This is a genomic window from Leptodesmis sp. (assembly GCF_052746595.1).
Genome location: NZ_JBRAGO010000001.1, coordinates 1 through 57,188 on the forward strand (window position 1 = coordinate 1; position 57,188 = coordinate 57,188).

The 57,188-nt window shown below is 50.6% G+C and carries 57 protein-coding genes, 1 tRNA gene and 1 other annotated feature (1 of these 59 running past the window's edge); of the genes, 26 read left to right on the top strand and 32 right to left on the bottom strand.

Translation table 11 applies throughout. The annotated features are described in order from the left end of the window. The 6 genes from rplJ to dnaK all read right to left on the bottom strand — a co-directional run. The coding region (rplJ, locus tag ACUVQO_RS00005) for a 50S ribosomal protein L10 (RefSeq protein ID WP_445923949.1) at window positions 1-121 on the bottom strand (121 nt) is incomplete at its 3' end. Window positions 122-184: 63 nt separating this feature from the next. Further along, window positions 185-343 (bottom strand) — a sequence feature (ribosomal protein L10 leader region). 120 nt (window positions 344-463) lie between these two features. Continuing rightward, window positions 464-1,177 (bottom strand): 50S ribosomal protein L1, encoded by a 714-nt coding sequence (rplA, locus tag ACUVQO_RS00010; RefSeq protein ID WP_445923839.1) that lies wholly within the window; start codon window positions 1,175-1,177, stop codon window positions 464-466. 52 nt (window positions 1,178-1,229) lie between these two features. Beyond that, on the bottom strand, window positions 1,230-1,655 hold the full coding sequence (gene rplK / locus ACUVQO_RS00015; RefSeq protein WP_445923840.1) for a 50S ribosomal protein L11: 426 nt from the start codon (window positions 1,653-1,655) through the stop codon (window positions 1,230-1,232). Between the two features lie 3 nt (window positions 1,656-1,658). Next, entirely contained in the window at window positions 1,659-2,327 is a 669-nt protein-coding gene (gene nusG / locus ACUVQO_RS00020; RefSeq protein ID WP_445923841.1) for a transcription termination/antitermination protein NusG, read from the bottom strand. Next, window positions 2,324-2,548 carry a preprotein translocase subunit SecE gene (secE, locus tag ACUVQO_RS00025; RefSeq protein WP_445923842.1) on the bottom strand — a complete coding sequence of 75 codons (225 nt, stop codon included), beginning with the start codon at window positions 2,546-2,548 and terminating at the stop codon, window positions 2,324-2,326. Before secE ends, nusG begins: the two co-directional genes overlap by 4 nt. Before the next feature lie 419 nt (window positions 2,549-2,967). Further along, complete coding sequence (dnaK, locus tag ACUVQO_RS00030) at window positions 2,968-4,881, bottom strand: molecular chaperone DnaK (RefSeq protein WP_445923843.1); 1,914 nt, start codon at window positions 4,879-4,881, stop codon at window positions 2,968-2,970. Window positions 4,882-5,131: 250 nt separating this feature from the next. Here dnaK and ACUVQO_RS00035 point away from each other — a divergent pair, with 250 nt between their 5' ends. Further along, window positions 5,132-6,037: a S1 RNA-binding domain-containing protein gene (locus ACUVQO_RS00035; protein WP_445923844.1), complete on the top strand. Its 906-nt coding sequence runs from the start codon at window positions 5,132-5,134 to the stop codon at window positions 6,035-6,037. A gap of 156 nt (window positions 6,038-6,193) precedes the next feature. On the opposite strand, the gene ACUVQO_RS00040 is transcribed toward ACUVQO_RS00035, so the two are convergent. Then, complete coding sequence (locus ACUVQO_RS00040) at window positions 6,194-7,771, bottom strand: B12-binding domain-containing radical SAM protein (RefSeq protein WP_445923845.1); 1,578 nt, start codon at window positions 7,769-7,771, stop codon at window positions 6,194-6,196. Between the two features lie 250 nt (window positions 7,772-8,021). Between ACUVQO_RS00040 and ACUVQO_RS00045 the strand changes: the two genes are divergently transcribed. Both ACUVQO_RS00045 and ACUVQO_RS00050 read left to right on the top strand, forming a co-directional pair. After that, window positions 8,022-8,882 (top strand): Tab2/Atab2 family RNA-binding protein, encoded by an 861-nt coding sequence (locus tag ACUVQO_RS00045; protein ID WP_445923846.1) that lies wholly within the window; start codon window positions 8,022-8,024, stop codon window positions 8,880-8,882. A 56-nt stretch (window positions 8,883-8,938) separates the two neighbouring features. Further along, window positions 8,939-10,267, top strand: coding sequence for a TldD/PmbA family protein (locus ACUVQO_RS00050; protein ID WP_445923847.1), 1,329 nt, complete (start codon window positions 8,939-8,941; stop codon window positions 10,265-10,267). Here ACUVQO_RS00050 and ribBA read toward each other — a convergent pair. Beyond that, the gene (gene ribBA, locus ACUVQO_RS00055; RefSeq protein WP_445923848.1) at window positions 10,264-11,943 is read right to left on the bottom strand and encodes a bifunctional 3,4-dihydroxy-2-butanone-4-phosphate synthase/GTP cyclohydrolase II; all 1,680 of its coding nucleotides are present in this window, start codon (window positions 11,941-11,943) and stop codon (window positions 10,264-10,266) included. The two genes, ACUVQO_RS00050 and ribBA, sit on opposite strands and share 4 nt — an antisense overlap. A 156-nt stretch (window positions 11,944-12,099) precedes the next feature. Here ribBA and argC point away from each other — a divergent pair, with 156 nt between their 5' ends. Further along, window positions 12,100-13,158 (top strand): N-acetyl-gamma-glutamyl-phosphate reductase, encoded by a 1,059-nt coding sequence (gene argC / locus ACUVQO_RS00060; protein WP_445923849.1) that lies wholly within the window; start codon window positions 12,100-12,102, stop codon window positions 13,156-13,158. 107 nt (window positions 13,159-13,265) lie between these two features. Here the strand turns inward: argC and ACUVQO_RS00065 are convergent, their stop codons facing one another. Beyond that, window positions 13,266-13,676, bottom strand: a complete 411-nt coding sequence (locus tag ACUVQO_RS00065) for a hypothetical protein (protein WP_445923850.1) — start codon at window positions 13,674-13,676, stop codon at window positions 13,266-13,268. Between the two features lie 243 nt (window positions 13,677-13,919). On the opposite strand from ACUVQO_RS00065, the gene ACUVQO_RS00070 reads away from it, so the two are divergent. Continuing rightward, on the top strand, window positions 13,920-14,450 hold the full coding sequence (locus ACUVQO_RS00070) for a DUF4330 domain-containing protein (protein WP_445923851.1): 531 nt from the start codon (window positions 13,920-13,922) through the stop codon (window positions 14,448-14,450). A 36-nt stretch (window positions 14,451-14,486) separates the two neighbouring features. Here ACUVQO_RS00070 and ACUVQO_RS00075 read toward each other — a convergent pair whose 3' ends face one another. Continuing rightward, entirely contained in the window at window positions 14,487-15,410 is a 924-nt protein-coding gene (locus ACUVQO_RS00075) for an alpha/beta fold hydrolase (RefSeq protein ID WP_445923852.1), read from the bottom strand. 14 nt (window positions 15,411-15,424) lie between these two features. Continuing rightward, on the bottom strand, window positions 15,425-15,748 hold the full coding sequence (locus tag ACUVQO_RS00080; protein ID WP_445923853.1) for a phasin family protein: 324 nt from the start codon (window positions 15,746-15,748) through the stop codon (window positions 15,425-15,427). 227 nt (window positions 15,749-15,975) lie between these two features. Between ACUVQO_RS00080 and ACUVQO_RS00085 the strand changes: the two genes are divergently transcribed. The 5 genes from ACUVQO_RS00085 (at window position 15,976) to ACUVQO_RS00105 (ending at window position 21,201) form a co-directional block, all read left to right on the top strand. Continuing rightward, window positions 15,976-16,287: a TIGR03792 family protein gene (locus tag ACUVQO_RS00085; protein WP_445923854.1), complete on the top strand. Its 312-nt coding sequence runs from the start codon at window positions 15,976-15,978 to the stop codon at window positions 16,285-16,287. A 130-nt stretch (window positions 16,288-16,417) separates the two neighbouring features. Beyond that, the gene (locus tag ACUVQO_RS00090) at window positions 16,418-16,759 is read left to right on the top strand and encodes an NAD(P)H-quinone oxidoreductase subunit M (RefSeq protein WP_445923855.1); all 342 of its coding nucleotides are present in this window, start codon (window positions 16,418-16,420) and stop codon (window positions 16,757-16,759) included. Between the two features lie 257 nt (window positions 16,760-17,016). Further along, entirely contained in the window at window positions 17,017-17,736 is a 720-nt protein-coding gene (locus tag ACUVQO_RS00095) for a biliverdin-producing heme oxygenase (RefSeq protein WP_445923856.1), read from the top strand. 165 nt (window positions 17,737-17,901) lie between these two features. After that, window positions 17,902-19,308, top strand: coding sequence for an amidohydrolase family protein (locus ACUVQO_RS00100; RefSeq protein ID WP_445923857.1), 1,407 nt, complete (start codon window positions 17,902-17,904; stop codon window positions 19,306-19,308). Between the two features lie 174 nt (window positions 19,309-19,482). Beyond that, a complete protein-coding gene (locus tag ACUVQO_RS00105; RefSeq protein ID WP_445923858.1) occupies window positions 19,483-21,201 on the top strand; it encodes a YcjF family protein in 1,719 nt (572 codons plus the stop codon). Between the two features lie 28 nt (window positions 21,202-21,229). Here the strand turns inward: ACUVQO_RS00105 and ACUVQO_RS00110 are convergent, their stop codons facing one another. The 4 genes from ACUVQO_RS00110 to ACUVQO_RS00125 all read right to left on the bottom strand — a co-directional run bounded on the left by ACUVQO_RS00110 (window position 21,230) and on the right by ACUVQO_RS00125 (window position 25,230). Continuing rightward, on the bottom strand, window positions 21,230-21,550 hold the full coding sequence (locus ACUVQO_RS00110) for an Mpo1-like protein (protein WP_445923859.1): 321 nt from the start codon (window positions 21,548-21,550) through the stop codon (window positions 21,230-21,232). 174 nt (window positions 21,551-21,724) lie between these two features. Then, the gene (locus tag ACUVQO_RS00115) at window positions 21,725-22,228 is read right to left on the bottom strand and encodes a sterol desaturase family protein (RefSeq protein ID WP_445923860.1); all 504 of its coding nucleotides are present in this window, start codon (window positions 22,226-22,228) and stop codon (window positions 21,725-21,727) included. Between the two features lie 272 nt (window positions 22,229-22,500). Then, window positions 22,501-23,745, bottom strand: coding sequence for an RNA polymerase sigma factor SigC (gene sigC / locus ACUVQO_RS00120; protein ID WP_445923861.1), 1,245 nt, complete (start codon window positions 23,743-23,745; stop codon window positions 22,501-22,503). A gap of 531 nt (window positions 23,746-24,276) precedes the next feature. Next, window positions 24,277-25,230, bottom strand: coding sequence for an NAD(P)H-dependent glycerol-3-phosphate dehydrogenase (locus ACUVQO_RS00125; RefSeq protein ID WP_445923862.1), 954 nt, complete (start codon window positions 25,228-25,230; stop codon window positions 24,277-24,279). Between the two features lie 398 nt (window positions 25,231-25,628). Between ACUVQO_RS00125 and ACUVQO_RS00130 the strand changes: the two genes are divergently transcribed. Then, the gene (locus ACUVQO_RS00130) at window positions 25,629-25,988 is read left to right on the top strand and encodes a hypothetical protein (RefSeq protein ID WP_445923863.1); all 360 of its coding nucleotides are present in this window, start codon (window positions 25,629-25,631) and stop codon (window positions 25,986-25,988) included. 365 nt (window positions 25,989-26,353) lie between these two features. Here the strand turns inward: ACUVQO_RS00130 and lipA are convergent, their stop codons facing one another. Continuing rightward, window positions 26,354-27,277: a lipoyl synthase gene (lipA, locus tag ACUVQO_RS00135; protein WP_445923864.1), complete on the bottom strand. Its 924-nt coding sequence runs from the start codon at window positions 27,275-27,277 to the stop codon at window positions 26,354-26,356. Between the two features lie 173 nt (window positions 27,278-27,450). Here lipA and ACUVQO_RS00140 point away from each other — a divergent pair, with 173 nt between their 5' ends. The 10 genes from ACUVQO_RS00140 to ACUVQO_RS00185 all read left to right on the top strand — a co-directional run bounded on the left by ACUVQO_RS00140 (window position 27,451) and on the right by ACUVQO_RS00185 (window position 34,432). Further along, a complete protein-coding gene (locus tag ACUVQO_RS00140; protein ID WP_445923865.1) occupies window positions 27,451-27,876 on the top strand; it encodes a neutral zinc metallopeptidase in 426 nt (141 codons plus the stop codon). 41 nt (window positions 27,877-27,917) lie between these two features. Continuing rightward, entirely contained in the window at window positions 27,918-27,998 is an 81-nt protein-coding gene (locus ACUVQO_RS00145; protein ID WP_445923950.1) for a hypothetical protein, read from the top strand. A 29-nt stretch (window positions 27,999-28,027) separates the two neighbouring features. Continuing rightward, on the top strand, window positions 28,028-28,297 hold the full coding sequence (locus ACUVQO_RS00150; RefSeq protein ID WP_445923866.1) for a neutral zinc metallopeptidase: 270 nt from the start codon (window positions 28,028-28,030) through the stop codon (window positions 28,295-28,297). A gap of 64 nt (window positions 28,298-28,361) precedes the next feature. Further along, window positions 28,362-28,435 (top strand) — tRNA-Pro (locus ACUVQO_RS00155). Window positions 28,436-28,803: 368 nt separating this feature from the next. After that, window positions 28,804-30,390, top strand: coding sequence for a pyruvate kinase (locus tag ACUVQO_RS00160; RefSeq protein WP_445923867.1), 1,587 nt, complete (start codon window positions 28,804-28,806; stop codon window positions 30,388-30,390). Window positions 30,391-30,407: 17 nt separating this feature from the next. Beyond that, window positions 30,408-31,658 carry an acetate kinase gene (locus tag ACUVQO_RS00165; RefSeq protein WP_445923868.1) on the top strand — a complete coding sequence of 417 codons (1,251 nt, stop codon included), beginning with the start codon at window positions 30,408-30,410 and terminating at the stop codon, window positions 31,656-31,658. Between the two features lie 57 nt (window positions 31,659-31,715). Continuing rightward, the gene (locus tag ACUVQO_RS00170) at window positions 31,716-32,636 is read left to right on the top strand and encodes a hypothetical protein (protein ID WP_445923869.1); all 921 of its coding nucleotides are present in this window, start codon (window positions 31,716-31,718) and stop codon (window positions 32,634-32,636) included. Between the two features lie 597 nt (window positions 32,637-33,233). Beyond that, a complete protein-coding gene (locus ACUVQO_RS00175; RefSeq protein ID WP_445923870.1) occupies window positions 33,234-33,395 on the top strand; it encodes a hypothetical protein in 162 nt (53 codons plus the stop codon). A gap of 231 nt (window positions 33,396-33,626) precedes the next feature. Continuing rightward, complete coding sequence (locus ACUVQO_RS00180; RefSeq protein WP_445923871.1) at window positions 33,627-33,890, top strand: hypothetical protein; 264 nt, start codon at window positions 33,627-33,629, stop codon at window positions 33,888-33,890. A 155-nt stretch (window positions 33,891-34,045) separates the two neighbouring features. After that, complete coding sequence (locus ACUVQO_RS00185; RefSeq protein ID WP_445923872.1) at window positions 34,046-34,432, top strand: alr0857 family protein; 387 nt, start codon at window positions 34,046-34,048, stop codon at window positions 34,430-34,432. Between the two features lie 48 nt (window positions 34,433-34,480). Here the strand turns inward: ACUVQO_RS00185 and ACUVQO_RS00190 are convergent, their stop codons facing one another. Beyond that, a complete protein-coding gene (locus ACUVQO_RS00190; RefSeq protein ID WP_445923873.1) occupies window positions 34,481-34,978 on the bottom strand; it encodes a cupin domain-containing protein in 498 nt (165 codons plus the stop codon). Window positions 34,979-35,208: 230 nt separating this feature from the next. Further along, on the bottom strand, window positions 35,209-36,078 hold the full coding sequence (locus tag ACUVQO_RS00195; protein ID WP_445923874.1) for a TIGR00297 family protein: 870 nt from the start codon (window positions 36,076-36,078) through the stop codon (window positions 35,209-35,211). A 90-nt stretch (window positions 36,079-36,168) separates the two neighbouring features. Between ACUVQO_RS00195 and ACUVQO_RS00200 the strand changes: the two genes are divergently transcribed. Next, window positions 36,169-36,597 carry a VOC family protein gene (locus ACUVQO_RS00200; protein WP_445923875.1) on the top strand — a complete coding sequence of 143 codons (429 nt, stop codon included), beginning with the start codon at window positions 36,169-36,171 and terminating at the stop codon, window positions 36,595-36,597. A 456-nt stretch (window positions 36,598-37,053) separates the two neighbouring features. Continuing rightward, window positions 37,054-37,566: a hypothetical protein gene (locus tag ACUVQO_RS00205; RefSeq protein ID WP_445923876.1), complete on the top strand. Its 513-nt coding sequence runs from the start codon at window positions 37,054-37,056 to the stop codon at window positions 37,564-37,566. A gap of 132 nt (window positions 37,567-37,698) precedes the next feature. On the opposite strand, the gene ACUVQO_RS00210 is transcribed toward ACUVQO_RS00205, so the two are convergent. The 10 genes from ACUVQO_RS00210 to ACUVQO_RS00255 form a co-directional block, all read right to left on the bottom strand. Next, window positions 37,699-38,781, bottom strand: coding sequence for a tetratricopeptide repeat protein (locus tag ACUVQO_RS00210; protein ID WP_445923877.1), 1,083 nt, complete (start codon window positions 38,779-38,781; stop codon window positions 37,699-37,701). A 105-nt stretch (window positions 38,782-38,886) separates the two neighbouring features. Further along, window positions 38,887-39,009: a hypothetical protein gene (locus ACUVQO_RS00215; RefSeq protein WP_445923878.1), complete on the bottom strand. Its 123-nt coding sequence runs from the start codon at window positions 39,007-39,009 to the stop codon at window positions 38,887-38,889. Between the two features lie 25 nt (window positions 39,010-39,034). Continuing rightward, on the bottom strand, window positions 39,035-39,226 hold the full coding sequence (locus ACUVQO_RS00220; RefSeq protein WP_445923879.1) for a pentapeptide repeat-containing protein: 192 nt from the start codon (window positions 39,224-39,226) through the stop codon (window positions 39,035-39,037). Window positions 39,227-39,531: 305 nt separating this feature from the next. Further along, window positions 39,532-40,800, bottom strand: a complete 1,269-nt coding sequence (locus ACUVQO_RS00225) for a hypothetical protein (protein WP_445923880.1) — start codon at window positions 40,798-40,800, stop codon at window positions 39,532-39,534. Between the two features lie 247 nt (window positions 40,801-41,047). After that, the gene (locus ACUVQO_RS00230) at window positions 41,048-41,500 is read right to left on the bottom strand and encodes a hypothetical protein (RefSeq protein WP_445923881.1); all 453 of its coding nucleotides are present in this window, start codon (window positions 41,498-41,500) and stop codon (window positions 41,048-41,050) included. Between the two features lie 4 nt (window positions 41,501-41,504). Then, window positions 41,505-41,945 (bottom strand): DUF2358 domain-containing protein, encoded by a 441-nt coding sequence (locus ACUVQO_RS00235; RefSeq protein WP_445923882.1) that lies wholly within the window; start codon window positions 41,943-41,945, stop codon window positions 41,505-41,507. Then, complete coding sequence (locus ACUVQO_RS00240) at window positions 41,946-42,194, bottom strand: hypothetical protein (RefSeq protein WP_445923883.1); 249 nt, start codon at window positions 42,192-42,194, stop codon at window positions 41,946-41,948. It abuts the gene before it with no gap. A gap of 37 nt (window positions 42,195-42,231) precedes the next feature. After that, complete coding sequence (locus ACUVQO_RS00245) at window positions 42,232-42,429, bottom strand: hypothetical protein (RefSeq protein ID WP_445923884.1); 198 nt, start codon at window positions 42,427-42,429, stop codon at window positions 42,232-42,234. A gap of 91 nt (window positions 42,430-42,520) precedes the next feature. After that, the gene (ppc, locus tag ACUVQO_RS00250) at window positions 42,521-45,622 is read right to left on the bottom strand and encodes a phosphoenolpyruvate carboxylase (RefSeq protein ID WP_445923885.1); all 3,102 of its coding nucleotides are present in this window, start codon (window positions 45,620-45,622) and stop codon (window positions 42,521-42,523) included. A 107-nt stretch (window positions 45,623-45,729) separates the two neighbouring features. Then, a complete protein-coding gene (locus ACUVQO_RS00255) occupies window positions 45,730-45,966 on the bottom strand; it encodes a hypothetical protein (protein ID WP_445923886.1) in 237 nt (78 codons plus the stop codon). 304 nt (window positions 45,967-46,270) lie between these two features. Between ACUVQO_RS00255 and ACUVQO_RS00260 the strand changes: the two genes are divergently transcribed. Both ACUVQO_RS00260 and crtD read left to right on the top strand, forming a co-directional pair. Further along, window positions 46,271-49,513, top strand: coding sequence for a hypothetical protein (locus ACUVQO_RS00260; RefSeq protein WP_445923887.1), 3,243 nt, complete (start codon window positions 46,271-46,273; stop codon window positions 49,511-49,513). Between the two features lie 72 nt (window positions 49,514-49,585). Then, window positions 49,586-51,175: a C-3',4' desaturase CrtD gene (gene crtD / locus ACUVQO_RS00265; protein ID WP_445923888.1), complete on the top strand. Its 1,590-nt coding sequence runs from the start codon at window positions 49,586-49,588 to the stop codon at window positions 51,173-51,175. Between the two features lie 149 nt (window positions 51,176-51,324). On the opposite strand, the gene ACUVQO_RS00270 is transcribed toward crtD, so the two are convergent. The 3 genes from ACUVQO_RS00270 to infC all read right to left on the bottom strand — a co-directional run bounded on the left by ACUVQO_RS00270 (window position 51,325) and on the right by infC (window position 55,520). Beyond that, complete coding sequence (locus ACUVQO_RS00270; RefSeq protein ID WP_445923889.1) at window positions 51,325-51,675, bottom strand: histidine triad nucleotide-binding protein; 351 nt, start codon at window positions 51,673-51,675, stop codon at window positions 51,325-51,327. Between the two features lie 83 nt (window positions 51,676-51,758). Further along, window positions 51,759-54,731 (bottom strand): MFS transporter, encoded by a 2,973-nt coding sequence (locus ACUVQO_RS00275; RefSeq protein WP_445923890.1) that lies wholly within the window; start codon window positions 54,729-54,731, stop codon window positions 51,759-51,761. A 261-nt stretch (window positions 54,732-54,992) separates the two neighbouring features. Further along, window positions 54,993-55,520: a translation initiation factor IF-3 gene (gene infC / locus ACUVQO_RS00280; RefSeq protein WP_233746124.1), complete on the bottom strand. Its 528-nt coding sequence runs from the start codon at window positions 55,518-55,520 to the stop codon at window positions 54,993-54,995. 350 nt (window positions 55,521-55,870) lie between these two features. Here infC and ACUVQO_RS00285 point away from each other — a divergent pair, with 350 nt between their 5' ends. Beyond that, on the top strand, window positions 55,871-56,845 hold the full coding sequence (locus ACUVQO_RS00285) for an alpha/beta fold hydrolase (RefSeq protein WP_445923891.1): 975 nt from the start codon (window positions 55,871-55,873) through the stop codon (window positions 56,843-56,845). Between the two features lie 39 nt (window positions 56,846-56,884). Here ACUVQO_RS00285 and ACUVQO_RS00290 read toward each other — a convergent pair whose 3' ends face one another. Then, window positions 56,885-57,188 carry the final stretch of a DNA double-strand break repair nuclease NurA gene (locus tag ACUVQO_RS00290; RefSeq protein WP_445923892.1) on the bottom strand. It continues 989 nt past the right edge of the window, so the window shows 304 of its 1,293 coding nt (coding positions 990-1,293); its start codon lies beyond the right edge, outside the window; it ends in the stop codon at window positions 56,885-56,887.

Consider the following 57,188-nt stretch of genomic DNA (forward strand, 5'->3'; position numbering starts at 1 on the left):
GATCAGTAATTTCCGCTACAGACAACCCTTTGTAGTCAATCACAACTGCAAGTTGTGACTGGCTCAGAGTTTCCTTTAACTCGGCAACCATCTCTTTTTTCTCTTCCAGGGTTCTCCCCATTCGTGTTTCACCTCCTTCTAGTACGTTGCACAACAAACCTGTTTGCTCTTCCCTGCCACTCTTTTCTCCAATGAAAAAACCCCGGTCATGACAGGCCGAGGTTCACGCTTTCATTCTTTTCCTTACGTTAAACCCGTAAGGTTCAGAACTGAATTAGCTACTTCCTCGGCAGGCGATTAAGCAACACGCCCCTGCTGTCTACGGCTTCGCGATTCGATTGTGGGAAAGTGTTTAAGGGTTCAATTCTCCTTATAGAAATACCAGGGAAGAGAGGGTACTAGGTATTAGGTACTAGGAATTAGGGATTGGAGCTGTTGACTTCTGATCCCTAACGCCTAATTCCTAAGCGGCTTCTCCCAGCTTCAAATCCCGCAATCCGGGAATGTCTACCTGAATGGCAGGTCCCATTGTGGAGCAGACATACATACTGCGCCAGTAGCGGCCCTTGGCACCAGAGGGACGGTTACGATCGATCGTCTCTTGCAGTGCTTTCAGGTTCACCAGCAAATCCTGGGTGGGAAAAGCGGCTTTGCCAAACAAAACGTGCACAATCCCGGTGCGATCTGCACGGAATTCCAGTTTACCAGCTTTGAACTCTGCGATCGCTTGTGCCAGATCAAATGTCACCGTACCGCCCTTGGGAGAGGGCATCAATCCCCGTGGCCCCAACAACTTACCCAGCTTGGCCACCTGGGGCATCATATCTGGAGTCGCGATCAGCAGATCGAAATTCATCATGCCCTTTTGAATATCGTCAATGAGTTCTTCGGAACCAGCAATATCCGCACCCGAATTAGAAGCTTCTGTAACTTTTTCGCCTCGCGCAATCACAGCAACTCGTACTGTTTGCCCGGTGCCTTTTGGAAGGACTACCGTCGTCCGCAACTGCTGATCCGTGTACTTGGGATCAATTCCCAACCGGATGTGGGCTTCTGCAGACTCAGGAAACTTAGCGGTAGCCGTCTCCTTCAGCAGTTCCAGTGCTTCTAAAGGCTGGTAGGGGCGATCCTGCACCTTGGCCTGCAGTTCTCGCAATCGTCTTGAAATCTTTGGCATCTCTCTCTCCTGGGGTCTTAGCGAGTTCTCACTCTCCCCCGCTAGGGTTAACTTAGTCCTTGACGGTGACACCCATATTACGGGCTGTCCCTTCCACAATCCGCATTGCCGCTTGAATGTCATTGGCATTCAAGTCAGGCATTTTGGTCTTAGCGATTTCTTCCAACTGGGCACGGGTAATCGAACCAACCTTTTTCCGGTTAGGTTCTCCTGAACCCTTATCCACTCCGGCTGCCTTTTGAATCAAGACAGAGGCGGGAGGGGTCTTCAACACAAAGGTAAAACTCCGGTCTTCATACACCGAAATTTCCACCGGAATGATCATGCCTGCCTGATCTGCCGTTCTGGCATTGTATTCCTTGCAGAACATCATAATGTTGACCCCATGCTGACCCAACGCAGGGCCAACAGGAGGAGCCGGGTTGGCTTTCCCCGCTGGGAGGGCCAACTTAATAATTGCAGCTACTTTTTTTGCCATTGCTTAACTCTGCTTCTGAACCTGATTAAACTCCAACTCCACGGGAGTATCGCGCCCAAAGATGGAAAGCAGAGCCTTCAGCTTGCTTCTTTCTGGGCTGACTTCAATCACCTCTCCCTCAAAGTCCTTGAACGGCCCCGACAGCACCAGAATCTTGTCACCAGAGGCCATATCGATTTTGACCACAGGTTCTTGTTCCTGAGCCTGCTTGAAGATCCGTTCCACTTCCGAGGGACTCAGTGGCATTGGCTTCACGTGCCCCCGTCCCCGACCAGGACGACGCTGTTCGGCACCCACAAAGTTAATCACATTGGGGGTGTTTTTGACCACCAGCCATGCCTCGTCATCCATTTCCCACTGCTGCCGTTCCTGGTTCCAGGTTCGCTTTACTCGCAGTAGCACATACCCAGGGAAGACCTTCTCCTCAGTATTTTGCCGACTACCATCCTTGCGAATTTTCACGGCAGGCGTTTGGGGAATTTCGACCTGCAAAATCTTGTCTGCCACATCCAGAGTTTGGATGCGCTGTTCAAGATTCGCTTTTACCCGCTTTTCACAGCCTGAGGCAACCTGAACGGCATACCAGCGAGAGGTATCAGCAGAGCCACCTTCAGCAGATTCCTCTGCGCCCGTGGGAACGGTTCCCTGAAATTCGTCTGATGTATATGTCATCCGAACACCTGCCTGGATGCCCATCCAAAGAAGTTATCCACCAGGTAGATCAGCGTTGTAGACAGGACGACCATGAGGACGACCGCCACAGACTCACTAATCAATTGTTGTCGGGTAGGCCAAACTACCTTATCAAGCTCTTCCTTCGTTTCCTTCAGAAAGCCTTGAACATCAAATTTGGATGATATGCTTTGCGATTCTGCTTCTTCCTTCTTGGCCACGGGTTGCCGATCTCCTGCTGCTGCGAACGAGTGAGTTCCCAGTTCTGAGACAGTTCTGGGGAAATTGTTCTTCTGACTTAAACCCTGCCTCAAAAAATGTCAGTAGTTCTCGTCCAGAATTCGTGCTTTCCTAGCATAACATTTACAAAAGCGGATCAACGGGCTAACGATCGCACTTTCTGGAAAATTCTGCTGCACTATACCCGCCATAAGTCGCAGCTAAGGTAGCATCCACGATCCCCTCAGGAAGAGGATAGGCGATCGCGGAGTGAGCGTTAGGTTTAACGGCTGTCAGCGAAAATTTGAGTAAGGGTGAGGTGCAGGTTGGGAAAAACGGGAGAGGTGATCACAATCAGAAAGGCTGATAGAAGCCCCTACCAGCCTTGATTTAGTTTATGGAGCACTCTACAGCGAGCCGCTTACTTGGACTCGGTGAAGTCTGCGTCGATGACATCTTCATCGGAACCGCCTGTAGATCCAGCACCCGAGCCGCCGTCACCTGTGGGGCCACCAGTTCCGGGTGCGCCTGCCCCAGCCTGTTGATAGATGTTGCTACCAATGGTGTACAGGGTTTGTTGCAGTTCAGTAGTGAGGGACTTGATGCGATCGAAGTTTTCCTGATTGATTGCCTCGCGCAGATCCTTAATCATGCCTTCGACTTTGGACTTGTCATCGGCAGAGACTTTGTCGCCCAATTCGGTCATTTGCTTTTCGGCCTGGTAAGCCAAAGAATCAGCCTGGTTTTTGAGATCGATCTTTTCCCGCCGTTCCCTGTCAGCCGCAGCATTCTGTTCGGCTTCGCGCACCATCCGTTCCACATCTTCCTTGGGCAGGGTAGAAGCTCCGGTAATGCTAATCGATTGTTCTTTACCTGTGCCCTTATCCTTGGCGGTCACCTGCAGGATGCCGTTGGCATCAATGTCAAAAGTGACTTCGATTTGGGGAACACCACGAGGCGCGGGAGGAATGCCATCTAGACGGAAGGTTCCCAGGCTCTTGTTGTCGCTGGACATTTCCCGTTCTCCTTGCAGGACGTGGATTTCCACATTGGTTTGACCGTCCACGGCTGTGGAAAACACTTCCGACTTCTTGGTGGGAATGGTAGTGTTGCGAGGAATGATCTTGGTCATCACGCCACCGAGAGTTTCTACTCCCAGGGAGAGGGGAGTGACATCCAGCAGCAGAATGTCTTTCACTTCTCCAGCCAGTACGCCCGCTTGAATGGCCGCACCGACAGCGACTACTTCATCTGGATTGACGGTCTGGTTGGGGTCTTTGCCCAGCAGGCGCTTCACCAGCTCCAGTACAGCAGGAATCCGGGTGGAACCACCAACCATCACTACCTCATCGATCGCACTCTTATCAATCTTGGCATCGCGCAAAGCATTTTCGACGGGAGTCTGACAGCGCTTGATCAGATCGGCACACAGTTCCTCAAACTTCCCGCGGGTCAGGGTCATATCCAGGTGCTTTGGCCCATCCTGAGTTGCCGTAATAAAGGGCAGGTTAATTTCGGCCTGAGTGACGCTGGAAAGTTCAATCTTGGCCTTTTCTGCCGCTTCCGTCAACCGTTGCAGGGCTTGCTTATCCTTCCGCAGGTCAATTCCTTCTGACTTTTTGAACTCCTCGGCCAGATAGTCCACAATCTTCTTGTCAAAGTCGTCGCCGCCCAGGTGGGTGTCCCCGGAAGTAGCCATCACTTCAAATACGCCATCGCCTACTTCCAGGATAGATACGTCAAACGTACCGCCCCCTAAGTCGAAGACCAGAATCGTTTCATTACTCTTCTTATCTAACCCGTAAGCCAGGGATGCTGCCGTAGGTTCGTTGATAATCCGCAGCACTTCAATCCCAGCAATCTTTCCGGCATCCTTGGTGGCTTGCCGCTGGGAGTCGTTGAAGTAAGCGGGCACAGTAATTACGGCTTGAGTCACCTGCTCACCCAGATACTTACTGGCATCATCGACCAGTTTCCGCAACACCTGCGCCGAGATTTCTTCGGGAGCGAATAGCTTGTCAGCAATGGGGCAAATCAGCTTCACGTTGCCGTTGACATTCACAACTTTGTAAGACACTTCGGTGGTTTCGTGGGTCACTTCATCAAAGCGACGACCAATAAACCGCTTCACCGAGTAGAACGTATTTTCAGGGTTCATCACCGCCTGACGCTTGGCAATCTGGCCCACCAGGCGATCGCCATTTTTGGCAAATGCAACGACTGAGGGAGTAGTCCGAAATCCCTCCGCATTGGCAATTACGGTGGGTTTGCCACCTTCCATCACCGCTACACAAGAGTTCGTTGTACCCAAGTCAATTCCAACAACTTTTGCCATTGCTGCTTCGGCTCCATCAACTAAAAAACATTAAGAAATTTTAGTGGCTTTCATCTGCCACGCTGAGCAACCGTGAAGCGGTCAGGTCAACTCTGGAAGCTAAACCCATTCCACCTGTAAGCACAGCACGCCTGTTTCTATACTGATCTCGATTGGAGCTTTTGATGAAGGGGTATTTACCGTACTTGGGAGGTGGGGTGTGGGGTAGAAGGGGATATAGTAAGAAGGCTTAATTAGTCTGTCAGTTTCTATGGACTCGAAATCTGCTCGCTCCCGATCTGCCGACACATCTTTTTCAATGGATGACTTTGCCAAAGCGCTGGCAAGTTACGACTATACTTTTGAGAAGGGGCAGGTGGTCACGGGGAAAGCTGTTAGCTATGACACCGATGGAATTTTCGTGGATATTGGAGCTAAATCGTTGGCTTTTCTGCCACTGTGGGAGGCTAGCTTACGAATGGTGAAGGATCCCTCTGCCATCATGCCCTTGGAGGAAGAACGGGAGTTTTTGATCATCCGGGAACAGGATGCGGATGGGCAAATCACCCTCTCTCTGAAACAGTTGGAGATGAAGAAAGCCTGGGATCGGATGGCAGAAGCGCAGGATAGTAACGAAAGTCTGCAGGTGCGGGTCACAGGCACAAACAAAGGTGGGGTGACGGTGGATGTGCAGGGACTGCGGGGATTTATTCCCCGATCGCACCTCAACGAAAAAGACGACCTGGAGTCCCTCAAAGGCACGACGCTAACCGCCAGTATTCTAGATTTGGATCCGGAGCGGAATAGGTTGGTGCTGTCAAATCGGTTGGCCTCGCGATCGGCGGCCTTTAGCCAACTGGAAATCGGTCAACTGGTGGAAGGTAAGATCAGTAGTATCAAACCGTTTGGTGCATTTGTCGATTTGAACGGCACCAGTGGTTTGTTGCACATTAACCAGATCAGCAATCGCTACGTGGAATCGTTGCCCAATCTCTTCCAAATTGGCCAACCGATCAAAGCCATGATTGTCAATCTGGAAGAAGGTCGGGGCCGCATCTCCCTGTCTACCAAGGTATTGGAAAATTATCCCGGTGAAATGCTGGAAAAAATGGACGATGTGATGGCGGAAGCGAACGATCGAGAGGAGCGGGCTAGAAAGGCGGTTTTGGGAGTTTAAGAGGGCGGTTGAAAAGTATCTAGCGGTTAAAATGCAACTACACTAACCGACTAAACTAACAAAGGCTGCCGATGCAGACTCAACACAATCAAGGTTTTCAGTAACCTGCGTCGGTAGGTTTTCTCGGTATAGCCACGACTTCAGTCGCCAGGGTGACTAAGCTTGCACCGCTTCTCGCTGCCGATCGCCCTCCTGGCGCAAAAACTCTTCCACCTGAGCTTCAATTTCACGGCGAACGATTTCGCGGTATTCGACAAAATGCTCAATTTGGGCGCAGACAGATAAATAGCTGCTGAGGCCACCGGGATTGAGGCGGGCCATGTTATACAAATTGCGCCAGAACTGCCAACGGGTGTCGCGTACCACTCCCTGTCGCCAGCAAATGGTTAGCAGGGCGCGGATGGCGATCCAATCTACTTTTTTCTTGGCAGATTTACCTTTTTTGGGATAGGTAGCTTCTCCCAGTAAAAGAAAATGGCGGTAAGTACGATCAAGGAACCGTTTGGGTTCATACAGTTCCCAAAACGCTTCTACATACTCACGGGCAATGTCTTCCAGGGGACGAGTGGGGACAAAATTCATCAGGACGGTCTGGTTGCCATTGGAGTTGTCGCTACGGAGACGGCCTTCCTTTTTCAGGCGATGCCAGAGGGCCGTATCGGGTAATGCCTGCAACATGCTGAACAGGGCTGTCGGAATCGTGGTTTGTTCCACAAATTTAACGATCCGGGATCCGGCTCCGGGTTTTTCGCCATCAAAGCCGATGATGAATCCGGCCATTACCCGCAGGCCCGATCGCACGATCGCCTGTACCGAATCGCTTAAAGAATCTCTCGTATTCTGGTATTTCTGCGTTAGGGATAAACTTTCTTCGTCTGGTGTTTCAATGCCTAAAAAGACTGATCCGAAATTACAGGCCACCATCGCATCCATCAGTTCCTGATCCTTGGCTAAATCCACAGAAGCTTCCGTGGCAAAGGAGAAGGGATAACGGTGCTCGACCATCCAGGGTTGCAATTCTTTCAACAGCAGCTTGACATTACGTTTGTTGCCAATGAAGTTATCATCCACCATGAAAATACTGCGCCGCCAGCCTAGCTCATACAGGCGTTCCAGTTCCGCCAGCAATTGCTCCGGCGTTTTGGTGCGGGGTTTGCGGCCATACAGCACGATAATGTCACAGAACTCGCACTGAAAAGGGCATCCGCGTGAGAACTGGACGGCCATTTCGGAATAGGCATCGAACTCCAGTAAATCAAAGCAAGGAATGGGCGTTTCGGTGACATCCGGTTTTTCACCACCAGAGCGGAAAATTCCCGTTTGGTCGCCCTGCGCGATCGCCACTACAAACATCGGGAGTGTAATTTCGCCTTCATCCAGAATCAAATAATCGGCCCCAGCAGCTTTGACTTCTCCGGGGAGGGCAGTGGGATAGGGGCCACCGACGGCTACCCGTTTCCCCCGCCATTTCGCTTCCTGAATTTGCTCCAGCAGATCCTCCTTCTGCACAATCATGGCCGAGAGAATCACCAGATCGGCCCAGGCCCATTCAGCTTCCGTCACCTGTCGCACATTGCGATCAACTAGTTTGAAGTTCCACTCTTGAGGCAAAATTGCTGCCACTGTGACCAGGCCCAGCGGTGGTAGCATGGCTTTGCGGTTGACCAGGGCTAAGGTTTTTTCAAAAGACCAGAAGCTTTTGGGAAAGCGAGGATACAGCAGTAAAACGTTCATTCAGTTTCACACTATTAGAAGGGATTGGGAATTGGGGATGAGGGAATGGGGAGTAGGGAAGATCGGGGATAGGGAGTTATTTTGAAGATTGGTCAACTCCCGGAAGCTGACCTGGCAATGCAACACCTCTGGTTGATAATGTCATGATTTTTAATAATTGGACAGCAAATAGATTGTTGTGTGTGGGGAAAAGCTACCATGGTAGCCTTTTACAGGTATCTCAGATGGCGGTTTGCCAATTTGCCCTCCAATGACAACGATTTGGGAACTTGATTTTTACTCTCGTCCGCTAGTGGATGAGAACGGTAAAAAAATTTGGGAAGTTCTGGTTTGCGAGAGTCCTTTAGACGTGAAGACGCAACCTGATGCTTTGTTCCGCTATGCCGAGTATTGTGCCAGTACGGAGGTGAATTCGGCTCACCTGCAGCAGGTGTTGAAAACGGCGATCGCCCAGGCTCCCAAACCGCCTACCCGGATTCGTTTTTTTCGGCAGGCAATGAATAACATGATCACAAAGGCTTGTGAGGAATTGGGAATTCCGGCTGTGCTGAGCCTGCGTACCTATCGCTTAACCCAGTGGCTAGAGCAGCGGATGCAGGAGGAGTATCCCCAACATCCAGGCTTTCAACCGGGAACCAATCCTTCGGTCAGTTTTGCGGAAACCGCTCCTCAGGTTCTACCGGATGCATTACGGGGCGAGAAATGGGCCTTTGTCACCCTGGAAGCTGCTGCATTGGAGGAAATGACCGACTGGGCGATCGCCTTTGGTGAAGGATTTCCGCTCCGTCTGGCAGGGCTGGAACCGGCGGCATTGATTCCAGGATTACTGATTTTCACGACCCGTGCAACTCCGATGGCCGCCTGGATGTCTGGTCTGGAACTGGGCATGGTGAGCTTCGACCCAGAACTGAAACAGTTGCTGCTGACGACAGGAGTGAACAATCGCTGGATTCTTGCATCCTTAAACAGTTCCCCATTGCAGACCGAGGCCAAAAATTTTACTACAGCCAAACAGATAGCCCAGGGAGTCCACTTTCTGGCGATTCAGGCCAGTCCGGACACAGAAGCATTTGCCGGATTCTGGTTATTGCAGGATCCCAAATTAGCGTAAAGTGATTCTAAATCTGATGGGGAAAGGGCTTTTACAGACCTGATTGCTGAGAGGTTATGGGTTCCGACGATTTACAGCACGACACGCTGGCAGAGCAGATATTAGAGCTGGCGACCCGATCGGGAGCAGAGGCAGCGGAAGTATTTCAATCCCGATCGCTGTCCCGTCCCGTTTTTTTTGAGGCTAACCGCCTGAAACAACTGGAAAGCGCTCAGGCAGAAGGATTAGCTCTGCGTCTCTGGCGCGGGGGACAACCGGGATTAGCTGTTGCCTATGGGCCTGTGGAACCGCAAACGCTGGTCGATCGAGCACTGGCCTTAAGCAGTCTGAATGAGCCGGAAGAAATCGAACTGGGGGAAGTCTCCAAAGCCGCTTATTCTGACCTGGGAGAAACGATCGCCGTTGGGCAACTGGTGGAGTGGGGCAAACAGGCGATCTCGCTGGTGCGGGAGGCTTACCCGGAAGTCCTGTGTGACGCGGAATGGGAATGTGAAGCCGAAACGACTCACCTGATCAACTCCAAAGGATTAGATTGCAGCTACACAGACACCACCCTGAGTTGCTCCCTGTCGGCAGAGTGGATTCGGGGAGATGATTTTCTCAGCGTCTACGATGGTCAAACTCGACGGGGCAGCCTGGATCCAGAGGCCTTGGCACACCAAGTCGTACTCCGTTTAGATTGGGCCAAGGAAAATACCAGTTCGATGAATGGCCGGGTGCCAATTCTGTTTACCTCCAAGGCCGCCGATATGCTCTGGGGTACGGTACAGGCTGCCTTAAATGGTAAACAGGTGATTGAAGGAGCCTCTCCCTGGAGCGATCGCTTAAATGAAGTCGTCACTTCGGAAGAGTTAACCTTGGCCCAACACCCCGATATGGGACCATTTAGCTGTCCCTTTGATGATGAAGGTACTCCCACCCGTCCCATCACCTTTATCGACAGTGGTGTCCTCAAGTTGTTCTATGCCGATCGCACCACGGGCCGCAACTTAGGTAGTGGCACGACGGGTAATGGATTTCGTCCAGGGTTAGGTAGCTATCCCAGTCCCGGTATGTTTAATCTGATTGTCAGTCCGGCAACGCGATCGCGTCATGGCACAAAATCCTTATCAGACTTAATTGCCAGCATGGAGAATGGCCTGATTGTGGATCAAATGCTGGGCGGTGGAGCGGGTATCTCCGGCGATTTTTCGATCAACGTGGATTTGGGCTATTGGGTGAAAAATGGTCAGATTCTGGGCCGCGTGAAAGACACAATGGTTTCTGGCAATGTCTACACCGCGCTCAAACAATTGGTGGAACTGGGTGGCGATGCCGATTGGAATGGTTCCTGCTATACCCCCTCGATTATTGTGGGCGGCCTCTCAGTCACTGGCAGAGATTAGGTAAAAGAATAAATGGTTTGGGTCTGCAGGGATTGGCAGACGGTAGAGGGTTTCTGGCTGAGGGGAAAAGTTTGGCGATCGAGCTGCACCTGTAACCCCGTCAGTGGATCGGAACCGGAGGAAACGATAAATTCCAATTGGCGCAGGTGGGGAGTTGTCGCCAGGGCATCGAGAATGTGGGCGATCGCATCGACAAATTCCCCAGGGTGACGATACCAGTCGGCAGCAGTGGCCTGGGGTTGTACAAAGCCCAGATGCACGGTGAGGGCATTTCCGAATACGGCTTTGGCTAACGGACGCACTTCTTCTTGAACCCGGAGGTTGTAGGTTTTAGCGAGCTGACGCAGATGTTCCAGGCGTTTGTAGGACTCGGTAAGGGCCAGAGGTTCATCCTGCCACTGAAGGGCGATCGTCATCAGGTACGTCTGTAGCATCCAGTGGCCCAATTTTTCTGCCTTAGTTGCTAAATAGGAGGAGTTATAGGAGGTGGCTTCAATCAGTAAGGGCACCCGTTCCACTACTTCCAGGCCATAGCCTTTGAGTCCGGCAATCTTACGGGGGTTATTGGTAATCAAACGCATCTGACGCACACCCAGATCGTTGAGAATTTGAGCGCCCATGCCGTAGTTTCGCAGGTCTGCCGGAAATCCCAAATGCTCGTTAGCCTGTACTGTATCCAGTCCCATATCCTGCAGAGAGTAGGCTTTCAGTTTGTTGACCAGGCCGATACCCCGACCTTCCTGGCGCAGGTAAACGACCACGCCCTGTCCAACACTGTCAATCATCTTTAAAGCGGCCTGAAGTTGCATCCGGCAATCACAGCGCAGCGAACCCAGGGCATCCCCTGTGAGACATTCGGAGTGCATTCGCACCAGGACGGGTTGATTGGCAAATTGTGTGGGGTCGCCCCGGACGAGCGCAACATGCTCCGAATTATCCAGCGTATGGCGATAGGCGTAAATTTTGAAGTGACCGAATTCTGTGGGCAGGTCGGCGATCGCCTCGCGAGCAATCAACCGTTCATGCTCCAGCCGATAACTGATTAAGTCAGCAATACTGATAATTTTCAGGTTATGCTTCTGAGCGTATTCAATCAGTTGCGGCAGTCGCGCCATTGAGCCATCGGGATTCTGAATTTCACAGATGACACCTGCCGGATACAGCCCTGCCAGTCGTGCCAGATCAACCGCCGCTTCCGTGTGGCCTGCCCGTTTCAAAACTCCGCCTTCCCTGGCACGAATCGGGAAAACGTGACCCGGACGGCGTAAATCATCCGGGCGAGTGGCGGGATTGATGGCAACTTGGATGGTACGGGCGCGATCGTCTGCCGAAATTCCGGTGGAGACACCAGCACTGGGAGAGGCATCAATGCTGACCGTAAACGCCGTCTGATTACTGTCTGTATTTTTCGATACCATCAAGGGTAAGTCCAGTTCATCCAACCGGGCACCCGTCATAGCCAGACAAATTAAACCCCGCGCCTGCACGGCCATGAAGTTAATCATGTCAGGGGTTGCGAACTGGGCAGCACACACGACATCACCCTCATTTTCCCGGTTCTCGTCATCTACCACAACGAGGGCGCGGCCTGCTTTGAGATCGGCGAGGGCCGCAGGGATAGAGTCAAACTGAAACGAAGTAGGGGAAACCGAAGCTGAATCTGCAGAGGTGTTCAAGATAATACCGTTAAGTTATTTAAAGAGTTCCTCATGTTTAAATTCTAATTCGTGATCGGGTTGGCCAGATTAGTGACTTCACCTTCCACAAATCTTTTGTCTAGTACTACAATGCAGCAAAGTCTCTAGGTTCAGTCCGCAGGAAGGTACAGCATCATGGGTGATATGGGACGTGTCCCTGTCGGAATCATCGGCGCTTCGGGGTATGGCGGTGTGCAATTAGTTCGGATTTTGATGGATCACCCTCATTTAGAGTTGGCTTATCTGGGGGGAGATAGCAGTGCCGGACAACCCTTTTCCGCTCTGTATCCACATCTGGAACATCGAGTAAAGCAGATCATTGAACCGATCGACCTGGATAAAATTGCCGATCGCTGTCAGGTGGTGTTCCTCTCCCTGCCCAATGGGTTAGCCTGCAAGATGGTTCCCACCCTGCTGGAAAGAGGCTGTAAAGTACTGGATCTGTCGGCAGACTATCGCTTTTCTGACCTCTCGGTGTACACATCCTGGTATGGAGTCGAACGCACCGACCAGGCCACTGCAGAACAGGCAGTTTACGGGTTGCCGGAACTGTACCGCGATCGCATTGCCCAGGCCCAACTGGTCGGCTGTCCGGGCTGCTATCCTACTGCCAGTCTGCTGGCTCTGGCTCCGCTGCTGAAACAAGGCTTAATCGTGCCGGAAACCGCAATTATCGATGCCAAATCGGGAACTTCCGGAGGGGGACGGCAGCCGAAAATCAATATGCTGCTGGCAGAAGCGGATGGTTCCTTTGGAGCTTATGGAGTGGGTCGCCACCGCCATACACCGGAGATTGAGCAGGTGTGTAGCGATTTGGCGGGCCATGAGATCCTGGTGCAATTCACACCGCACCTGATTCCCATGCCCCGTGGTATCCTGGCGACTGTTTACGCCACCATTCGGGATCCGGGTCTGGTACGGGATGATTTACTGACTATCTTTAATGCCTTTTACCGCAATTCTCCCTGGGTAAAGGTATTACCCAGTGGCGTTTATCCTCAGACAAAGTGGGCTACCGGAACGAATCTCTGCTATCTGGGGTTGGAAGTGGATCCCCGCACCGCCAGAGTGATCGGGATGTCAGCGATCGACAATCTGTTGAAAGGACAGGCAGGACAGGCGATCCAATGCCTTAACCTGATGATGGGTTGGGATGAAACCCTGGGGCTGCCGCAACTGGCGTTCTACCCGTAATCAAGTAGCAACTTATACTAATGTTCCTCTAAATTCGACACATCTGGGTAGAGACAAATGGCCATTCGACCCTACCCAAGCCTTTCACCTTAATCTATTCGCATTCCTTAGCGAATAGGGCCATTGGAAACAATTGTGACCTTCCAGATATTACCATCGACTTTCACAATCGTTTCCTGGGTAGGGGTCGTGAATCCCGGTTTGCCCCCTTTCACGGTAAACGTCCAGGTACCGTCGCCATTGTCTACACAGGGAGCGATCGACGCTGGCCCATGCATGGAAGCATCCGCCTGATATTTGGTTAACCCTCCATTCGCCGCCTCAGCCGCCTGTCGAGCCAGGTTTACAGCTCGACCTAAAGCAATGATTTGTTGGGCAGGATTACTGCTATCTATCGCTTTTTGCATACATTCAGAGCGATCGGCATTAGAGGTTTGAGCTTGAACTGGAGCCGAAGTAAACACACAAACTGCTAATAAAATGCTGAGTGGAGTTGCTTTACAAATCACACCGTTCATCTCATCACATCCTTGCTAAAAAACAATTGTTGAATTCGTTCAACATGGACTTGCTATGTACTTTATCAGTTTCTCAGGAATGATTGTCCTAATTTTCGCTACACTGAAAAGCGCTCATAAACCAAGTTCAGCTAGAGAACGATCGTTTTCCGATCAGAGAAACTACGGTTCTGAAGTTGGACAAGGTTTAAACCAAGTCCATTGGTCTAAAGTGGTTCGTTGCAAAGATTGAGGTGATGGTACATGGCTGTTGTGGACTCCCAGGGGCGCTTGTTTGGTAAGGTCAGTATTTTAGACTTGGGCGCAGGTCTGGTCATTTTGCTGGTTCTGATTGGCATCTTCGTTTTTCCAGGAGCTTCTGGATCAGTGGCTCAAATTGGCTCCACGACCAAACCTGTGGAAGTGGAGGTTGTAATTCGAGTAGCCGCCCAGAATGTTGAGGGTTTGCTGAAGCCAGGAGATAAAACCAGCATTGTGATCCGCAACCAGCCTTACGGAGAGGTAAAGATTAAATCTGTAAAACCTCTGGAGGACAACGTTTATATTCCTATGCCAGACGGTAAAGCCATTTCAGTCCCCGATCCCCGACCCGAAGCCGGTCTTAGTAAGAATTTGCTGGTGACACTGGAAGGAAATGCTCAAATCACCAAAAATGGGCCAGTTCTGGGAAATAACAAGATCAAAATTGGCACCCCGATCGAACTAGAAGGGTTTAACTACAATTTCTCTAACCTGAATGTGCGGGATATCCGAATTTTAGAGAAGAAGGGCTAGTCCCTTGTAGGGCTGGAGGTTGTCAGGGTTTGGGTATTAGGTGTGAGGGATAAGGGGTGGGTTTACGCTCAGCTCTACTAGATAGCGGCGAATCAGGGCGATCGTAACGGCAGGCAATTCCAACTGCGGCGTGAGTCCCACATCCTCCAAAACTTGAAACGCTTTTACCGCCTGCGGATTTAGGTCTGCGAGGCGGCGACCAATTTCTGGCCCTGTAAACTGGGACTGCTGACCCCAAATTATGGCCGTCGGCACAGTTAACTGGGGGATGTAGAGCGATAAATCAAAGCAGAGGTCGCCCCGCACAAACGATAAGGCCGCATACTCCGCATTGGGCTGGGTGGCTGATTCCAGGTAAGCTTCCACAATTTCAGGGTAGACCCGTTCTGGTCGAGCAAATTGGCGCTGTTCTAGGAATGCCCGAATGCCTTCACGGGTAGCCACACCCAAGCTGTAAATCAGCTTGTCCAGAATGGGGGTTTTGACCAACTGAGCAAAGAAGCTCTTGGTGTAGTTTTCGCCAAAATCTGATAATCCGGCTGGCGTGGTCAGAATCAAGCTTTTGAAGAGTTCGGGACGGGCGATCGCGGCCCGGATCGTCATGGCCGCCGTCAGGGAAGAAGCCACCACTGGCACTGGTTCACCACCACAAGTTTGCTCTACAAACTCGATGATGGTGGAGGTATAATCCTCAACCCGATAACTGCGGACGGGATGATCCGATCGACCCCATCCCAATAAATCGGGAGCCAATACCTGATAGTCAAAAGCAAAGGCTGGATACACCTTTGACCATTCATAGGCCGAGGAGCCACCGCCAAACCCATGTAAAAAGACCAGTGGAGAGGCCGCTGAGCCACCTTCCGCCAATTGCAAGGATTCTGAATCAGGCGCGTAATAAACCATTCTGCCCAACGATGTGGGAACAGAGCGCTGGCTAAACCCAGGAGGGATCAACATAGGACATCCAAACCTTAACGCCACAACCGATTTTCTAATTCCCGGAGCTGACGTTCCAAGCGATCGATGCGTCCCCGCAGTTCATCCATTTCCGACTGGCGAGGCACGCCAACATCTTGCAGTAAGTTGCGCAGTTGTCGCTGTATTTGACCTTCAAAATTGCCCTGCTCACTCTTGAGCTTTTGCAGCAAATCATCCATCACCTCTTTGGCCTGCTCAGGATTGAGTTTACCGTCCTTAATCAGTTCATCGTTTACTTCCCGCAGCTTATCCACGACCAGGGTTGTGGTGCTCACCCCTAACATAAGTAGCTGTGTCAGCCAATGATTGTTGTCCATGCAGCCTTCCTGAAATCGGCGAATTAAGAACGGATGCGATCGCCGAGCGTTGTTTGGGGTTAACCCAGCGCTAAAGCAATCCTCTCCCACTAACACTCCCTATTCTGTCAGATCTAACCCTGGTTCTGGGGTGTCCTGAAGTACGGCTCACCGCACCTGGAAAGACGATCGCCCTGGAACCAGATTTACACTGTTATAGAAATGCTCATAAAAGTAGAGGGCGATCGATGGTCGTTGAATGGTTGAAAGTGCAAGTTGCCGAAGAATTGCGAGAAGCTTTTATCCAAAAGGATGAAGCGATCTGGACGGCTGCTCTCGCCAAATATCCTGGCTTTTTAGGGAAACAAGTCTGGATTAATCCCCACAAGCCGGAGGAAGTGATTCTGGTGATCCACTGGGCCAACCTGGAAGCCTGGAAGTCCATTCCGGCAGAAGTTATAGAAGCAACAGAAAAGCAGTTTTCGGAACAAATGGGAGCAGACACTTACAAGCTGGTAGAAGGGGCAGAGTACCATGTGCGAAAGTTTCCCTCGTCTTAGACCATGATCTGACTAGATTGGCCTCTAAGCAAGGCATTGAGCCAATTCTATCGCCATGAAATGTTTGGTATACGGTGCAATTTCTCTTTACAATGAGGACGTACACGTGAGGTAGCCAACCCGTCGTCCCATGCTGTTGAAGTCAACCACCCGCCATATCCACATTTTCACTGCTGTAGTGGAAAAAAACGAACTGGTTCCTAGTGACAATGTTCTGACGCTGGATGTGGATCCAGATAATGAATTCAACTGGACGGAGGAATCCCTCCAGAAGGTTTACGCCAAGTTTGATGAACTGGTTGAATCCTACAATGATGCAGATTTGACGGAATATAACCTGCGCCGGATTGGTTCAGATCTGGAACACTTTGTGCGATCGCTGCTGCAAAAAGGCGAAATCTCCTACAACCTGAATAGCCGCGTGCTGAACTACAGCATGGGTCTGCCGCAAGTGGTGGCCAATGAAGGCTAGAAGTTTAAGAATCATTAAGTAAAATCTGAGAAAACCAGAGTGCTGCAATTGGGAAAAGGGTTGATCCCTCACGCTTTTCTCAATTCCCAGTGGCTCTAGTTTTTTAATGCCTTGGCTAAGTCACTATTTTGGCAAACTCACTTCAGAATTTTTAACAAAAACGCTCATCAAATCGGTCTAACGTAACAATTTAGGTGCTTTTTAGCGTTTGAGACGATTCTTACATCTGCACACCAACCCTAAGCTGGATATTTAGCATGAGTAGCAATTTAGCAATCAAGCTGCGTGAGGGAACCAAGAAATCGCATACCATGGCAGAAAATACTGGATTTATTGCCTGTTTCTTAAAAGGAACCGTTGAGAAAACGTCTTACCGGAAGCTGGTTTCCAACCTTTACTTCGTGTATTCAGCCATGGAAGAAGAGATGGAACGGCAACGGAACCATCCCGTAGTGTCTCAAATCTACTTCCCCGAACTGAACCGAAAGTCTGCTCTGGAACAAGATTTGTACTACTACTACGGCTCTAACTGGCGGGATCAAGTGGCTCCTTCAGAAGCAGCACAAGAGTATGTAGCTCGCATCCGGGAAGTCTCCAACACGGCTCCAGAACTGCTGGTGGCTCATTCCTACACCCGTTACCTGGGCGACCTGTCTGGTGGGCAAATTCTCAAGGGCATCGCTCAACGGGGCATGAACTTGAACGAGGGAGAAGGCACCAATTTCTACGAGTTCAAAACCATCTCGGATGAGAAAGCCTTTAAGAATAAGTACCGTCAGGCCATGAATGATCTGGCCGTAGACGAGGAAATGGCCAATCGGATCGTCGATGAAGCCAATGATGCCTTTGGCCTAAACATGAAGATGTTTAGGGAACTGGAAGGCAGCTTAATCAAGGCGATCGGCGTTATGCTATTTAACTCCCTCACCCGTCGGCGTAACCGGGGCAGCACCGAAGAACTGGCAACCGCTGAGTAAGCCTGACTTCCACTGCTCCTGTTGGTTCTAAAAACTTGACTCAGCCCTCTGAGCGGAACAGTTGGGTTCCCTTTCAATCCTGAAGATTGGGTGGTTTAATGACGAATCATGCAGTCTTCAGGATTATTGTTTTTAGGATCGTGAAGTTAATAGCAAGGAGTTACGATGTACGACGGTTTGTTGGTCATTGATGCCGATGCTCATAAGCTGGAGAATCCCTTGATTATGCGGGATTATCTGGATCCGGAGTATCGCGATCGCATTGGTTTAATCATTGATAAATTGGGCGATCAGCGCGTCAAAATTGTGGATTTCAATCCCAAAACTGGTGAAAAGGATTTAGTGCAACTGTTTCCCCAACCCAGTGGCTTAGGCAAGGGTGGCTTCCGTACCCTGCATCCCGAAACCACCCTGGGAGCGATATTCAACCGTCCCCGGATTGAGCACATGGATCAGGAAGGCATTGATGTGCATGTGATCTATGGAACGCTGAACCTGATCTTTTCCGGATTGCTGGATACGGATCTGGCGATCGCCCTGTGCAAAGCCTACAACAGCTATATGGCCGATGATTGCCGTCCCTACAGCGATCGGCTGAAACCTATTGGGGTGTTACCACTACAGGATGTGGATGAAGCAATTAAAGAAATGCATCGCTGTGTCAATGAACTGGGGATGATTGGAGTTGCTGTTCCGCCCAACCTACCCGTGCCCCATCCCAGAGCACCAGAAGCCTTCCCCGACATCCGCACCTGCAAACCGATCAGCCATCTCGATTTCCGGCCCGTCCTGCAAGCAGCAGTTGATTTGAATATCGGCCTGGGCATTCATGGCGCACCCGGTTCCTACATGATGGGGGGCATCGCTGACCACATGGAAACCTTTGTGCTGACCCATATCTTTGTGCAGCGTAACCAGCAACAACACGCCATGACTCGCATGGTTTTTGATGGTGCCTTTGAACAATTTCCCACCCTGCGAGTCGGTTTTCTGGAAGGTGGTTGTGGTTGGCTCCCCGACCTCGCCCATGCCATGCACGAACACTGGGAAAAACGCATTCGCGACTTTGATCCCAAACATCCCTACCGTCCCCCTGTGATGGATGTCACCAAGCTGATGTTGCAGGAACGGGGTACCCACAACAGCACCAGTGTGATTAGTCAGGTGAAGAATCTGTTTGATCTGCTGTGGACAAAGGAACACGACCCCACCCAGATCGACGATGCCAGCCTGTACGAACATTACGATCTGCGTCACCGAGATCCAATGGAGTATTTCGAGCGGGGACAAATCTTTGTCTCCTTTGAATCCGATGATCCCGCCCCCACGTATATGCACCTGGCAATGGGCGAAGTGGGCAAACGGCTGGCCTGCTTTTCCGGTGACTATGGCCACTGGGATGGCGTGCTACAAAACTGTGTCCGGGATGCTGCCACCAAAACCAACTACGATCGCACTCATCTCGCCCGTCTCTTAGGAGGCAATGCCCTGGCGTTGTATGGCGATCGCTTGCGTCAATCCCTGCCCAGCTACTGTCAAGCATCCCCTGATCTGACCCTGGCAACCTGCTAATCAGGGCAGAAAACCAGCGAGGCAGAAGGCAGAGGGCAGAAGGAGTTTTGCTCTCTGCTTTCTGTTTGTTTATAGAGGACAGCCAACAATTTCATCCCCATTCCTGACCACCCGCCAATATCCAGAGTTCTAAAATAAAACAAACCCTCCCCCCGATCCTCTTTCCCTCTCCCTATGCGCCTCCCTCGCCTGATTGCCTTTGCTGCTGGTCTATTTGCTATCCTGGGGGCATCCATCTGGCTGATCGATTCCTTGCAACGGTTGCTCTGGCAGGTATCATTGTATTCTCCCCTGCTCTCCCAGGTACTGTTGCTGCTGATCATTGCCCTGCTTGCCAGCTTGGTTGCTGCTTTGATTTACTACCTGTTCATTCTGCCGCGTCGGGCGGAGCAGCGCAAACAGCGGCGACGGCACCCCCCCCAACTGCCCACAGACAAGAAAGAGGTGGCAGGAGAAACTTTGAAAGCAGTTCGTCAGCAGGTGGCACAAATTCAAGATGAAGTGGCTCGTCGGGAGTTACTGCTACGATCGCGACAAATTGAACAGAGCCTATCACGGGGAGACATTCAGGTCGTGGTATTCGGCACAGGATCGGCAGGAAAAACCTCCCTGGTGAATGCAGTCATTGGTCAGGTGGTAGGCAAAGTGGGAGCAACAATGGGCACCACAGAAGCGGGGCAGACCTACGTGCTGCAACTAAAGGGGATGAATCGGGACATTCACATCATTGATACTCCCGGTATTTTAGAAGCGGGTGTGGCCGGAACGGAACGGGAACAACTCGCCCGCAAACTTGCTACTGAAGCCGATTTATTGCTATTTGTATTGGATAACGACTTGCGGCGATCGGAGTATGACCCCCTGGCTGCGTTAACAGAAATTGGTAAGCGATCGCTGATCATTCTCAACAAAACCGACCTCTACCTGGATGAAGATCGAGAAGCCATCCTGGCTCGTTTACGACAACGGCTGCGGGGGCTGGTAGCACCCACTGATATTATTGCCGTCTCCGCCAATCCTCAACCTGTGCAGCTAGAAGATGGTTCCCTCTGGCAACCCGAGCCGGAGATTATGCCGCTGCTGCAACGCATGGCAGAAGTCTTGCGAGCAGAAGGAGAATACTTGGTCGCGGACAATATCCTCTTGCAATCTCAACGATTGGCCGATGAAACTCGTGCCGTAATTGACAGAGAACGTCGCTGTCAGGCCGATCAAATCGTCAATCGCTTTCAATGGATTGGGGCAGGTGTGATTGCGGCCACCCCTTTACCCCTGGTGGATCTGTTAGGAGCTGCTGCCGTCAATGCTCAGATGGTGGTAGAGATTGGCCGGGTCTACGGCTGTGAGATTGACCTGGAACGGGGTCGGGAGCTGGCTTTATCGCTTAGTAAAACAATGGCTGGCCTGGGCATTATCAAAGGCGCGATCGCCCTGATAACCACTGCATTAGAACTGAGTCTGGGTGGCATCATTGTCGGGCGAGCCATCCAGGCTGTTGCAGCGGCTTATCTCACCCGCATTGCCGGAAAAAGCTTCATTGAATACTTCCGACAAGACCAGGACTGGGGCGATGGGGGAATTACCGAAGTGGTACAACGCCAGTTTCAACTCAACCGCAAAGACGAATTCATTAAGGCCTTTATTCAGGAAGCTATTACCCGCGTTGTCAAACCTTTGCACTTAGAGGAACTGACTGCACAGCAAGCTGCTCAAGAAAAGGCAGAACTGGCGAACCTCCAACAAACGCTATCCAATTCAAGCTCAATTCCTTTGGAAGTACCTTTGCCATCGTTGGCTCAGTCTAAGAAAGAAGCAGAGTTGATTGAGTTGGAAACGGCGATCGAAAATGATTGGGAACATCCCCGAACCTTCACAGATGACTGGGAGGATTGACCACTATTCAAAAGGAGACATCAATCGATTAATCCTTAGCCCCCAATTCCTTGAAATACTCTAAGACTTGCCGTAATCCAAACCAATTTTCAAATGACCAGGAAAGAGAAGCCAGGATAGTAATGCCAGGATATTTGACGAAAGCAGGTTCATTCTTTTCAAAGAAGGCGTGACCGCTGAGGGCGAATACCTGGGTCAGAATGAGGCAGACGATCGTGATCCGCCAGTCAATAAACAGATAGATGACCGCCGCGATAGCCAGAATATTCGTTAAATGGTGCAGTGCCTGATTAATCGGATTTTGGTGGCTAGCAATGAAATGTGCCTTTGCTTCAGCAAAATAACTCACGATACTGATTCCTCCAATAGACACCCTGTGATACGAAAGACGGGTTTTAGGAACCATATCACACGCTTTCTGGAGACGCTTCCGAGGGACGAAAAATTTTTGGAATTGACAGCTATTGTCATTGATCATTTGACAGAGAACAAATGATTAATGACCGGATGTAGCCAAAAGGACTTACCACCACCGCAGTTGCAGCAGATTGCGATCGGACTGGCTAAGTTCCTCTTCGGTCAGCCATGCCACCGATTTATACGTGCCAAACACATGATCCCACCAGTCCACACCAAGGCCGAAGTTGTGATGCCACATACCATATTTATGGTGGACGTAGTGAACAGGCATCTTCATCCAGAAGCATTTTGTCGGATTGTCATGCTGCAGTTGATGGGCATAGGAGGAGAAAGCAGCATAGACCAGTCCTCCTAACGTCCAACCGATGCCAGCAGGGATGGAAACAAAAAACATCGGCAGCATGATGATGATCGTACCTCGAACGTAGGCCAGGAATTCCCAGATGACTCCCTGACCCTCATTACGGCGGTGGTGATCGCGATGGCGTTCCCCAAATCGGAGCGGTTGGTGCATCAGTCGGTGTACCCAATATTCCACCAGGCTCGCCAGCACAAAAGCGATCGCAAAACATCCTATCCCAACCATTACCGGAGTTAGTTCAGCCATAGCTCTTTTCTCCTCCACCGATTCCAAATACCCTGTTGCACAAATTTTACTCTGTCATCCGGTACGATCGCCGCGAACCTGACCATACCCTACGGTCCCTTTGTTGGCAACTTTAACTACGGCCAGTACCGACCGCAGAGACTGAAAATTACAGGTGCTGATCCTTTCTAGCCTTTGCTTTCTGTTGAAACCCAAAAGGGCTGGTGGAGTCCACCAACCCCCAGAGGGTGGCCTGAAAGCAGGCCAAAGGAGAGCGAATCAGGAGGAAAAGGTTAGGTTAAGGCTTCCAAATAATCCCGCACCTGGTTGCGACGCCTGGGCTGACGCAGCTTTTGCAAAGCTTTCGCCTCGATCTGGCGTACCCGTTCACGGGAGAGATCCAGTGCCCGACCAATTTCAGCCAGGGAGTAGGGCTTTCCATCCCCCAGACCAAAGCGCATTTGAATCACATCCCGTTCCCGTGCGGTCAGGTCAGCCAGCAGTTGTTGTAAGTCCCGACGCAGAGCTTCCCGCATCAGGGTATCTTCGGGAGTGACTTCATCGGTTTCCAGCAATTCTCCCAGTTCCGTATCTTTTTCTTTACCGACTTTGGTTTCCAGAGACACGGAGCGAGGCACCCGCAGCAGCACTTCCCGTACCTGGGGTGGGGTCGTTTCCAGTTCGTTAGCAATATCTTCAATGGTGGCAGTGCGGCCTTTTTCTTGAGAGATTTTGCGCTGAGCTTTCTTGATCTTATTCAGTTTTTCCGTGATATGGACGGGCAGGCGGATGGTGCGGCTTTGAGTGGCGATCGCCCGCGTAATGCCCTGGCGAATCCACCAGTAGGCATAGGTACTGAAGCGATAGCCTTTCGTGGGGTCAAATTTTTCTACGGCTCGTTCCAGTCCCAGGGTGCCTTCCTGAATCAGATCCAGTAATTCCAGTCCACGATTCTGATATTTTTTGGCAACCGAAACCACCAGGCGCAGATTGGCCTTAATCATGTGTTCCTTAGCCCGGATGCCTTCTGCCTGAATTCTTTCCAGTTCTTCCACAGACAGCTTAGCAACCGCCGCCCAGTAACGTTTGCCTTCAGCCAGAATCGGACGCAAATCCTGAACATCCACCCCAGCATCTGAAGCCCAGCGTTCCAGGGAGGGACGGTGGCCCAGTTGGGAAGTGAGGCGATCGTGACTGTCCACTAACTCCACATAGCGACAAATTGGGCCAGCTTCCTGTGCAGCCGCTGCCTGACGCAGTTCCAAAAGGCCCATGTAACGCTGCACCCGTTGAGCTTCCGAGACTTCTTCATCTCGCCCTAACAAGCGAACCCGACCAATTTCTTGCAGGTAGAGGCGAACCAGATCAGTGGTGCGACGAGTGGCCGCACGTTGGAGGTTGGCTGGATCGATCGAGTCCATTTCCAGACTCATCAAGTCATCCACCGTCTGGTCCTCGTCGGAACTGTCCGACTGAAAACTCCGAGTGTATAATTGCTCGTCGTATTCTGCTTCAGCGTAGAAAGATGATGCTGGCATAGTGCGCGTCTCGGTTGCTCCAGATAAAATTAGGCTTTAGTCAGAGATATTGTTAGTGTTCCCGCCATTTGGGACTGGAGAACAGGGCTTAGAGTTCCGTAATGTTCTCAAAACTTATCCGTTTGATCACTGAATGTTACGCAAATGGCATTCAATAGGAACAAGTCATCTGGTCATGCACCCCAGTTTCTGAGGAACTTATCCGGCAGTCACCAGAGAAGTAGCCCTGATTTCAGGCTTCTCAGACAGTATAAAGAGGAACTTAGGGGTGGGTAGTGACTTAAATCAGCCGTTGAGTTAAGCTACATCACCCTACTTCCAGTTTCCTGAACTCCGCGCCTTGCTTAGGTATCTTCATCAAGGCTTTGAAGGAAAACTTGCTTAGATGACTAAATAGTAAAGCCTGGATAGAAGCGCTTGCGTATTTTTGCGGAACTCTTTCGGCAGGAAGGCGGAAAATCGGCGATTTTTGATTTTAAACCTTGTCCGAGTCCAGAACCGTGAGTACTCTTCTGCCTCCTGCCCTCTGCCTTAAATGGTTTCCGGCTTATAATCGCGTAACATCAAAGCATCTACGGCAGCCTGGGGGGAAATTTCACCGTTCAATAAATAATGAACCTGTTGGGAAATAGGGACAGAAATCTTTTGCTGAGAGGCTAAGCGAACCAGAACTTGAGTGGTGTTAACCCCTTCGGCTGTGCCTTGTAGATGGGCTAGTACGTCGGTCAAGGAGTGGCCCTGAGCAAGGCCAAAGCCAACTCGATAGTTGCGGCTGAGGGCACTGTTGCAGGTGGCTAATAAATCTCCTAAGCCAGATAAGCCATAAAAGGTTTCGGGTTTAGCTCCCCAGTACAACCCAACCCGGATAATTTCGGCTAAACCACGGGTAACGAGCGCGGCTTTAGCATTAGTGCCCAATTGTAAGCCGTCGCAGGTGCCAACAGCGATCGCAATCACATTCTTTAAAATTCCCCCCAACTCCACGCCCAGCAAGTCCGGATTGGTGTACACCCGAAAGCGTGGGGAAGAGAAGGCTTCCTGAACTACTTCTGCAGCGGCTAAATGGTTGCTGGCCACAACTGTTGCAGCAGGGAGTCCCTGTTGAATTTCTTCTGCCAAATTTGGCCCTGATAGCACCACGACTGGATGAGTGGGGAAGGCGTTCTGCCAGAGTTGGGATGGCAACAAGGGCAACTGAGTTTCACTGCCCGACTGAGAATCTAAGCCTTTGGTCGCGGATACCAGGATAGTGTTGGAAGATAAAGGCAGGGGCTGCATTCGCTCAACCACCGATCGCACCCCTTTCATGGACACCGCCGATATCACCACATCGGCTCCCTCCACAATCTCAGGCAGGGGTTGAGGACTTTGACGCGACCAGAGCCGGACGCTATGCCCTCCTTGCAAAGCTAGTGTAGCCAGGGTTGTTCCCCAGGCACCGGAACCCAGAATCGTGATGTTGAGCGACTTGGAAAGGACTGACATGGGAATGGCCGATCGCAGATACATAGATTACCAGATACTGGCAGCCATCCTTAAGGGGCATCTTTCGGTAGTTCACCAATAGGGAATCAAGCGTTTAGGGAATTCTAACCCTAATGTGCTCTGCTACAGGAATTATGAAAAGACCGCAACGTCGTGGGAGCTTAAGCTAATTCTCAAGAAGCTCAGGCAGTAAGCCGTTTGATCTGAAGCTTTTAAGATGGCGATTTGGGCAAATTGGCAGTTGGACAATTTTTCTGACCGTCGTTGCTTTGCTGGTATCCCTGAATCGTGGGATGAATTCCTGGAACTTGCCGTCTATTCGCCCCAGTGACACTGGTATGACTGTAAACCAGTTGTACGATGCTGTACCGAATCTTCAGGGATGTTAGGAAGGCGTATTGAAACAGGACGAGAAGGATAAAGTCTTAAAAAGAATTAATGAAATTCGTACACTTCACCAACTCCAGCCCGTCACTTATAGCGTTAATAGAGAATTGCCAGCAGCTCAATTGGCTCTCATTCGGGCCGCTAATGCAGAGAAAGAAACACCCATCAATTCTAGCTTTCGGTGTTGGTCAAGTCTGGCAGAACAAAATGTTTTTAATAATGTTGGCTATTCTGTGCATTACTCTTCCAATGGCACGAATCGTTCTGCCATGAGCCTGATTAAATCCGAAGGCTTTCTTGCTGGGATGCTCCAGGATTCACGACGAGGGAATCTAGCGGCCAGACGGCTGCTCCTCAACCCATTCCTGTAATCTATAGCGTGTTTCCACCCTGCAGAGATCTGGCAGTAATCCTCATCTGGTTGCCTATCCCTTTGGGGACTATCCGAAAGAATTGTTCCAAAATAACGAATTTCGCAATGGTTATCCGCTAATGTCAGTTTCTGTGGTCGCTGACCAGATCAATGCATCGAATAACGGTTCTAGCCAGGTAGATTTTGCGATCGCTGGTGTAACAATCAAAGATTCGAATGGAAAATTTGTCCCCATTGATAATCTTCAGTTTGATCACAAGGGATTTGGGGTAGAAAACTTCTTGTCCTGGAGCGCAGACTCAATCAAGCCGGCTGTAAAGTACACCGTTCAGATTAGCAATGTGCGACTGGCGGGAAATTACGTCAACTACGACTACTGGTTTCGCCTGAAGGATGAGCCACGCCGATCGCCTCTTTCTGCCGAGGAAGTTGCTCCATTAAAGCTCTCACCTGTTCGGCATGGTAAGAACTGCGGGTCAGGGGAGAGGCCACGACTTGCAGAAACCCCAGGGATTCGCCGTAGGTTTGCCATGCATCGAATTGTTCGGGAGTGATAAAATCCTGCACTCCTAAATGCTTTTGGGTAGGTTGCAGATATTGGCCGATCGTCAAGATATCGCAGTTCACAGCCCGCAGGTCTTGCATAGTCTGTTTCACTTCCTCATCAGATTCGCCCAGGCCAACCATGATGCCGCTCTTGGTGTAAATCCAGGGGGCCAGTTCATGGGTTTTTTGCAGCAGTTCCAGCGATCGCCCGTAATCTCCCTGAGGGCGCACACGACGATAGAGGCGAGGAATGGTTTCCGTGTTGTGATTCAAGACTTCGGGATTGGCTTGCAGAATGATTGCTAAGGCATCCCAATTACCGCACAAATCTGGAATCAGAACCTCGATCGTCGTTCCAGGAGAAGCATCTCGAATCGCTCGAATGCAGCGATCGAACTGTCCGGCACCGCCATCGGGTAAATCATCCCGGTTCACGGAGGTGACAACAACGTGGTTGAGACGCATCCGGCGGACGGCTTCCGCTAAGCGATCAGGTTCTGTCGGATCGAGCGGCTGGGGTTTCTTCTCAAAGTCAATATCACAGTAAGGACAGGCGCGAGTACAGGCTGGTCCCATGATCAAGAATGTGGCAGTGCCGTTGTTAAAACACTCACCAATATTGGGACAGGATGCCTCTTCACAGACGGTGTTCAGCTTCAGATCCCGCAAAATGTCCTTGACTTTGCCCACACGCTCCCACTGGGGAGCTTTAACCCGTAACCACTCTGGCTTAACCACCACGTTTGCTGCTAGATGAACGACTATTGTTTAGTGTATGAGAATTGATCGAACTTCAGGGAAATTGCAGGGAAAAGCAAAGGCGATTTGATTAAAAGTAATGGATCAAACCTGGTCAATTTGAGATCAAGGCCTATTATCCTACACATACTTCTATCTTCTATTGATCGCCAGCTATGAAATGGGAATTTGGTCGTCGCAGTAGCAACGTTGAAGATCGGCGGGGAATGCCCGCAGGGCCAGTGGTGGGCGGCGGAATTGGTGTGATTCTGCTGGCGATCGTCGTGACGCTGCTGGGAGGTGACCCATCGGCTATTTTGAATCAGGCTCCCCAACGACCAGTAACCGCCCGACCACCCAGGCTTCTGCTCCACCTGCCAATGACCGGATGGCCAACTTTGTTTCAGTGGTACTGGCGGATACCGAAGATACCTGAAGTGCTCTGTTTCGGCAAATGGGCCGTACTTACCGGGATCCAAAGCTCGTACTATTCTCTGGATCCACCCCAGTCGGCTTGCGGCTATGCAAAGCCAGCCATGGAACCGTTTTGCTGTCCCTTAGACCAGAAGGTGTATGTTGATTTGTCCTTTTATCAGGTCTGAAGTATAAGCACAATGCCCCAGGAGACTTTGCCCAGGTGTATGTGATTGCTCATGAAGTCGGTCATCATGTTCAAAATTTATTGGTATTTCAGGAAAGGTGCAATCTTTGCAACGGCGGGTGAGCTAGGAACAGGCCAATCAGCTATCGGTGATGCTGGAGTTACAGGCGGATTGCTTTGCCGGAGTTTGGGGCTACCATGCCGATCGCTCCCGCCAGATCCTGGAACAGGGGGATGTGGAAGAGGCGCTGAATGCGGCCAGTAGTATTGGGGACGATCGCTTGCAACAGAAAGCCAGGGGATACGTAGTTCCAGAATCCTTTACCCACGGCAGTTCTGCCCAACGGGTACGCTGGTTTAAACGGGGCATGCAGACGGGTGACATTAACCAGTGCAACACCTTTGAAGCCCGCAATCTTTAATCAGGCCTAATCTGAATCAGCCACTATGGGAATATGATACTCTGGGTTAGTATCATTGATGTGGCGGGATGTAGCGCAGCTTGGTAGCGCACTTCGTTCGGGACGAAGGGGCCGCTGGTTCGAATCCAGTCATCCCGATTGAGCGATCGCAAAGGATGGAGAAAAATTGTTGCCTCTCGTTTCTATGGCTAGCGCGATCGATTTTCAGTTCTATCTCAATTCCATTTGCCATTGCTACAGGAAGTGGTAGAGGTTTTATCGCTAACCATGCTGATACAAGTTCTGCCAGATCAAAATGATACGGTAAGGAGTAAGGAGTCAGAGTCGCGAATTGAGAAGAACGACAGCGAGTTCTGATGGCCAATCCCCAAAACTTACCTTCCCTTAACCTCTTCGGTACACAATCTTAGGGTTAAAGTCTTTAGACTTGGATTGAAAACACCGAACTATGTTGGAACCTGCTCATACTGTTGAAATCTTTCAATGGATATTTCATGCGAGGGGGAATGATGGTTCTATCACTTCCTGAACCAGCGGATAGTTTACCCTTTGCCCTGGAACATCTCAGCCATACTAATCCCTATGCTTTGTTGAAAGCAATGACCCTGTTGCGGCAGATGGTTCATGACCAGGGACAGGCTATGTTTGAGCAGTGGCGATCGCGCATCCATCGACCTGACTTCCTTCCCAGTGCGCTGAACCTAGCTTACTATCTGGCTCTCCGACGCTATGATTTGCGTCCCTTGCAAACGGCCTTAATGCCCTGGGGGTTGTCCTCTTTGGGACGAATTGAAGCACGAGTAATGCCCAACCTGGATGCGGTAATTGCAACTCTGAGTGCGATTTGCCATCTGGATCCGGCTTCCTGTCTTCCCCGTCCCGTACCTGCGGATTTCTTCGCTGGCGACCATCAGCTGCAGCATCATACGGAAGAATTGTTTGGCAAAGCAGTGGGCGATCGACGAGTTCATATCATGGTCACTTTACCCACTGCAGCGGCGGAAAATTATGACCTGATCCGAGACTTGATGCAGCGGGGAACAACCTGTGTTCGCATCAACTGTGCTCACGATACTCCGGATCAGCGGCTGGCCATGATCAACCATGTGCGACGAGCCAATCGGGAAATGGGACGCGCTTGCAAGGTATTGATGGATCTGGGCGGCCCTAAACCTCGCACTGGAGAAGTCTTCCGTCCAGTTGATCAGAAGCGTGTATGCAAAGGCGATCGCATCTGGCTCTCGCGGGAGGCCATACCACCTTCTAGCACCGAAGCGATCGTTCTCAACTCCTTACCCCCCGGTTACTTTCAGACTGGATGTATGCTGCCCGGAATCATCGAGCATTTACAGGTGGGAGCCTCTGTCTGGATTGACGATGGTAAGATTGGCGCACGGGTGGTCGATACTCATCATTCCCTATCTACTGAGAGTCAGGATGGGGTATTGCTGGAGGTGATGCAGGTTGGCCCGAAAGGTGCCAAGTTGCGGCCTGAAAAGGGGATGAATTTTCCCGATACTCTATTGCCCCTGAATCCGTTAACGGATCAGGACTTGCAAGATCTAGATTTTGTGGTGGCTCATGCCGATATTGTGGGTTATTCCTTTGTGCAAACGGCAGCAGATATAGAACGCTTGCAAAACGAGATTGCAGCTCGATTGCGGGGACGGACATCTAAGCTGGCGATCGTCGCCAAGATTGAAACGCCTACAGCCGTGCAGCATCTCCCCGAACTGATTGTGCAGGCCGCAGGTCGCTTTCCTTTTGGAGTGATGATTGCGCGGGGAGATCTGGCGATCGAGATTGGGTATCAGCGGCTGGCAGAAATGCAGGAAGAAATCCTCTGGCTCTGTGAAGCGGCTCACGTTCCGGTAATCTGGGCGACTCAGGTGCTGGAAAATCTGGTGAAAACAGGGCTGCCTTCACGGGGAGAAATCACCGATGCGGCGATGGCAGAACGAGCAGAATGCGTCATGCTCAATAAAGGCCCATTTATTGCGGAAGCCGTTACCATTCTGGATGATGTGCTAATCCGAATGCAGGCACATCAACTGAAAAAGACTTCTCAATTGCGGGCACTACATTCCTGGTAATTCCACCCCCTAAACCTATGAAGATATTGGTGCTCAACGCCGGATCCAGCAGTCAGAAAAGTTGTCTCTATGATCTGCCCGACGATCGCTTACCGGAGGATCCCTTAGAGCCAGTGTGGGACGGCTTTGTGGACTGGACTCACCATCAGGGCTTTGCGGAAGTGCGGGTGAAGACGGCCGCAGGAACAGTACTCAAAGAAGAGATTCAAACGACCGATAAACCCGCCCTAGTCCAGCACTTGATGAATACCTTGTGGCAAGGTGAAACGCAGGTCATTGCAGAACCTGGTGAAATTGTTGCCGTAGGGCATCGAGTTGTTCATGGGGGAGACAAATACCAGGAACGGGTACGGATTACGCCAGCAGTAAAAGCCGCGATCGCCGAACTAGCCGTCTTTGCCCCGGTACATAATCCTGCCAACCTGGAAGGCATTGAAACCACCGAGCAAATTTTGGGGCCAACCGTTCCTCAGATCGCCGTTTTCGACACCGCGTTTCATGCTCACCTCCCTCCACCAGCCTATACCTACCCCATCCCTTACCGTTATCTGGAACAAGGCATTCGTCGCTATGGATTTCATGGCATCAGTCACCAATACTGCGCCCACCGAGCTGCTCAACTCCTGGGTCGGAACCTCCAGGATTTGCATTTAATTACCTGTCATTTGGGCAATGGTTGCTCCCTGGCTGCGATTCAGAATGGAGTCAGCATTGATACAACGATGGGCTTCACGCCCTTGGAAGGCGTGATGATGGGCAGTCGTTCTGGTTCCATAGATCCTGGAATTTTAATTCACCTTTTGCGCCAGGAGAACTATACAGCCGAGGAATTGGACAAGCTGCTGAATCGTGCTTCTGGCTTGCAGGGAGTCTCTGGAGTCTCCGCCGATTTGCGACAGGTGATGAGCGCGATCGCCGATGGCAATCAGCAGGCCAAGCTGGCTTTTGATGTTTACATTCATCGCCTCCGAGCAGGGATCGGCTCCATGCTGGCCAGTCTGGGAGGACTGGACGCTCTGGTCTTTACCGCAGGTGTAGGAGAAAACTCCGCCCCTGTACGAGCCGCCGCCTGCCAAAATCTGGCCTTTCTTGGCCTGAAACTGGACTCCGACAAGAACAACTCTCACCCCGTTGATCAGGACATTGCCGCCCCAGATTCAACCATCCGAGTCCTGGTAATTCATACGCAGGAAGACTGGGCAATCGCGCAGGAATGTTGGAGGTTAGTAACCAGCGATCTCCCAATGATACATAATCATTTACGGTGATCACCATCCCCTGATCCCCGCTTCCTCATCCCTGATCTCTAATTTCAATCCCCTCCAATGCTCGTTTGGTTCATGCATGGTGCTTCTGTCCGGCAACCCACCTACGCCGATCCGTTGCGATCGCGACTGATTGCAGAATTTACTGCGCTGGGCTTACCTATTCCAGCGTTCTATTCCGCTTACTGGGGAGACACCCTGGGCAATACCAACGAAATTTGGGACTTTGTGCAGCAAGATCTGGAAGCCTTCAAATTTGAGCATCCCCAGATCGACGTGGATGATGTGTTTCACTATCGCCAGCGCCGAGAACAACTGATCAATGGCTTCTTCCACGACATCTTTAAATACCTGAGTAGTGAGCGAGGCAAGGAAATCCGGCACACCGTTGCCACCCAATTTCTGGACTTCCTGACCGACAATCCCCTGGAAGAAGATCTGCATATCGTGGTGCATTCCCTCAGCAGCGTTATTTTGTGGGATCTGCTATTTTCAGAAGCTTATAGCACTGAAGGAGATCCAGCCTACTACGTGCGTCAAGTGATTAAGGGACTAAGTGGCCCAGGAGAAGGTCGCAAAGTCCGATTACGCAGTATCAGCACAATGGGCTGTCCGCTGCTGATCTTCCGACAATTGATGAGCGTGAATAACCAGAAACTGATTGAGTTTGCAGGTCGCTATATAGGCGATCCCCTGCGCTGGGTCAATATCATTCATGCCTCTGATGTATTTGCCTATCCTTTGCGCTCCAGCCTTAACTTAGAAGGTTCCAACCTGTTTTTCCGTGATCATTATCTAGGCGAACGCAACTTTTTCAAGAAGAACATTGGCGATGTGGCAATGGCTTTGGGACTAGCTACCGATCACAGTCGCTACTGGCGTAGTTTACGAGTCAGCAAACTGGTGCAGGCCAATCTCTTAGGAGACTACGAAACTCTGGCTTATAACAGCCCAGTTCTGGACTTCGGCGACTTTGACTAAAGCTTAGCAGAGTATATTCTTGGTATGCCGCTACGTACAAACCTAATTCGGACTGAAACCAATGAAAATTCTGTGTGAATGTGGACATACGATATCCGATCAAACAGATTGCATTAGTTATAAAGCCTATTTCGTGGGTAGTTGGCTGAGATAATCTCAGACCTAACCCCCTTCCCTACAAGGGAAAAAGGCTTTGAAGAGTTCCCCTCTCCGCATCAGGGAAAGGCCAGGGTAGAACGCAACCAAGTACAAATGGCTGGTACTGAGAGCTATAAAACGCATAGCTTGAAATCAAGCCAAAGATTCCCTGCAACCTATGTCCTAAGGGAAAGCTATTATGACCCTTCTTGATTTCACGATCGCTAAACTGCAGCAACTTCCTGAACCACTTTTATAAGAAGTGAACGATTTCATTGATTACGTTATCTATAAGTACCAGGCTAGGGCGACTGATAGCCGGTCTGCTGAGGAATTTGTGAGAGCATGGACGCAGTGGTTTGAAACTGTGGATCACTTGGATGGAGCAATTTTATCTGAATCGGTCACTGATTATCAGCAACTGTTACTCGACAAATATCGACAACAAGGTCTAGACCTATGATTCTGTGCGATGCAGGGGTTTTACTTTACCTGGTCGATCGTACCCAGCCCCAGCATCAAGCCTGCAAAAATGCAGCTCTACGTTTGGCAAAGCCTCTTACCACAACTTGGTCTTGCCTGACGGAAACCATGTATCTCGCCCTTCATCGGGGCGGTTAGCAGATACAAAAGCAGTTGGGGCAGCTTCTTCTAGATAGACTGCTGACAGTTTACGAAATTCAGGAGAGTGACTTCTTGTTTTACCGGATTGGCGATCAGGGCACCTTTGATGTCATTCAAATTTAGTCCGGAATTCACCTTTCAGAAATTGATTCTCCAGGAGTAGACATACTCATACTACATCTTGTAGTATCTAGTAATAAGTTTTTAACCAATTTGTCCATTCCTGCCATGAAACGTCTGTCCTGCTCACTGTTACCGAGTTCAGCCCTGCGTCAGCCCATACCAGGGCAACTGGCGATCGCGGGCTGGCTCATGGGTGAGTGGACGAATCATAGACCCAATCTGGCCGGACTTATCCTAGGAGCTATTAATCATTTTTTCGTTACCCAGTTTTTGGTCGCCCAATTGCCGATCGTCCAAGATGGTCGGTTGATTCGAGCTCAAATTATTTTGCCAATCCAGAGCGGGAGGTGCAGGGAGAGCCTGTGCTGACCTAAGTAAGCCAATCCCCTGAGACGCTTAAACCCCCGCTCCTGAAAACCAGAAGTGGGGGTTTATTGTTGCCGATTTTTTGCAGATTAAGACCCGTTCCGCTTCTACCACTCTCTCCATAAAAATTTTTCCCATTTCTCAAGGAGACAGCACGCATGCTGAAGCTGACCTACACCGAACATGGACTGCGGTTAGAGCGTGTCGCCACTTCCCTGGAAGGCTTAATTGCCCAACGGGTTGTTTTAGCCATCCGTACCGGACAACGGTTGCACATTGAACCCGGACAGGCATCGTTTCTGTTACGAGCCGACGCTCCTAGCTTAACCCAACTGCAGCGGATGGTGCGGATGGAACAAACCCTGATCGTCACCATCACACCCCTGGATGACGGCTTTGTGGAAGTCACGGTGCGGGGAAGCTGGATCGCTGAAACGATCGCCGCTCACGAAGGCATCTTCATCACCGCTTTGTCTGATATGTCAGAGTTCTTGCTGATGCAATTGTGGGAAGCGACCCAATCTCAGATGTCGTTCTTAGCCTAAAAAAATCTCGTAGAGGCGTTCCGCCAGAACGTCTCTACAATCGTCATCCTACGCCACAGAAGTCTTCAACGGAACATCCCGATAAGACTTGGCTGCTGCATCCAGAAGGGCTTCGGCAATTTCCAGATTGTAGGGGAAGGGTTGTTTTAGAGGGCGATAGTCGCGTGGATGGGCTGGGCCGTGACGCAGCACTGAATTAATGGCGATGCAGGGGGCAGCCGTGAGGTTAATGCTGCCGTGAGGAATGCCCGGTGGGATTCGCACCACACGGGGATCGCGATCGGTCAGCAACAAATATTGATAGCGACCATTTTGCAGAACCACCAGCACCACCTGTCCTTTAATCACCACCAACTGATCCGTTTGAAAACGGTGCACGAAGAGATCTTCTACGGTATTGGGAGCAATATAGACCAGGTTTGTTTCATGGCTGGAAGGCAGACGAAATTCCTTTGTACTGGCTAAGTCAACAGGACAAATATCAATTCCCTCGGCTGGATGAATGCAGCACAAAGGTCTGATTTCAATCTGGTTTACTAAACCCATATTGGTGATCCTTGCTGTGTAGAAGCGGTATTTTTTAATGACCAAAAGCGGTTAATCGGCAATTTTTCTATCGATTCGGCAGTTCTTCTAGGGGGAATTGTGTCTATATACACTGTGTTATCACTTACGATCCCCGCTCGTCCACTATCCACAGTAGTAGGAAACCCTGTAATGAATTGCAATAAAAGTGACATTACCTGGCTGGAACCAGACCTGACACCATTGCCGCATTAAAGTATGCCCGGAATAAAAGGTTGAAGGAGCAGGGCGATCGCAATCGCCCCAATCGCCCCAATCAAGGTATTCAGGATATTCACCAACTCATTCGTCAGCCAATCAAACTGGTTCTGGAGAGTGGCACCAATCAAGCTTTCGGCATTGGTGGCCATAAAAGCGGCGATCACACAAATCACGACCCCCCAAATTGAGATTAAACCTACAGCCCAACCCAAAAGTGCGATCGCGATCGAAGCCACAACTCCCGCCAGAGTTCCCTCCAGGCTGATGGCTCCCTCTGTCCCACGGGGCACGGCTTGTAATGTGGTGATTAAATAAGTCCGTTGGCCATACGCCTTCCCAATTTCACTGGCACAGGTATCGGCTAATTTAGTACTGAAGCTGGCAACATATCCCAGTAACAGGAGCGCTGCCCAAATAGCAGATGGGCTGGCTTGCGGAGAAAACGTCGTCAGGGCTAGAACTCCCACCGCACACAACGCTCCCGTCAGTGCTGATCCCCAGACATTCTCCGGCCCTCGTGCGCCCGATCGCTTTTCTGCAATCCCTTCTGCCTCTTTTTGCGCCATGCCGACTTTGGTGACAGCTGATCCCACCAGGAAGTAAAACATCACCACGGCATACCCCTGCCACCCCAGACATCCCCAGATGATCACCCCCAAGGCCCAGGCATGCAGAAGTCCCGCAGGAGTCAACAGTTTTTGGGGAGCAAACCAGGCGATCGCCCCCAGAACCGTATTCAAAGCCACTGCAACCAGCCAGTGATTGAGCGAGGGTGTAGGGTAGAAGATGAGAAGATAGGAATGGGGGAGGAGAGAGAAGAAGATCAGAGATCCGAGATCGGCGATCGGGTCGAACAACATGGGTGTGGGTAGAAAACGACACCCCTATTTTGCCAGTGATTTCCCTCTACTCACCCTCTCCCATTCCCCACTCCCTACTTCCCATTCCCTATGAATCCCACTCTCTTCCACCTCGCCTTCCCCGTTGGCAATATTCCTGATACCAAAGCCTTTTATGCGGAGGGATTGGGTTGCCGGGTGGGGCGAGAAAATGCCAAATCGGTCATTTTAGATCTGTATGGTCATCAACTGGTGGCCCATGTCACGGATGAGCCGCTGAAACCGCAACGAGGAGTCTACCCGCGTCACTTTGGGTTAATTTTTACGGCAGAAGCGGACTGGGAAGCATTACTGAAACGGGCAAAGGAGCAGTATCTTTGTTTCTACCAACAGCCGAAGCGACGCTTTCCAGGAACGGAGTTAGAACATCGCACCTTCTTTCTGGAAGATCCTTTTTACAATCTCCTGGAGTTCAAGTATTATTGTCACCCAACGGCAATTTTTGAAGAACGGGAGTTTGTCCAGATTGGCGATCGCTAACCACTTAGCATCAACGGTATTTCATGCGAGCGAAGATAGTCTGAGTATTACGCCAGCCATGCAGCAACAGAGCAGATTTTCCCAATTGTGGCGGCATCGCTCAGACGGACTGAGAAATTAGAAATAGGGCAAATAAATGTAACAGTTATTCCCCATCTAATCGCTGAAGTGTGATGAGTTAGGAGCAAGCATCTGTCAAAGTAACATTTAGTAAAGAAATGTAGATGATTCTTGCTTGTGTTCCCAATAAACTCTCATAATCGGTGACGGGATCAATCGAGTTGCGATCGCTGTAATCTTAGCATCGGCAGCCTCATGCTTGATAACTTGCGGAAGTTGATAGGCGAGTAAATCAGGTATTAGCATACAAACGTTTTAGAAACTCTGAGTGAGAGTTTTCTAAACATTTTGACTTGTAAACGGGGTCAGTATAAGCGAACTTTAGGAGCAGTTCTAATGAGTGGTCTAATTAATTTCATCAAAAGTTTATTCTCTGGAATTTTTGGGTTTTTCGGTGGTCTGCTAGGCGTCAAGAAAAAAACTGAAGCCCTTTCTGGCAGCGAAACCAAACCTGCCGCTAAGAAGGGCAATTCGGGTTTCTATTTAGAGTTAGATGAGTCCAAAGCTGGTGCAGCCCAGGCTGGCTCTCCGGCTCCTGCCCAAACTGCAAACGGCGCAACAGTTGAGGCTAAGCCAACTGAGGTCCAATCTGCAAAAACTAGCCGGAAAGAAAAGTTGGCGGCTCTGGCTGAAGGGAAGCAACCTGCTGCAGCTACCCCAGCGCCTGCTAAAGCACCAACGGCAAAACCAGCAGCAGTGGCTGCACCAGCACCGAAGCCAGCTACTTTTGAACCGGAAACGGAATTTGCCACCAAGTATCTGGTGACAAATGGCAGCAACAGCCGTCGCCGTCCCGGTGCCAATATGTCTACCTATCTGGACATGGCCCGTAAGATGAAAGTCGGCTAGAAACCGATAACAGACATAGCGTAGGGGCACAGCATTCGGCAGGTAATTTTAACTGATACCCAAGCATTATTGCCTGCATGCCGAGCCCTTACTACCTTATTGATTGTGTTAGGAGTGAGTTCTGTCGCACTCCTATTTTTTTGCGATCGCACGGGAGCGTTGCAGGAAGGCCAGACTGCTGTACAGATGAAAGGCGGTATCCAGGTAACAATCCGTCGATCGCGCCAGATGAATATGGGAAGGGATGCGATCGAGAACAACGGTAAAGTCTTCTGTGGTTTCAGCAAATGGGGTGAAAAGGGACTGAATTGGAGTTTCAGGAAGTTGCTGATTCAGCCCTGCACTCAACTCGTTCCAGTATTGACGAATCGTGTCGTGGTGAACATTTGCCGATACACCCTGATGAAAGTCGTACTGACTATCCACCAACCGCAGAATACACTGCCGATGAATCAGGTGCAGGTCACAGACATGAACGTAATCCTCAACGTGTTCTTTCCATTCCAGGCGATCGCGATAGCCCAAATCTACCACCTGCCCAAAAATCGGTAACAATCCCTCCACTCGCTGCCCCACCTCTGACCAGTTAAAAGATAGTAATCCAGACTGATTGGCATCATTGAAACAAACGACAGAGGCTGTCGGCACAAAGGTTTGGAAGTAATGGATGCGAAAAACTTGAATCGCTTGCAATTCGGAGAGGGATGCCCAAAAAACCGGAATTTCCGCCTGCAGGAGTTCCTGGCCATACACCTGTAACTCCCCAATAGAACCAGAGCGATACAGCCGCCATCCCCGACTGGGCAACAGTCCCCGTGCCGTATAAGTATCGATTTTCATAATCTGGGCAAAGCGTTGAACGATCGCATTCCGGTTCTCTCCCGCTACCGCTTCCAGAATCATCACTCCCGGTTCCTGGCTGGACGCATCCGCAGTCGCCTGCGCGATCGCCTGTTGTCGCCGTTCTTTCTCTGCCTCCTCCAATCGTTGTAAGCCCTGCCGCGCCTGTGCCATCAACTTGGGATTGGTACTCTGTCGCAACAGTTGACGGTAAATAGTCTCCGCAGCACTCGCCTTACCCGATACCTCCTGCAAGCGGGCCACATAAAACTGCACCCACGGATCCTGAGGCGACTGTTTGAGCAATTCTTTTAATAATTGAGCCGCTGTTCGATAATCCTGACGATCGAAGGCCGCGATAACTGGTTCCAACATGGAAGTAAAAAGTTTTAAGCTCTCAATTTTAAGTTTTAGGTTCTGCATTGACTCAACTTAAAACTTAAAACTTAAAACTCAGAACTTTCTTGATTGATACTGCTCTTAACCTGGAAACCCTAACACCTTCAGGATTAAGGGCAACAACTTGCTGCGAGCCTCGGCCAATTTAGCGGTGTCGGGCAAAGTATTGACCGCGGCAGCGAACATCTTTTTGGCTTGTCGCACCAGTCCTTCTTTCTGGGCGGGTTCTTCATTGGTGTCCGGTGAAATTTCCCCCTTTCAAGATGGCGTTGGTAAAGTTTGTGCTGCGAATGTCGGCTCCACTGAAGTCTGCGTCGGAGAGATCCTGTCCTTTAAAATTTTGTCCCCGCAGGTTAGCACCGCGAAAATCCCGTTCTCCTTTGCTGACGAAGTTCTTTAGCCCGTTGAAGTTTGGCAGCACCGACCACCTGCCCAACAATAGGGAAGCGCTGTGCCCATCCTGTAATTCTGGCTGATTTGAATGGGCACGCCAAGCTCTGCCCCATTCTACTGATGATGATTGAGTCTAATAGGCAAGAGTTCCAATGATTTCATAGCTCTTCCACTCATCGGCAGGCAGCAGTTTGAGAGCGGCGATCGTCCAGCATCAGATATCCTCTACTGAAATCAACTATGCTTTCAGTAGATCCAGGACTCCAATAGCCAATTTCTAACAGGTGTCTCTCCTGATCAGTCCAAAATCCAAAATCGCTAATCCAAAATCTGCTAAATCCAGGAGTCTTGGTCTGATGAGTCTGATGGCTGCTTTGCTTGCTTCGGTTGCAATTCCGGTAAAGGTTGGAGTACAACCTCTGTTGGCTCTGGCGGTTCTGTGATGTCCCAGGGATCATCGTCCAGATTGAGCGAGTCTTCGTCCAGGATCCATGGCTGATTCTGATGGTGATCTTTAGACTTGGGACGAGCCACTCCCCAGGGTTCCTCACTGGTATCAGCCTCCTCCTCTGGCCCAAACGCCCGGATTTGCCGCAACAGATCTTCATCTTCCGGGGTTGTGGGAACCGAGGTTGGATGGGTGTTTCCCCAGTCTTCAAAACAGTCTGCTGGTTGTGAGGTTTGCGGTCTAGCTGGAGATGGGGACGGGGTTTCCTCCTCCCAGCCTGTCAACCAGTCTTCGTCGTCTACAGGTGCAGCAGGGCAAGGGGATGGTTCCACCGCCACCTCCCAGTTCTCAAACCAGTCTTCTGCCCGATCGTGAACTCGTTCTGCCCAGGCGCTTCCCGTTTCGCTGGTTTGTTCGACCAGCGTTTCTGTCCCTTCTCGCAGTTGCTCACTCAACTCCTGGGCTTTTTCTCTGGCCTGTTCTGCCAGCAGTTGTGCCCGTTCCTTCGCTTGTTCTGCCAGAGTCTTTAATTGTTCTGCGGTTTGCTGAGTCTTATCCTGTACCCGTTGCGCCAGCGATCGCAATTCTTGAGTCGCCTGGGTGTATTCCTCCTTGATCGTACTGGCTGCCTTGGCGAACTTCTCCTGAATACCCTCCCGGTACGGCTCAAAGTCTTTCAGGGAAGTGGCCGCAACGACGACCCGTTTGAAGCCAAAGCTGATGATTTGGGATGGGGGCAGGCGGTAGATGCTGCCGATGACTTCACTCAGGCGATCGACCACAACCAGATAAGCGGTAATTGCCCCGGTGCGCAAATTAAATTCGCAGTCTGTAATCCGGCCTAATTGATGACCTGCCTCACTCCATAATTCGCAGTGAATGAGCGATTCCAGTTGTCGCACCCGGTCTGCATCTGTGGGATCAGGTTGGGAATGAGTCAGGATTCCGTTGTCTCCGATCGCCTCCACCTGGGATAGTTTGAAAGCCAGTTTTTGCCGCCCCAGAAAGCCAGATTTAGTGACGAACCCCAATACACGATGGGCTGGGGGGTACATCCATAACACCTCAATCCGCCCCAGTTCTTCCATCGTGCGGTGATTTAGCACTAACTGGTTGATTAATTCACTGTGTCGAATGACCTCAGGTTGGGGCATGGATGGAGCAGGAATAGGGAGTCGGCAATAGTTGTGTTCACCATTTTAGTATTGCGACCCATAGATGCTGCAATATTGCAATACTCAGCACTCAGGAGCTTTCTAGGAAAGACATGACTCTGGTACGGGCGTAGCATTCAGGCAACGATTGTGGCCTTTTACCAGGGGGAAACTGCCGCACGCCACGCCCCTAAGATTTCTCGGCCCTCATTTCTGCCTGACCCAGGAGACCCAATTGTTGTGTGATCTATTCGGTTTTCTTTTCCGTCCCCTTCAACAGGGTGGTGTTGATGTAAGGCTTTTCAGTGGGCAGTACGTCAGGCATCAGGAGAGTTTTGCTGAGTTGCGATCGGCCAGTCAACTCGGCCCGCTTCAGTTGGGGATAGGTAATGGATGGGGGTGGATCGGTCGGCACAGCAGACTGAATCAGCAGGGTCTGGCTGCAGGGGGGATGCTCGGAGGGCACAGCAGATTCGATTAATAAAGTGGTACTCACGTCCTGATGCTCAGCGGGCACAGCAGACTCAACCAGTAAAGTTTTGCTTACCTGAGAGGGCAGCGACTCATCGAGTGGGTCTTCGGATGGTGGGCGATAGGGATAAGTCATAGGAAGGTCTCTGGATGGGGTATAGATGCCTGCTGCAAAGAAGTGAGGCGATCGCAGGAATCCTTCCTCACTATAAAATTCTGGCTGCCGCAATTGCTCAGTTCGGCCAAAACTGTTTCAAAATTTCACCTGGAGAGCGATCCCAGGTATCAATGTGCTCGTAAATCAGTCCTTCTGAATTGAACTGATACAGGGAGTAGCCATTGAACAGGAGGTCAGGCTTCCAGGGCAAGCGCAGGGTTCCCCTGACTGTCCAGTCGGCCCGAATGCTAGCATCGCCAACGGGATAGACGTCGTGCAGATCAAAGGCCAGGTTGGTAAAAAATAAGCGTCCGTGAAAACGCAGTGTCCAGAAGACAATGCGGTAGTTGAACTTTCCCTTGAAGGTATTGATCGGATCTCGGAAGTAGATGTCAGAACTGTAGATGTCGTAGGACAAATCTTTTTCAAACAGGGTGGGGAGTTCCTGCTTAAGTGTTTGAATAGCGGCTTCAAGCTGGTCAGCAAGGAGTTGGTTGGGCGAGAGGTGCGATCGCATTTACAGCCCCTGTTCCTGTTGCAACACTGTGTCCTTCGAGTTTCCCCAATAGGCGCTGTAGGTAATCACTTCGTTATTGCCCTGAATTTCACTTGACCAACGATAAATAGCCAACTTTGGATCGACTCCGATTTCCAGCAATTTAGCCCCCATGTAATACTCCATCTGGCGGCGAGTCATATCCTTCAGCGCACTGGGTTTATTTTTTTCTACTCTACGAGTCAGGTGCGCTTGTGTGTGTTTTGCCATAGTTCCGGGTAACAACCGTAATTCATCATTTGATCGTTTATTGATGATAAACCAGTACCCAGTTAGCAGGTTGCTCCAGTTCCTCAAGCTTACCCTGTAATATCAGCCACAGTGCGGTACATATCCGAATGTTGTCGGTCATCAAATAATGGTGGGGCTTGGCCTGAACTCCCTGCACCGCTGTACCTGCATTGCTAGCTTCGTCACAAAAGGTACCTACATGCTTGGCCTGCAACAGTACAGTGGGATACTAATTGATGCCTTTTGTCCACCCCTGGCTCCACCCCTGGCTGTTTGAGCCTAACATGCGAGGGAGCTATTCGTCCTCAACCCGTATTGCGCATTCCAGCGGCGATGCCGTTAATGGTGAGCAGAGCACCCCGCAGGAGTTCGCCTTTGCTGTAGCGCGATCGCACCACTCCAGTTGTGGCTTCGTCCTTGGTTCGTCGCAGCCGCTTGAGCAGGGACACTTGTAAAAAGCCCAGAGGAACGATCGTGCCATTGCGTAACTGTACCGATCGTTGCAGGTCGGGATCACCATCCAACAGGCGTTTATGACCCGTTACTCGGAGGATCATTTCGCGGGTGAGGTAGTACTCATTTGCAATTTGCTCATAGACTGGCTCAAAGCGTGCCTTGTCCTCTGGTTTCACCAGTTCATTCACATAATGGCGAGCAATTTGCAAATCCACCTTGGAGAGGGTCATTTCTGCTTTAGACACGACCATCTTGAAGAACGGCCACTTGAAATAGAAATATCGGAGCAGTTTCAGGTGTTCTTCTGGGTGCTCCTGCAAAAAGTCTCGCAGCGCAGTCCCCATACCATACCAGGAAGGCAGTAAGAAGCGGCTCTGCGTCCAACTGAAGACCCAGGGAATGGCTCGCAGGCTACCCAGATCCTTTTTGCCGCCCCGACGAGCAGGACGAGAGCTAATTTGTAGCTGACTGATTTCCTCAATCGGGGTCACTTCATGGAAGAAATCAACAAAATCAGGTTGTTCGTAAATCAACGCCCGGTAGTGAGCACGAGAACGGGCAGACAGTTCTTCCATAATCTCGTGCCAGGGTTGAATGTCATCAAACCCGGTGCGCAGGAGACTGCCTTGGATCACTGCTGTCACCACTTTCTCGAGATTATAGAGAGCCAGCTCGGGCAAGGAATATTTGGATGCCAGCACTTCTCCTTGCTCGGTAATCTTGATTCGCCCACAGAGACTGCGACCGGGTTGAGCTAGAATCGCCTCATAAGCAGGGCCACCGCCGCGACCAACGGAGCCGCCCCGACCGTGGAAGATACGTAATAACACACCATAGCGTTCGGCTAATTGCTGCAGGCTCTGTTGGGCTTTATGGATTTCCCAGTTACTGCTCAGGAAGCCAGAATCCTTATTACTATCGGAGTAGCCCAGCATCACTTCTTGCAGATTTGGAGCCAGTCGCCAGGGTTGCTTGCCATTGGGCAGCGGTTCGTTGATGGAAGGATGATCGCCCGCCAGCATCTTCCGATACACAGGCAACTTAAACAGAGAAGCCAGCACATGGGAGGCTTTTTGCAGATCCTCCACCGTTTCAAACAGGGGAACGACGCGTAACGTACTCACGCCTGTCGCTGGATCATACAATCCAGCCTCTTTAGCCAGGAGCAGTACTTCCAGCAGGTCGCTGGCATCGTGGCTCATGCTGATGATGTAGGTATGGCAGATTTCGGGACTGAATTCTTCCTGCAGGCGCCGCACCATGCGGAAGGTTTCGATCGTCTCGTTAGCCTTGTTCGAGAAGGGCAGTTCACCTGGAATCAGGGGGCGACGGGTTTGCAGTTCGGTGGCTAACCAGCGAATCCGTTCTTCCTCAGAAAGCTCGGTGTAGGGTCTGGGCAAAATTTGCAGGTACTCGACAATCTCGTTGAAGGTGTCGGAATGGCGGGTACTTTCCTGGCGAATATCCAGGTTGGCTAAATGAAAGCCATAAATCTTGACCTGACAGATCAGGTTATCCAGATCTCGACAGGTGAGGCCCGTTTCTTGAAGGCTACGTTGAATCAGTTCCAGCTCGGCCAGGAAGGCGTCCCCAGAACGGTAAAAGGTGGTGAATTGCTCCGGCTGATCGGGCTGGATATACTCGCCTTTGTACATCTTCATGCTGCGATCGCGGGTATTCTCCAGCCGCTGCTGAATGTAGGACAACTTCAAGCGATAGGGTTCCTGCCGATAGCGAATCGCAAGGCGCTCATAAACCGCTGGAATTTGTAGTTGATCTTGCTCCAGAGACTCCAGTAGTTCGGGCAGCACATCACTCCAGTGCAGCGATAGGCTCAGCAGATCGATCAGCTTACGAACGGAGTTAATGTATTTATCCAGTACCAGATTGCGCTGGTAACAGGCCGTCTGCCAGGTAATTTGCGGGGTAACAGAAGGGTTGCCATCGCGATCGGAACCGACCCAGGAACCAAAACGACAGAAGTCCGTTTGAGGGGGCTTCAAGGTCGGGAACGAGGTTTTCATCGCCTGCTTAAACCGCTGGTAAAGCTGGGGAATCACATCAAACAGCACTTCCTGGAAGTAATGGAGCGCGTAATCCACCTCATCCAGCACCGTAGGTTTAAACTGATGCAACTCATCCGTGCGCCACCACAGGCGAATTTCCTCCATCAATTGCTCCCGTAGTTGCCGCTTATCCACCGAGTCAATGTCAATTGCCTGAGCGACCTGCCGTTCTTCTACCTGATCCAGTTGGCGGAGAATCGTGGCAATCCGCCGCTGCTTATCTCGGATGGTATGCCGCACAATTTCTGTCGGGTGAGCGGTAAACACGAGTTGAATGTCCAACTGATCTAGCAAATTTTGAATTTGCTGCGGCGGCACATTCAGGCTTTTTAATTTGGGAAACAGCCAGTGAAACGTTCCCAATTGGCGGCGAGCATCTGGGTCATGTAGCGTTTTCTCTAACAGATCGGCTTCCAGGCGACTGGCAGGCGTGGTGTCTTCCCCTTTAGACCCAGCCGTTGAGGCAGCAGTATGACTATTCTGAGAAGTTTCTCGCACACCAGCCCGGTATTGCAGTTGGTCACGCTGTTCATAATGCTGCTCGACGATGTTGATCAGTTGAAAGTAGAGGGCAAAGGCACGGGCAGCCCGAATCGCCTCATTCAAATCGAGTTTTTCAATCACCTGCAAGACTTCCGACTCGACAAACGTATTTGCTTGCCCTTCTGGTGAACACAAATGTCGCAGTTGATTAAGCAGATCGACCAGGGTCTGGCCACATTCTTGTTGAAGAACGCTTTCCCATAATTCCTCAACTACTTTCAGCCGATGTCTTAAGAACAGGTCAGAGGCGGAGGAATTTACAGCTAAGTCTGCCAAAACGCCAGGCTCGATCGCTGCTCTAAAACCAAAGGCATCATCTGTCGAAGAACGTGTTGCACTCATGGAGTCGGTTTTTCAAAGGATAGTCTGACTATTTTATGAGCTATTTTGAAGTTTTGCAGTTCTTCCTGAACCCAAATTTTCAACTCAAAACTGCGAGACGAGCATTCCTAAGGATCTCCCGTATCAATAGAGGAAGGTTGGCTGGGAAATTTGAGCAATGGCAGGCGATCGCCCCGAAACACCTCTTCGCTTAACTGTCCGAGTTCCTGGGCGATCTGGGTGAGGATCTTAGTACCAACTAATCCAACCACCAGGGGAACGGTTGCTAGACTGATAAGTAAATCAACCGGAACAACCATTTTGGGCGAAAGTCGTTGATGGGAGGGAGCGTTCGGAGATTCCATAGGTCAATCAGGTCGATAACTTTTGTAAAGAAAAATACACAGGGAGTGGCAGCAGAATCCAGAGTAGATGGCCCTCATCAATCACAGCAAGCATTAATCGAACGCAATATCCGTGAGCAAAATCGGAATTTGGGTGTTCAATTCATTCAGAGGGACTTGACGAGTTGGCGAAGGAAGCATAACTTTAATGACCGATATAAATCACTGACTTAGACCGTCCTTATTCATTAGCTGATGCAACACTCCAGAAAACCAATCTGGAAGAAGCTTCATCCCATCAACAGACCGTTAGACATATGCTCTCATGCTAAACGACGATGGACAATTCCCTACTTCCTCAATCAGTAGCCCAACTCGGAAATCTGCTGACAAACCAGGCTCTTTAACTCGCTGGATACAGCAAGTGATTGGGCAGAGCAATATCAGGGTCAAGATGCGGTTACGGGGAAACAACCTGCATATTCTTTGCGAGGGGTCTAATTGTCCAAATGCTGAAGTGATTGTACTCCAGTTACAGGCAGCGCTGAAAACTACCTCTCTGGCGGTATTGTTAGGGGACGACGCAGACCAGGTGCATCGGGCATTGGTTCACGGTCGTCAGGTGGGACAAAAAGAGGCTGCCTGGAGCCAACGAATTGATATCGCCAGCCGCAACTCCCTCCCTCACAAGAAACACAAGCATCAGGGTTCTACTCATCATCGGGTCAATCGCACCGCAGTTTCTCAATCCCCAGCCGCAACGACGATTGCTCAGCCCCTTGATCCTGCCTCTGCTGCGGAACCCGATGAAACGCTGGAATTAGCACAGCAAGGTCAGCCGGATGCGATCGCCCGCTACCTGAGCGATGCGCTTAACATCCTGAATATTGCCATTCGCGCCAAAGTCAAGCCCTATTCCCCAAAAACTCAAAGTTCTGTAAAAGACAATTTCAGAGCAGATCAGCCATCCTCCATAAACCGTTTGCTAGTGGTTTGTGAATCGGCCTACAGTCCAGATCCGGCTTTGCTGGCGGCACCGATCGCTCAAAAACTGCGGGAACTGGAACTGCGGGGATTTAGGGATGCGCTAGTGTTTGGGCAGGTGAGGGGAGAAGCTCAACCTGAGTGGGTAACTCGCATAGACCTGACTCCAGCGGATGAGATTTTGCAGGAGTGGTCTCGCTGGGGCGATATTCAGGCCATCACCCGGTTATTCAATCGATCGCTGGCCAGTCAGCATCTGAAATTTTCAGCCTTACTTAAAGACTCCACCCTGCACCTGACTTGTGCAGGGGATGCCGGATCTCCTCCGGAGCAAATAACAGCGATCGCAGCGATTCGTTCCTGCCTCCAGTCGCTGGAACCCCAGGGAATTCATGCCGTTACCATTTATGGAGTTGCCAGTCTTCCGGATGAGTCATCGGAAGTTCTACCTGCCTGGGTTCACTGGCTAGATCTGCCTGCTGCTCACCAACCAGAGCTTGCTCTACCGACTCTGGAACTGGCCAAGCAGGGCAATCTGGCAGCGATTACCTTTCTGCTGACTCGCTTACTCAATCCGAACTTAGAAGATAAGTTAGCAACGGGTGGCATTCGGGTACAAATTTGCCAAAAAGAAGACCTGCTACATATCATGACGGATGCCCTCATTTGCCCCCGTCAGGATGCGATCGCTCCCGCCATTGTTCGCTGCTTGAAACCCTTGCAAATTGCCTCTGTAGCAGGTGTCCGAATTTATGGACGCCGGGCCGGACAGCGGCAGCCTTTGTGGAATTATGGGGTGGATTTCGTTCCACGTCGCAATCGGTTAGTTCCAGAGGCAACTCCTGAATTTGCCGCTTCCGATGTACATGTAGATGATCTGTTGGCCCCACCGGGCGCGCTTGTCCTCTGGTCAGAGTTACCTCCCGATGATTGGCGAGCCAAACTCTATCAGTGGTCTGGCTCAACTCTAAAACAGGTACAGCGATCGCTGATTGCCACTCAACTCTTCATTCCCTCAGAAACAACTCACTTAGCTCCGGCACTTACTCCAGCCAACTTTTCCCCAACTCCCTCTTCTCGTCAACGGTTAGCGATTGCTGCTCTCTGGAGCACTATAGGACTGCTGCTGGTTGTGCAAACCGACTGGCTACTGGGACGCTGGATTCAACCCCTAGTCGACCAAGATACAGCCCCAGCCAAACCGATTGCAGCCCCCCCTGCTGCTCCACCAGTTGTCAGTCAGGCGGCATCTCCGATTCCTGCTGTTCCCCTGAATAAACCGAAAGCCGAGGATTGGGAGAATTTTAATGCTTCTGGATTTACGCAACCGGGCAGTACTGTGGTCAGACCCCCGGCCAAGGAGAAATCTCCTAAGGTCACCAGTCCCCTTCCTGCTTCACCCATGCAGGCGAAAGCCGATCAATTGCCTGACTTCAAAGTGGACTATCCTACCTTCAATAGTCGGCAACTCGATCGCCAACTAGTGGTCTATAAGCGTTATTTAGAAGTCAATGGGCCTCCGGATGTCCTGATCGTTGGCAGTTCCAGAGCATTACGCGGAATTGACCCAACCCAACTGAAAGCCGCTCTGGCCGAACAGGGCTATGCGGGGTTGAAAGTTTTCAACCTGGGAATTAATGGGGCCACGGTACGGGTGGTAGATTGGTTGATTCGTCAGGTGTTGCCCCAGGAGAAGTTACCCAAACTAATTTTGTTTGCTGATGGAGCGCGTGCCTTCAATAGCGGTCGGCCCGATCTGACCTATAACGGTATTCTGGCTTCTCAGGGATATCGCACACTGGTTGCAGGCACTCCGCCGATCGCTGGCATCACGGCGGCCAAAGCTGCTCCTACCCAACCGCAACCTTCCGCAGCCAATGCCAATTCCAGTGCTAACAACTCCACGGCCTCTCCCGCAAATCCCTATCAAGTGCTCAATGAGAGTTTTAATAAGGCACTGGGAGGATTTTCGGTGGTTTATTCCCAGCGCGATCGCCTCAAAACCAAACTGCGAGAACAACTCATGGCCTGGTTGCTACCGCAAGGACTGTCATCAGATAGCATGATGGCATCCTCAAATAGTTTGCTCAATTCCTCTTCGCTACCCGCGGCGGCCACCTCTGCTCCCGCCTTGACTTCTGATGGCGAAGGCATGATTGATATCGAAGGCTTTTTACCACTCTCAATTCAGTTCAATCCCATCACCTACTATCAAAAATATGCTCGTGTACCGGGCGATTATGATACCGACTACGAAGCGTTTAACCTGCAAGGGATACAGACGGAAGCCCTGGTGAACCTGGCTCAATTTGCGAAAGCGCGGCAAATTCCCCTGATCTTTGTCAATTTACCCCTGACTCAGGAATACCTGGATCCCATTCGCAAAAAACATGAGCACGAGTTTCAAGCCTATTTACTGAATTTGGCTCCTCAACTAGGAATGGTCTTTCGAGATTTGAGTGGCGCCTTAGCCACCCAGTCCAACTATTTCTCCGATCCTAGTCACTTAAATCGCTATGGAGCCTACGAAGTTTCTCGTCGTCTGGCTCAAGATGTGATGATCCCGTGGCAAGTGACGCGGTAGCGAGTTGAGAATTAAGAGTTGGGAAAATCGTCGTTAAAATGAAGGAGAGTGTTACAAAACGTAAAGAGCTTCATGACCAGAAAGCGGGTTGTTGTGGTTGGGGCTGGTATTGGCGGGTTAACAGCAGGCGCACTGTTGGCCCATAAAGGCTATTCGGTTTTGATTCTGGATCAGGCATTGGTGCCGGGAGGGTGCGCTTCTACCTTTCGGCGACAAGGATTTACCTTTGATGTGGGGGCCACTCAGGTCGCCGGATTGGAACCGGGTGGAATTCACTATCGCATCTTTTCAGAATTAGCGATCGATCTGCCGGCGGCGACTCCCTGCGATCCAGCCTGTGCAGTTTATTTACCCGGTGAAACGGAGCCGATTAAAGTCTGGCGGGATCCGGATCGGTGGCAGGCCGAGCGACAACGACAATTTCCCGGTAGTGAACCCTTCTGGCAACTGCTGGCCGATTTATTTCGTTACAGTTGGGCCTTTCAATCTCGCAATCCCGTATTGCCACCCCGCAATCTCTGGGATTTGTGGCAACTGGTGCAGGCCGTTCGTCCCGATACCCTCCTGACCCTGCCCCATACCTTCTCCACAGTCGGTGATGCCTTACGAGGTTATCGGTTGGAGCACGACCAGCGGCTGAAAACCTTTCTAGATCTGCAACTCAAGCTTTATTCTCAGGTTGATGCAGAGGAAACTGCGCTCCTATATGCGGCCACAGCCTTAAGTGTGTCACAATCCCCTCAGGGACTCTTTCACCTGCAGGGTAGTATGCAGGCGCTTAGCGATCGCCTCGTCACCGCACTAGAACGATATGGTGGCAAACTACTGATGCGCCACACCGTAGAGCAGATTTGTACAGAAGCAGGTCAAATTATGGGCGTGCGAGTCCGTAACCAGAAAACAGGCGCAACCTGGATCGAACCTGCCAATCACGTCGTTGCCAACGTTACGGTACAAAATCTCGTGCAACTTCTGGGTGATCAGACTCCCAAAGGCTACCAACATCGCGTGGAAAAACTTCCTCCCGCCTCTGGTGCTTTTGTCATTTATCTGGGTGTGGATGCCAGTGCCATTCCAGAAAACTGCCCTCCCCATCTGCAGTTCCTATATGACTATGATGGTCCGATTGGAGAGAATAATTCCCTGTTTGTCTCTGTCAGCAAGCCAGGCGATGGTCGTGCTCCAGCAGGAAAAGCCACAATTATTGCCTCCTCTTTTACAGACGTGGAAGCGTGGTGGAAGGAAGGATCAGGGATCGGAGATCCAGAATTAGGGATTAGATTAGGGATGGGGGCAGAGGAAAGCCAAAATTATCCCCACCCAATCCAAAAGCCACAATCCCAAAATCCCTACGATCGCCTGAAGCAAGCTTATACTGATACCGCGATCGCCCGTCTGAGTCAGTTTTTCAACCTAAACGACCAGACCATACTGCATATTGAATCGGCAACTCCCCGCACTTTTGCTCGATTTACGGGGCGAGATCGGGGGATCGTCGGCGGTATTGGGCAACGTCTGTCTACTTTTGGGCCATTTGGATTTGCCAACCGAACGCCCATTCAGCATCTCTGGTTAGTCGGGGACAGCACCCACCCCGGTGAAGGTACGGCTGGAGTCAGCTATTCTGCTTTAACTGTTGTTCGGCAAATCGAAGCAGAATAAATAAAGAAAATCGAAGCAGAATGAAGATATTTAGGTTGTTACTAATTGACTAAATTTATCTTTGTCGCTTTTGCGACTCGACGATATGCTGTTTGACGTTTGATGTATCACGTGATGTATCATGCTATCGCGCAACCCATCCTACAACCTCAGCCTGGGGGCCAGTGCATTTGACGACCGCCAAGAAGATGGAGATGGAGATGATAAACGGTTTGTCCGCCGTCGGGACCAGTATTAATTACCAATCGATAGCCATTAGTCAACCCTTCCTGTTCAGCGACTCGTTTGGCAGTTAACAGCAGGTGGCCCATAAGGGCATGATCTTTGGATTCCGCATCCGAAAGCTTGGCGATCGGCTGTTTGGGAATCACCAGAATATGCACGGGGGCCTGGGGGTTGATGTCCCGGAAAGCGATCGCCAGGTTGTCCTCATAAACAATATCCGCTGGGATTTCTTTGCGAATAATTTTGCTAAAAATCGTTTCTGTTGCTTCAGACATACAGGAAATAACTTCGCTGATAGCTTACCAGTGCAATTTTACTCAGAGAAGCCCGAATAAATAGCTGGTTTACAAATTGTGAATCACAAGTTAGTATGGCTTCCCCCAGCAGAATTAGGGGGCAGGGGAGCGGCACCGTTTGAATGCTCCATTTTTTTCAGCATAGTTTGCACCTGATCCAGCACCAAGGGGTCGGGATCATGCTGCAGCAAGGGCAGCAATTTTGGCATAGCGCGAGGAGAAGCCATCCACAAATAAGCCAGCACGGCCTCGCGGACAAAGCCCTTGGGATGGCGGAGGCAGGAAATGGCTTGTTCCACCGTTAGAGTCCAACGGGCCTGACGGGCCAAGTGAAAGCAGCAGGCGATTGCCCAATCTGACAGGAAGTGGCGCAACTCCAGCAATCGACGCAAGCGATCGCTAGGCTGGGCTGGATCATACCCCACAATTTCAGACAAGCTATGCAACTTTTCCCAATCCGAATTGCCATCTAAAATACTCAGCAAGGCCCGTTTGCTGGGAATATCCAGGGTATTATCTAAAATTTCTAATCCGCGGGCCACATTGCTCCGGGAGGCCGATTGCAGATTAAAGGCTGCCGCTTTCACCGCTTCAATCGGATACAGAAACTGCATCAGCATAAAAATTCGTTCCTGGGCATCCATCTGTAATGCTTTCAGCGCCCGTCTGAGTAAATCGGCTTCTTGCAGCCGCACCCGATCTGGGGCCAGATCGATCAAGGCTCCATACAGTTGGCCGATGAACACCAGTTCTTGATCAATCAATTGTTCAACGCCACTGCGTCCCATACGATCCAAGACACTCTCAATCCCCACATCTCCTGGCATCTCTAACAAAATTCGCAAAATATTCCGGCGGTTCGTTCCCCAGGCAATCATTAAATGGGAAATTAGTGCATCGAGGGCTTCCAGGCTACCAATCAAACCGATCGTCTGCCATGCCCGTAGCCTGACTGAATCTGGCTTTTGCACGTCCTCAGCCAGCTTTACCAGCATCGGAATTGCCTCGTTATCCAGCCGCATCAGAGCTTTCATCGCTGCTTCCCGCGTAGATTTATACTGCAATCCCCGCAGAAGCGATGGGTAGAATTCTTCCAGATGGGTGGCCGCGATCGCCTGCAAAATTGCCCGCCTCACCCGCAACGATTTATCCTGCAACAACGTTGGGATATAGATTCGAAGTGCTTGCAGATAATTTGCCTCTGCCAGCGCACGACATCCCATGACCCGTTCCCGCTCTAATTTATGAGTCAGCATTCGCCTCAAGGTCGTGGTTGCCTCAGCCTTTTGAGTTGGGTTTCCCCGGCGTAGCATCAAAGAAGCTGCTGTACCGCGAACCACTGGATCCACCTCTGTCTGCAAATAGGGCCGCAATTTCCGGATATCGGGAGATTCTTCTGTTAACCAGACAAATCGCAAAGCCAGAGCCAACACAGCGGGGGGGGGTGAGAGTTCAACCAGCGTTTTGACCTGAGGCAGATAAGCAGAATTAGGATACAGCAACATGGCCTCCAATCCCCGGCGCTGGAGTTTAGGAGAGAACTTGGTCAGATGAGGAGCCAGCACCTCTCCTGCGCTTTTGGGATCGACTTTACTGAGTAGATCAATACAGGACTCTTTACGGTCTTCGGAAACTGGCTTATCCAGAGTTTCCACTACCCAGCGACGCAGTTCCAGTTCATCCACATCCTGACTGAGTTGACCCCGCTCCGCACTCATTACCAATAAATTGACATACCTGGCCCGTAGCAGCAAAATGGCCAAAATCCAGACCAGGGCCATCAGCAGCATGACGGGAAATAACCAATCCAACTGGGCATCCTTCAGAATCAAGCTGAGAGTCAGTAAGGCCAGTCCAGTTACTCCTGTAGAAATGGGTTCGGCAATCCCTCGGACGATCGCCTGAATCCGACTCCGAACACTATCTGGAATCGGCTGGAAAAGCACCGGACTGACACTCGCAAACAAAGTGTAGTGCAGTAGCTCATCCAGGAGCTTCAACAGAACAATTCCCATAAATACAGGCTGTGTCCAGGAGAGATCAGTCACCAGTTGAGAGGGCCACGCCGGACTAGAGATCAATAAAGCACTCAGAAGGGCGATCACTCCCGGTAACACAACCGAGGCCGCAAATACTCCTACCCGCTCAATCACCCGGCTGGAAGCTAACCACTGCATCGCTACTTCCAGAATCCCCAGGAAGCCATTGAACATCCCCAGGAATGCTGCAATCTGCCCTTCAGAGCTAGAAAATTGTTGCTCCAGCGCTCCCAAAAAGCGAAAATCTATCAGCAAAAACAACACCTGAGCCAGGATAAAAAAGGCGAACAGCAGCACTACATAGCGCCTGAGCGGCCCTTGAATTGGGCGGTTCCTGGAGAAATCAGAAGGCTGCTCCTCGATCGCAGTCCGTTTTCGCAGAAAGTCGGGAAATGCCTGTTGGTAAGCCTGACTGAGATAGAGCAGAATTCCGGCTCCAAGCATCATCATCACAAACGACAACAGCACCACATTGTTCAACCCGACCCCGGAAATTAAGACTCCCAGGGAGAAACCACTGATCACATCCGCCACCAAAATGCCACTGCTGATCAGGGGGTAGGTGCGTTTAATCTCCCGAATGTTAAACAGTTGGTTCGCGGTAATTGAGGTATTGAGGTCATTCAACACATTGATCGCCTCAATCCATAACCGCATGAAAAAGACCGTAATCCCGGCAAGGCTAGCTCGCCAAAATTCAATACCAGCGATCGAGAAGTGGGCAAGTTGAAAAAGATAGAAGTTCTCAAAGCTGAGGCTAACCCAAAAGAAGAGCAGGGGAGCAGCCATCAGCAAGGCAATAATGACAATTACCCGGCGCAAGGGCAAAAACTTCTGCAGGTAGGAGTAGAAAAAGCTTAAGCCAGAACCAATACCAGCACTGGCAATGTAGATCCAGGGCAATCCCTCAGTCGTGTAAGTTTTCAGAAACAGATCTGCTGTAATTGCCTCTAGCCAGACCAACCCAATCGAGGTGATGGCATAAAATGCAAACATCAGGAAAGTTCGTTCAGCCTCTTCCGAACGAAGGTTCACCCCCTGCAGAATTTTCTGCTTCCACCTCTGGTTAATAAACCTCTGGTTGATCTGCTTAATGTGCCCCATTCAACCGTTGCTTCCTGTTTTGCAGCGTTTCTCTGAACCTACCAATGTTGCAGTTTTTTCTAAATACGTAAAAAACCATCTAGAGCACTATCTTACTAAAGTGCCCTCGATGGCTTGCATTTTAGAAACTGCTTAACGTTCTGTTTCAGAACGTTATTTCTTAGGAGCGAGAAGCATCATCATGTTTCGCCCCTCTTGCTTAGGGGTTTGTTGTACTTCAGCCAGTTCTTGGAGATCTGTAGCCAGACGAGTCAGCAAGTCTCTAGCAATATCGCTATGCTGAATTTCCCGTCCTCTAAACATGATGGTGGCTTTCACCTTATCGCCATCTTTGAGAAAGCGCTTGGCCTGGTTAAGGCGGACATTGTAATCATGTTCCTCAATTTTGTAGCGCATCTTGACTTCTTTAACGTCAACGGTATGCTGCTTCTTCTTGGCTTCCTTTTCTTTCTTGTCCCGTTCAAACTTGAATTTTCCATAGTCAATAATACGGCAGACAGGGGGATCTGCCTTATCTGTGACCAGCACCAGGTCGAGTTCTTTCTCTTCTGCGAGCTGCAGCGCTTCCCGAGGAGTCATGATCCCTAACTGGGAGTTGTCAGAATCAATTACTCGGATTTTGGGAAATCGAATACGTTCGTTAATGATTGGTAGGTCGCGGGTTGGCTTATTTCCAGTCACAGGCAGTATTTAAAGTTAAAAGATGAGATGAGTAATGAACAGCAAATCGATCCGAAAGTAGATCAACTCAACTTTGGATAGAGATCCAGTTAACTATCTTAAAAGAGAGATAGGGGTACCCCGTCAAAACGGGGAATGAATCATTTAAATTTTTCAGGCTACTCATTGTATCTGACATTTTACTCGCTCTACCAGGCTTGCTGCTGCTTTGTTAAGGTAAATTCCAAGATGTATCAATCTATTCCCTCAGGACAAGAGTGGCTAACCTTGCTGTAGCCATCGGTTGAACCGCTTAGAATGGAAATTAGAATTTTGTAAAGGTTGTTTAACGATTTTGTACTGAGGTAACGGTGACACAGTGTTTGCCCTGGTATCGCCGAGTCGGTCGGCAGCGAGATTGGGTATGGCGAGGTTGGCAGACGCGCTATCTCTACGTTCCCTGTAGTACGAGCGATCGCTCCACCCCTCTGATCCTGCTGCATGGGTTTGGAGCATCCATTGGGCACTGGCGGCATAATTTAGCGGAATTGGGCCAGGCTCACCCCGTCTATGCATTGGACTTACTGGGATTTGGAGCCTCGGAAAAAGCATCTGTCTCCTATGGATTGGAGTTATGGGTAGAACAGGTTTATGACTTCTGGCAAACCTTCATTGGGCAGCCTGTAGTGCTGATCGGAAATTCGATCGGATCCCTAGTTTGTCTGGCGATCGCCTCTGCCCATCCCGAAATGGTAAAAGGGATGGTGATGCTGAACCTGCCCGATTCTTCCGTATTGGAAAATCCGCAATGGGTACAAACCACTCTCAATCTGCTCAAACCCCTGACTAAACCGACTTTAGGCATTGCCAAATGGCTGTTTACAACGCCCCTGGTGTTTAATCTGGTGTTCTGGATGATTCGCAGTCCCAGCTTTATTCGCCTCTGGGCAAAACAGGCTTACGCCACCCCGACAGCCATTACGGACGAATTATTAGAAATCTTATCAGAGCCAGCCTACGATCGGGGGGCCGCCCGCACTCTCCGCAAAATGGTGAAAGGTAAAACCCAAAGCAGTGTTAATTACTCTGCCAAAGCCGTTCTGCCAACTCTGGAAATTCCCATGTTGCTATTTTGGGGCCTTAAAGACATGATGGTGCCACCCAAACTGGCCCGGTTGTTCCTGAAATACAATGCCAATTTGAAATTAATCGAAATTGAAAATGCGGGCCACTGTCCTCATGATGAGTGTCCAGAGTTAGTCAACCGCGAAATCTTAAACTGGATTGCTTCCTGGGACATTCCCGCAAACAATCGGGTTGCTGTAGACAATCGACAGAACTCCTGAGTACTTGATGCAAGAAACCCGATTTATGAGGTGCACCCTTCACGCAATACTGCCCCGTTTGCGGGCTTCTTTATAGGACACACCAACGTTTTGCAGTCCAGCACGAATCATTTCCTGCTCTAGAAAGGCAAAAAAGCGGGCACGATCGCCCCCTCTTACTACTGCCTGGTTGTGAGCTTCAGCCAGAGAAACGGGATAGCCATACCCTTTCTGAACCTGAGCCAGGGTAATACTGAGGGCTGAATCGATCAGATCCTCATCTTCCATCACCCACGCAGGCACTTCGATGCGAGCCACTTCCGTGCCCACATGCAGATAGCAGAAGTAGATCCAGTGGTGGCCA

Excerpts from the sequence above, each read along its gene's own strand:
- rplA (WP_445923839.1), bottom strand. The coding sequence starts at position 1,177 with ATGCCAAAGATTTCAAGACGATTGCGAGAACTGCAGGCCAAGGTGCAG.
- rplK (WP_445923840.1), bottom strand. The coding sequence starts at position 1,655 with ATGGCAAAAAAAGTAGCTGCAATTATTAAGTTGGCCCTCCCAGCGGGG.
- nusG (WP_445923841.1), bottom strand. The coding sequence starts at position 2,327 with ATGACATATACATCAGACGAATTTCAGGGAACCGTTCCCACGGGCGCA.
- dnaK (WP_445923843.1), bottom strand. The coding sequence starts at position 4,881 with ATGGCAAAAGTTGTTGGAATTGACTTGGGTACAACGAACTCTTGTGTA.
- ACUVQO_RS00035 (WP_445923844.1), top strand. The coding sequence starts at position 5,132 with ATGGACTCGAAATCTGCTCGCTCCCGATCTGCCGACACATCTTTTTCA.
- ACUVQO_RS00040 (WP_445923845.1), bottom strand. The coding sequence starts at position 7,771 with ATGAACGTTTTACTGCTGTATCCTCGCTTTCCCAAAAGCTTCTGGTCT.
- ACUVQO_RS00045 (WP_445923846.1), top strand. The coding sequence starts at position 8,022 with ATGACAACGATTTGGGAACTTGATTTTTACTCTCGTCCGCTAGTGGAT.
- ACUVQO_RS00050 (WP_445923847.1), top strand. The coding sequence starts at position 8,939 with ATGGGTTCCGACGATTTACAGCACGACACGCTGGCAGAGCAGATATTA.
- argC (WP_445923849.1), top strand. The coding sequence starts at position 12,100 with ATGGGTGATATGGGACGTGTCCCTGTCGGAATCATCGGCGCTTCGGGG.
- ACUVQO_RS00065 (WP_445923850.1), bottom strand. The coding sequence starts at position 13,676 with ATGAACGGTGTGATTTGTAAAGCAACTCCACTCAGCATTTTATTAGCA.
- ACUVQO_RS00070 (WP_445923851.1), top strand. The coding sequence starts at position 13,920 with ATGGCTGTTGTGGACTCCCAGGGGCGCTTGTTTGGTAAGGTCAGTATT.
- ACUVQO_RS00075 (WP_445923852.1), bottom strand. The coding sequence starts at position 15,410 with ATGTTGATCCCTCCTGGGTTTAGCCAGCGCTCTGTTCCCACATCGTTG.
- ACUVQO_RS00080 (WP_445923853.1), bottom strand. The coding sequence starts at position 15,748 with ATGGACAACAATCATTGGCTGACACAGCTACTTATGTTAGGGGTGAGC.
- ACUVQO_RS00085 (WP_445923854.1), top strand. The coding sequence starts at position 15,976 with ATGGTCGTTGAATGGTTGAAAGTGCAAGTTGCCGAAGAATTGCGAGAA.
- ACUVQO_RS00090 (WP_445923855.1), top strand. The coding sequence starts at position 16,418 with ATGCTGTTGAAGTCAACCACCCGCCATATCCACATTTTCACTGCTGTA.
- ACUVQO_RS00095 (WP_445923856.1), top strand. The coding sequence starts at position 17,017 with ATGAGTAGCAATTTAGCAATCAAGCTGCGTGAGGGAACCAAGAAATCG.
- ACUVQO_RS00100 (WP_445923857.1), top strand. The coding sequence starts at position 17,902 with ATGTACGACGGTTTGTTGGTCATTGATGCCGATGCTCATAAGCTGGAG.
- ACUVQO_RS00105 (WP_445923858.1), top strand. The coding sequence starts at position 19,483 with ATGCGCCTCCCTCGCCTGATTGCCTTTGCTGCTGGTCTATTTGCTATC.
- ACUVQO_RS00115 (WP_445923860.1), bottom strand. The coding sequence starts at position 22,228 with ATGGCTGAACTAACTCCGGTAATGGTTGGGATAGGATGTTTTGCGATC.
- sigC (WP_445923861.1), bottom strand. The coding sequence starts at position 23,745 with ATGCCAGCATCATCTTTCTACGCTGAAGCAGAATACGACGAGCAATTA.
- ACUVQO_RS00125 (WP_445923862.1), bottom strand. The coding sequence starts at position 25,230 with ATGTCAGTCCTTTCCAAGTCGCTCAACATCACGATTCTGGGTTCCGGT.
- ACUVQO_RS00140 (WP_445923865.1), top strand. The coding sequence starts at position 27,451 with ATGAAATGGGAATTTGGTCGTCGCAGTAGCAACGTTGAAGATCGGCGG.
- ACUVQO_RS00150 (WP_445923866.1), top strand. The coding sequence starts at position 28,028 with ATGCTGGAGTTACAGGCGGATTGCTTTGCCGGAGTTTGGGGCTACCAT.
- ACUVQO_RS00160 (WP_445923867.1), top strand. The coding sequence starts at position 28,804 with ATGATGGTTCTATCACTTCCTGAACCAGCGGATAGTTTACCCTTTGCC.
- ACUVQO_RS00165 (WP_445923868.1), top strand. The coding sequence starts at position 30,408 with ATGAAGATATTGGTGCTCAACGCCGGATCCAGCAGTCAGAAAAGTTGT.
- ACUVQO_RS00170 (WP_445923869.1), top strand. The coding sequence starts at position 31,716 with ATGCTCGTTTGGTTCATGCATGGTGCTTCTGTCCGGCAACCCACCTAC.
- ACUVQO_RS00175 (WP_445923870.1), top strand. The coding sequence starts at position 33,234 with ATGATTCTGTGCGATGCAGGGGTTTTACTTTACCTGGTCGATCGTACC.
- ACUVQO_RS00180 (WP_445923871.1), top strand. The coding sequence starts at position 33,627 with ATGAAACGTCTGTCCTGCTCACTGTTACCGAGTTCAGCCCTGCGTCAG.
- ACUVQO_RS00185 (WP_445923872.1), top strand. The coding sequence starts at position 34,046 with ATGCTGAAGCTGACCTACACCGAACATGGACTGCGGTTAGAGCGTGTC.
- ACUVQO_RS00190 (WP_445923873.1), bottom strand. The coding sequence starts at position 34,978 with ATGGGTTTAGTAAACCAGATTGAAATCAGACCTTTGTGCTGCATTCAT.
- ACUVQO_RS00195 (WP_445923874.1), bottom strand. The coding sequence starts at position 36,078 with ATGTTGTTCGACCCGATCGCCGATCTCGGATCTCTGATCTTCTTCTCT.
- ACUVQO_RS00200 (WP_445923875.1), top strand. The coding sequence starts at position 36,169 with ATGAATCCCACTCTCTTCCACCTCGCCTTCCCCGTTGGCAATATTCCT.
- ACUVQO_RS00205 (WP_445923876.1), top strand. The coding sequence starts at position 37,054 with ATGAGTGGTCTAATTAATTTCATCAAAAGTTTATTCTCTGGAATTTTT.
- ACUVQO_RS00210 (WP_445923877.1), bottom strand. The coding sequence starts at position 38,781 with ATGTTGGAACCAGTTATCGCGGCCTTCGATCGTCAGGATTATCGAACA.
- ACUVQO_RS00225 (WP_445923880.1), bottom strand. The coding sequence starts at position 40,800 with ATGCCCCAACCTGAGGTCATTCGACACAGTGAATTAATCAACCAGTTA.
- ACUVQO_RS00235 (WP_445923882.1), bottom strand. The coding sequence starts at position 41,945 with ATGCGATCGCACCTCTCGCCCAACCAACTCCTTGCTGACCAGCTTGAA.
- ACUVQO_RS00240 (WP_445923883.1), bottom strand. The coding sequence starts at position 42,194 with ATGGCAAAACACACACAAGCGCACCTGACTCGTAGAGTAGAAAAAAAT.
- ppc (WP_445923885.1), bottom strand. The coding sequence starts at position 45,622 with ATGAGTGCAACACGTTCTTCGACAGATGATGCCTTTGGTTTTAGAGCA.
- ACUVQO_RS00255 (WP_445923886.1), bottom strand. The coding sequence starts at position 45,966 with ATGGAATCTCCGAACGCTCCCTCCCATCAACGACTTTCGCCCAAAATG.
- ACUVQO_RS00260 (WP_445923887.1), top strand. The coding sequence starts at position 46,271 with ATGCTAAACGACGATGGACAATTCCCTACTTCCTCAATCAGTAGCCCA.
- crtD (WP_445923888.1), top strand. The coding sequence starts at position 49,586 with ATGACCAGAAAGCGGGTTGTTGTGGTTGGGGCTGGTATTGGCGGGTTA.
- ACUVQO_RS00270 (WP_445923889.1), bottom strand. The coding sequence starts at position 51,675 with ATGTCTGAAGCAACAGAAACGATTTTTAGCAAAATTATTCGCAAAGAA.
- ACUVQO_RS00275 (WP_445923890.1), bottom strand. The coding sequence starts at position 54,731 with ATGTTTGCATTTTATGCCATCACCTCGATTGGGTTGGTCTGGCTAGAG.